Here is a 49547-nt window from a genome sequence, read left to right on the forward strand (position 1 = left end):
TTCTGCTTGCTCTTCGGTGGATATATCATAAATTTGGATTGAAAATTTTAAGTTGACTCAATTTTATAGAGAAATTTTCTTGCCCTATCTCTCATTGCCATGCGTGTTCTAATACTTCCAACCGCTAGAATCGCGCTATAGCCTTCCCAAACAAAAGTCAAAGAGTATAACATCACCGGCTTTTAATTAGGATATAATGCCAGATGATCCCGCCCGTGCCAGTGGCTTCCTTACGGTCTCGTTAATCCCGTTGACCGGTTCAAGATGGCAGGATAGTATTTTCCATGTTTTCCCATCGCTGTCTCGTACTTCGATTAGTTCCCCGCGTCTAGCTGTAACTTGGCCGACCCCGGAGAACATGCGCCCCGCGTCGGGTCTAAGCTGACGGACTTTCAGGCCGGGCACGATGGTGAACGGGTCGGTCAATAAAGTATGCTTCTTGGCGTTGCTGCCGGTGGTCTTTGCCCCGGCATGAGGTATCGCCGGGTCTGATTGCTTTACTGCATCAGATTTTGCCGGGGCCTGTGGTGTCGGATCCGTGGGCGGGGCATCCGGTTTTACGATCCCGTTTTCGATGAGTTCAGGATACGTGCATTTGTGCTGTCGGCAAAGGTTGTACGCTTTTCGATACTCCTGATTTTGTGAGCCGTCGGGGTTTTGGTTTTTGTACGGGATACCAAGATGCGGTTGGAATCCCTTTTTTCCCGGAATTGTGGGGGGGGCGCTCTTTTCTCTCTTCGTTTTGGGGGCATTTCCCGGTGCCGGTGCGGCGATCTGTTCCTTCTTACCCACGGCCTGTGATGTCGTCTTGACCGTGGCTTTCTCTGCCGGCACGGTCGGGATCTCTGGTGTTGGTGCGTCGCAATGCGGGCCAAACAACCCGACGATAATTTTTAAATCGCTCTCCGTAACATTTGAAAAAGTAATATCCATGCCCGATCAACCCGCAAAACTATTTTCGCTCTCTGCTTTTTCGAGGTTTATTTTCATCCATTGATGGGCCCCAATTTTTCTGGTGGAGGGGTGTCGTGAAATATGCGTGCTAATCTCTACAGAGGTCGGTAATAATTTTCGGCATTTTGAGAAAATTGATATGGCAATATCTTCGTCGGAGAATACTGTGCCCGTTGGTAACTGCGAGATATAGCCAGCTATACGTTCACTGTCAGACAACCGGGTCATGCGGGCGCACCCTCCAACCGTTGCCTCATACGTTCAAGATACTGAGAAAAGCCCTGGACCCTGCCGAGAGAATCAATGACAACTTCGTTCCTGGCTACCAACTGTTGAATCCATGAGCGGGATACGCGGACAATTACTTTTTGCTGCTCTGACATGTGCGAGCGTGGGACATGTCTATCTTAAAATTTTGCATACGAAAGTTTAAAACACCGAGTTAAAATAGGATAGTCGGAGGTGAGAAAGCATGCCATACGACAAAATCGTTCCCCTCGTAGGCGTTCCGGCAGTGGCCCTCATTGAGAACAGCCATTTCGAGCACGACCCGATCGGGACCGCGACGCTCGGCCGTGTATCGACCGCTATGATCAGGCAGCATAACCGAAGCCAGCGCGGCCAGTAAAATCCCTCAAACCTTTTTTTTCAATGCCTCTTTCGAGGCGTGCCTGAGTTACAGCGTCGTGCTTTTTTCTGATTCGTGATGCCCCCGCACAAGAGTACTTGTGCTGTCTGAACGGTGTTATACGCCTGCCGTATTTCAGACGGAGGCGGGGGCGGGATATTTTCTCGGAAAACAACTTGCTGAGGTTGGGGGGGTTGGGCTTGCTGAGCTTGTCTGGCTTGGTTCTCTTGGAGGCAATGGATCTGGTGGAGTACTGGCGGATCTGGAATTGTTGCTATCTCGTGGGATTGTTGGTGCCGTGATTGCTCTAGTTGGTATTCGAATTGCGCTTGCATCTCCCGCAAACTCGGTCTTTGCTGCATGCTATCTGAAACGTTGTTTGAGAATTGAATGTTTGCAAACTGATTGCTGTTGTGGTATATTCAAGTTCAAATCTTGTATGCAGCCGAAAACCTGGACGTCCCTGCCTCCCGCACTACCAAAATTTCGCGTGTTCTTTGGATGGAGGGGGGGGAGGGAAAAATACAAAATTTTAAAACACGCTTCCCTCACATTCGGATATGTCGGAGTACACAGACAACAACATCAGCCCATTGATCGGATCAAAAGCGTTTTTCCAAACCTTTATTATGGACGATGCCACCTCATCCACGGGGTCGGGGGGAGTACAAACTGCAATTTTGGGGAGTTTTGGGCAGGGAAAATCAACCTTGATGGCCTGGATGGCTGAATATTCTCGGTATATGCGGGTCGGCTCAAAAGAAAGTTACATTTCTCGTCTGGTTCACCACGGGAATATTTTGAAATACGAGACAAGCCCAACAACCGTGCTCTGGCGATGCCGAGACTTAGATCTATGGCCGGTGCTGATCCCTGCAAACTGGAATGAACGAATCCCTGACATGCCGGCAAAAGAGCTGGCGTTGTTTGTCAACGAAAATGATATCGATGACATTTGCTTTTTCTGCTACGACCGAGACCACAAGCCGATCCCTGTACCCAATCTGCCGGCGATCCAGACGTACACGACGGCCGACGACCTCATCGGAAAGATACACGAGGGTAGCATCAATATTGTTTTGGAACCTCAGAAGTACCGTCTGTCACCTCGGCTTTGCGGGTTACTCGCCGAAGCGAGAAACGAATTTGATGCTGGGGTCAAACCAGACGAGCGGAAAGACGATTTAGTAGATATCCCAAAACGAGGGCGGGGGCGACCTCTCAAAATCAAAGAGCCGAAAGATTATAGCCAGCATGCAATCAAATCGGGGTGCTTCTGGTTCGATGTGACCGCCGCAACGATGGCAATTTTTGGAAACAAACCGATAATGATGATCTGGGACGAGGCAGACGATTTTCTCTCGGCTGCAAGTTCCGACGCTCATTGGTGGTTAATCAACATCAATTCGGAATTACAGCGGGATTTCAGAAAAGCCAATATATCGACGGTGGTTTCCTCTCATGGTTTTGCACTGCTGCATGATTCTGCATACAAAAGGGCAACGCATCGAATTTTGTTGCCCGGCGTGAAAGCCAGTAAAAACACTATGGTCAGGTACACCCAAATTATCAGCCGATTGCCAAAAGGTCATTTTATCATTGAGATTCAGAACAAGGAATTTGGGGTTTGCAAGTTTGGACGGATTCCCTATGTAATCCAATCGAAAATCGACGGTATGAAAAATAGTTTCAGGGCGTTGGATGGAGATCAGAAAGCCCGAATATACGCGGAATACGAAAAACAATGGAACGGGGAACAGGCCACGGTTAGCAAGTTACCGACGGTGATTGAGGTTTGAGGGAACATGAACGATGATGTCTTAATCGAGCAGGAAGAAATCCTGGTTGATTTTGTAGATATGAGGGAAATCGAAGATCATAAAATTATTTTCATGTTTGTTGGTGGAATGGCAACCGCTGATGATTTTTTTGCATTTGATACCGCCCGGGCAGAATTGATCAAAAGTGGAAAATATCGGTGAAATAGAATAGGATACCCACATAGGATACATACCACTCACATACCCCACTATGTTACCTCTCTCTCCTCTATACTCACATACTCACATACCTATGTGGAGGTATGCAAGGGTCTCTTTTACAAAAGTGTTTAACTTTTTGTAAAAGTGTTTAACTTTTTTTGTTTGCTTGCATTTTTCCAAAAAAGGTATGTGAGTATGTGAGCACGTCGGAGAATGGTATGTTATGCCCTATGTAAAGAGTATGCGGGTATGTTAGCCGGTCATTTTCCCGTCCCCACGTAGGTATTAAACGTGCGTTCATTCTGATTGACCCCCCCCACCGGAAAATCAAAATTGTTTTGGGAGGTGTAAATGGTTGACTCAAATGATCAGGCGCGGACTTGTTGGGGCAAGCACCCGGTACGTCAAGGAAACGTGCCACCCCGACTCGTCCCGAACTAATTGTGTATTAGTCAAGAGTATATTTTTCGATGGCCACGGTTCTCCTTTTTCGATCCTCATGGGAATTTTACCGATGCACTCCAAAAAAAGAAAGTTTTCCCCGGCGTGGGTTTGCTTTCCCTGCGGGATAAGCTCGTGTCTAAAATTTGAATCCGCCAATACAGAGCGCGCTTCCCACAAGCGATCAAGGGCGGCAAGTTGTTCCGCTGACGGCATCAAAGTGGCGCTAACGGATATGTGCGAATCTGTTTGATACCCCGGTACGTGGCTTGTTTTGAAACCGGGCATCTATATCCCCTCCTCACTTTGGCATCCATCCGGCTCCATGCAGATATCGAAACTATATGGGACGATCTGGTGGTATCCCGGGCGAGTTTTGAAAATTCCCCTAAAAACAGTGCTCACGTCGGAGAATGTATAGTCATGTAGGGTCTCCGGGAAACTAACCCTACGCGCGTGTGTGTGGAAAAGTTTACCGGGAACTATACATAACCCTACATTCTGGATCATGGTCGGGCTCATGATGGCACCTGCATTTGCCCGGCTCTGAGCTGGATGTCGCGGTACACGATCCCGGAGGTTTTCCGCTTCTTGGAGAAACGAGAACTCATATCCCGTCCAAACGTGGTGCTGTTTTTGACCGTCCCGTACCGGGATTTTGTATATGACACGTACTCATCGTATAGTGCAGTTCCGAGTACCTCGGCGCCTTTCCGCTCTTCTATACAGTCGTGTACAAACCCGGCATACTCATCATCGGCACACCGGTATTCATTCAGGACGATCTTTGCCGTCTCGCAGAGATCTATGGTGTCCTTCTTTCGGTAATTCTCCCACCCCTGAATGAACCAATTCAGGATCCCGGCTAAGACCGCATCGAACTTATCTTCGATATGCGAATCGCGTTCCTCTGGCCGGAAATAGTAATCGAACGGGAGCAACACCAGCCGGTCCCAGAATGCCACGGAATGATCGTTCACGGTGGGAAGTGGGTTGGTTGATAGCGTCACGACTCCGGAAACGGCGAACTCCTCAATATTGTTTGAATACAGGTTGCGGGCCGATATAAGATCCTTTCCCGATGCAGCCTTCAGGAAACCGCTATCCAGAACAGTTGTGTCTTTCTGGTGCTGGTCGGAAGGCTTGTTCGGCTCCTGTGCAATAATGAGCCGGGTATTTCGCATTTTAAGCCGTTCGGGGCTTGTTGTTTTGTTCCCGGTCTCCATGAGCGTGAGCGGGTTGACGTTGACGGAATACCCTCCAAGAATGCGGGAAAAGGTGCGGAATGTGACGGACTTGCCGTTCCTGCCGGCACCGTATGCGATAACGATCTTTTCTAGTGGGTTCCCCCCGTCAAGGCAATACCCTAAAACGGTCTGAATGGTCTTTGACAGATCCGGATCTTCAGAGGCGATCTTGTGTGCATGATTGATCCAGATTTCCGGTACCGGCTCATCGGGGCGATATTCACATCCGCCTATAAAGGAGCACAAATCTTCTTTCCGGTGCTCCCGGAAGGTGATCCCATTTGGGGTAAACTCGATCGTACCGTTCTGTAAATTCAGGATGTGCGGGTTGCTATCAAAATCTTCCGATCGTTTTGTGAGCTGGATCGCTGCAAGTGCGACGATGTTATCGATCCCCCGCCGGGTATTGAGTTTTTCAACGTCACCAAGGTATTCAGCGCGATCGCTTTTCCGTTCGATGTCTCCAAGATCAGCATACAGGGATTTAACAAAGGTCCGGCACCGGTTCTTTATGAGGCTTCTGTCGTCGATTTTCCACACCCTACCGTTCCAGTAGTGCCACCGGTTTGTACTAGCGTTAAAAACGCACTCCCCGGAGATCTTTTCAACAAAACGATCAGAGGCTGCCAGTTCCGTTAAGCCGACACCGGGCAGGGCCGCCTGTTCTGCCGCTGCGCGTTCCTGCCGCTTTTTCTTGTCCTGCTGCATTGCATCATACAGTTGATGCACGGCAGGATCCCGGACGGCCCGTATGAGTGCTTCACGGACAAGGTTCTCGCCCATCAGGTCGAATCCTTTGGGTAGACGTTGGAGTTTATCGAGTGCGGCACATATCTCAATGTGATTCATGGAGGCGATCTTTGCGTCAGGATAATCCGGGTGCTGCCATGCATCCGGAGTACCTGTTGGTGTTGGGGGGACCGGGAGAACTGGAGGTCCTGCAGGTACCGGCGCCTCCATCATCTCTCGCCGTTTTAGAATCCTGTCAAATTCCGGATCGCATGTTTTCCCGTCGGTCTTTGGATCTGCGAGAGTTGCCCCGGTCGGTATGATTTCGCTCATACCCGCTGACCTCCAGATGCTAGTTTATTAAGGAGATACTGCCTTGCCTGGACTGCATTATCGATCCGGGTTTGAGCTTCCGATAAATTCCCGCTATCAAAAAAAACGGTAATCTCCCCTCCTTTTGACGGCGTGCCTATGCAAATATGATCGGGGAAAAGGGTCCGGGTTGTGATTATTTCCGGCATTAGTCCGCCTCCGGGGAGTATTCTCGAATGATATTTTCCGTAACCCCGCCGTAACCCTTGATTATTTCGAGAATTTCAGGGAGCGCGCTGTTCATATCCGCGTCCGGACCGGCAAAGACCAGGGATACTGTCAAATTATGCATTTGTAACCCCCGGCACCACCTGCGAAAGAACACCGGAACATTCGGCATAGAGCCGGCGCTGTTGATCGTGGCTCATCCTCTCAATTTCGTGAGAAAGGTATTTGAGTTGCCCCGGGGTTTTCGGTAGGCCATGTACCCGGATGTGCTTAATTATCCTCCAGCACCGGGCCCAGCTCATTGGGGCGATCATGGATCATTCCTCCGTGACGGCTGTCTTTTTCCCGGTTTTTTCCCTTTTTCTAGTTCGATATATTTCAATCGATAATATTCAGACTCGTGACGGCAGTATTCATACTCGGAACAGATGGCTCCGAGGCACGATGGATGATCACCGGAAAGTCCGGGGATTTGTGAGAGCAAAGCCCGGATGCATACTCTGCCGGGACCAAACGGGATAGTTTTCTCGGCGGTCATAATGACACCGCCGGAACGAGGCACCAAAGCCCGGCGCGAAGCGTCATACGAGCATTGCTGGGATACAGTCGCGCAACCTGCCGCAACGCCTTCACTGGATTGGCTCGATATCTTCGATTGCCCAAAAGATCTCTGACGTCGAGTTCTGATATCACAGTTCTGTCCTCATCTGCTGCGAGTTTGAGAACGACATCAATCGCAACCCCAATGTCGGTGAATCGCAGAGATCGAAGATTCCGGCCGGGCATCGGAAATTTTAAAACTGGATAGCCAGAAATGCTTTTGCCAACTTCGTGCGGCAATGCGTTTTGGCAGTTCGCTTCCCGGCTGGCAACCGGGGGCAATTTTTTCTCAAGCATTGACGATACCCCCACTCCCGAACCTTGTGCTCACCGTCGTAATCTTAGCCGATCCAGTCCACCCGGCTGATGGGATCCGATCCATTCGGACAAACTCCGTCGGTTCTTCGTCGCCGTCGTCACCGAATAAAATCCTCAATAAACAATCGACCGCGACAATGATCCCGATTGCACCCTGCATAGCGGAGTCGTCCGTCTCGGCAATCTTTTTGAATTTGCGGAACCCATCTGGGAAAACGGACAATCTACAGTTTCGATCCCGGAAGCCCCCATTCATGATGGCACCTCATCGGCTTTTCGTTCAACAACTTCACTCAGTTTGTAGTTGTGCCATTTCCGGCACTTGCAGGAAGGACACAATTTTGGCATCCCCTCTATTCGAGGTATCCACTCAAATCCACATTTTTTACAGCGATATTTTTGAATCATGATCTGTTTCATATATTCACCTCTGTGAAAGTTTCATATTGCAATGCAAATATGCCAAAAGAACGATCAAACGGTCTTTCAAAGGCTTGTAGAAAAAAAGATATGAGAAATTCGGGCCGGCTCTTCAGGAACCGTAAAAGGCGATATTTAAATGTCCTCTGGCGAAGGATTTAGTTGCCAGAATCATCATGCTCGTGCCCAGTCATCTCCACTATTTCTAACTGTGGTTTATCATAAGATATAAGCATTTCTGTTCCTAAAACCTCAAATATAGTTATATAACTCAATCGGGACTTGATTCTTGCCCCGTTCCAAAAAAAGTTAGTTATATAAGTGGTATTAAAGGATATCTCGCGCACCAAAAAGAGAACTATTTTTGACCCCCCGCATTTTCAAGGATCACATCGGCGACGAGGGATTTGAGCGCCTCCCTAGTAAGACCCGCCCGGATAATACCCATCGCACCGTCGCTGCCCTCAGATGAATCCAAGAGGTTCCGCCCCTGTTCGACCGCTGCCAATCTCTCCTGAAGTTCCTGGATGGTCTGTTCCTGTTTGGAGATTAGATCGGCCTGTACTCGGATATCGTGCTTAACCCTACCAGAGTCCTTGATCGTCAAAGCCTGCTGGCATAGTTGGTACTTTTCGGCGAGTGCTCTTTCTGTTGTATTCTTATACGTATTGCCATATTGATCGACGTGGCCTAGGAATAGTTCTGCATAGTCTGGCCCGATAACCGATGCCACACGATCACGGTTCCAAGCCCGGAGCCGATGTACTGTCAATTCATTGCGTCCCGTGCTACTATCCCTCCCGAACAACCCGGCCTTTTTCAATCCCCGATGCCACGCCCGATAAATTACCGTCAGCGCAAACGGAAAGATCCTGTCGTCTTTTCCCTCCTTTCTTTTTATCTTCATTGAGTTACCGCGTTCCCCGGCCTGCCGTATGTATTCCTCCCGGACTTTGAACCAAGCCCGAAGGCTCTCATACGCTTCGTCTGTGATAAAAACGGTTCTGGGTTCTGCCGTCTTTGTTTTCCTGATAAAAATGCTGACTGGTCGCGTATCATCATGGATATCTGATATATTGGTGGTAAGTATTTCCCCGACCCGCGCACCGGATGACGCCAAGACTAATGTCAATGCCTGCAACCTGATATCAAGAAACGGCAATAGAGCCTGTAGTTTCTCATAATCGAAAAACTCGAACCTCGTTTGTGGCCGTACCTTCCGGGGCATTACGCGGCGGATATTCCCCTTTTCCTTTTCCGATAGGGACACGTCGTTTTGTTTGAGCCATTCCCGAGCGCCGGCCACACGAAGCGAGATACTTTTTGGGGGCATCTCCGCATCTTGCATCGCCTTGATATAAACGATAATATCCTTTGATGGGTTCCGCTTCTCGGATAAGTACCGCCGGGATAATTCGTCATATTCCTCAAATTCCTGTTCTGTGCATTTCCTCCCGGCCCGGTGTTTCCCATAGACCGCCGAGAGTAACCCGATAATCCCAACCCGGTACGCGTTGCCGGTCCCTCTGGTTCTACAGCCGGCCACGAACTCTTTAAGAGAAACAACGTCCTGATCTTCTACCATGATTTCACCCGTGATTGATGATAGTTATAGAGGGGGTGCTATTTATTCTTAACCCTGATAATGTGCCAATTCAGATTAAGAAATTTGGTTTTATCGCACATATGCCGGACGAACCCGGTTCCCTCGAACGAGCTGCCGGTATCATCAAAAAATATGAGGGCAATATCAACCGTATCCAGTACGATCGCAGGATCGATCCCTGCACGGTCTTTTATGAAGTGACGGCATCAGAAGACGCCTATTTGAGAATCACGGGCGATCTCGCGGCAATCGGATACCTCCAGACTTCACTAAAGCCACTGAGTTTCCTTAAGTTCTCCGTGCACCTCCCCCATACAGCCGGTTCCCTCTCCCAGTTCCTGAAATATACGACAGATTCCGGTGCAAATATAGGGTTTGTTGATTTCGACGATGCCGGAAGGCACCTGGATCGAGTGACGATCAGCCTGAACCTTGAAAACCCGGCTGCCGTCGACAGGCTGCTCGACCAGCTGAAATCACGTTACCAGCTTGAGATCCTCGAATACGACACCACAGGAAAACATCTTGACGATACGATCTTCTATGTACGGTTTGCCCAGGAGATCCGGGAACTGATCGGCGAATCCGAGAATTCATTTTTGCTCTCGTTTTTGGCCGATACCAACCACATTGCACAGGAACTGATGAACCGGGGGAACAATCCCCGCCAGGTCTTTGACAGCGTGCTTTTGACCGGCCGAACCCTGCGTGCCACAACAGGCAGAAATTTCTACGCCGACGTCCAGAAGATCCACGTAACCCCCCGGGTCGATCTTTTCTGTTTCCAGATGCCCTGCGGCGGCAGCATCTATATCCTCGCCACCCCGGATGAGGCCCTGATGATCGATACCGGCTATGGCATCTATCACAACGATGTGATGGCGATGTTTTCGCACTACGGGCTTGGCGACGAGCGCCGGTTCAGTCAGCTGATCATCTCCCATGCGGATGCGGATCACTGCGGCGCCGGGGGATTTTTCCCGGCGGGAGCGCTCATGCATGCGGGAACCCGGGATATCATTAAAACGAACAACCGGGCATACGGTTCGCGAAGCGAGCATTCCGTCCTTGAAGCGTTCTACACGAAGATGATCAACCTCTTTTCGCAGTTCAATCCTTCAAAGGAGATTACCTGTCTTCCGCGGGCCGGTGCGGCAACCCGCAGTATATTTCCGGTTCTTGGGAACGTCAAAATTGGCGATCTTGAACTCGAAGTGCTTGAAGGACTGGGCGGCCATACCTATGGGCAGATCTACCTGTATTCAGCGTCGGAAGGGCTGCTTTTTACTGCAGATGCAGTCATTAATTTTTCCAGCCTCACACCGGAACGAGCCACCTATAACTCGCTTGCTGATTTTCTTGTTACTTCAGTAAACGTCGACAGCGAACTCGCACGCAAAGAGCGCAAGGCACTTCTCGGACTTGCGGCAGAAACAGATCAAAACCTTGCCCCGCAGCAGAAACGCTGCCGTTGCTGCGGCGGACATGGTGCAGTCTCTGTGCTGGAGAACAGAAAACTGGTGCCATATGGCGAGATCATGCGGTACAGCATGTCAGACGCTTAAAAACAAAAATACTCCTTTTGAAGGTATTATTCACTGGTATCATTACCCATTTTTACCCATCCGCTCATGGCAACCTGACAGGTACGAAATTCTCATCTACTATGGGATAACATCATTCTTACGAGTAGGATGGAAAATCACAGGGTTCAGGAAATGATGCAGTTGATGGCATCAAAGATCCGGGCGATCGCGACTTCAATCTCGGACAAGGATGTCGATGCATTCATTGACGAGATCCTGCATGCCCGGCGCATTTATGTGATGGGTGCAGGACGATCAGGGCTTGTCGCAAAAGGGTTTGCCATGCGTCTGATGCATCTCGGCCTCCAGTCGTACGTTGTTGGCGAGACGATCACGCCGGCGCTCCAGAAAGGTGATCTTATTGTGATCTTTTCGGGATCCGGCAGGACCAAGACCGTTGCCGATATTGCCGAGACCGGTAAGGATATCGGGGCGCATATCGGTCTGATCACCGCCAACGCGGACTCGCGGATTGGGAAAATCGCCGATTGCAAAGTGATTATAGAGCACCAGCGCGACAATGTCGATGACGATGCGGCAGAGTTCGAGATCCGGCAGGTCCTTGGCGATCATAAGTCGTTTGCTCCACTCGGAACGCTCTTTGAAACGACCTCGATGATCTTCGCCGATGCCGTGATTTCACGGCTTATGGAGATCACCAAGACCGATGAGTCCGCGCTCAAGAACCGGCATGCAAATATTGAGTGAAATCTGAAGAGGTGGGACACAATTGACAGAACGGTTCTCGCCCCGGGTCAGGGAAATCGAGATCTCGGGGATACGAAAGATTTTTGAAGCTGCAGGTCCGGATTCGATAAACCTGGGCCTTGGCCAGCCGGATTTTGACACGCCGCAGCACATCAAGGACGCGGCCATAGCGGCCATCCGTGCGGGAAAGACGGGGTATACTGCAAACACGGGGATTCCCGAACTCCGGAATGCAATCAGTGTCAAATTCAAAAAAGAGAACGAGGTGACGTATACTCCCGACCAGATAGTCGTCACTGCCGGTGCGAGCGAGGCGCTCCATATTGTGATGCAGGCGCTCGTGAGTGAAGGCGATCGCGTTCTCTGTGCTGACCCGGGTTTTGTCTCCTATGCAGCACTTGCAACGCTTGCCGGGGGCCGGCCGGTCGGTGTCCCGCTGGATGAGACCCTTCATATCAATCTTGATAAGGCACAGGAACTCATGAAGGGAGCCCGTCTCTTTGTCCTCAACTCCCCGGCAAATCCGACCGGTGCTGTGGAGAGCAGGGAATCTATCAGGGCGCTGGTCGAATATGCCAATGACGCAGGTGTCACCATTGTCAGCGATGAAGTGTACGAGCATTTCATCTACGGCAAGAAGCATTGGAGTGCTGCCCGGTTTGGCGATAACGTGATCACGGTGAACGCGGCAAGCAAGACCTATGCAATGACCGGCTGGAGACTCGGGTACCTTGCGACATCTCCTGAGATTGTGGGCCAGTGCCTCAAGGTGCACCAGTACTGTCAGGCCTGCGCGACATCGATATCGCAGTATGCGGCTCTTGCCGCATACACCGGTGACCAGTCGCCGGTTGCGCAGATGCGTACCGAATACCAGGCACGGCGGGACCTGCTGGTTAAGGGACTTTCCGATCTGGGGTTTTCGCTTCCGGTTCCCGAGGGTGCATTTTACGCATTTGTCCCGATGAAGCCGGCGCTTGTCCAGAAGATCATCGATAGGGGAGTAATTCTCACGCCGGGTTCGGCGTTCGGGGCAAACGCGCCGGACTACGCCCGTCTGAGTTATGCATCGTCCCGGGATAATCTCAAGCGAGCTCTTGATAGGATCAAAAAAGCAAAATGTGAATAATATGGTCAAGGAACTTTTACGGAAATTGTCCAATGCTCATGGGGTATCGGGCAGCGAAGGCAGCGTATTTGCGGTAATAAAAAAGGAACTCAAAGGATATGTCGATGAGATCACCGAGGATTCCATGGGAAACCTCATTGCTGTCAAGCACGGGAACAAGTTAAAAGTGATGCTTGCGGCCCACATGGACGAGATTGGGCTCATGGTAAAGTACATCGATGACAAGGGTTTTCTCCGGTTTATCACGCTTGGCGGCTGGTATGCGCCGACCCTCTATAACCAGCGCGTCATCGTCCACGGGACAAAAGGCGACCGGATCGGTGTTATCGGCGGCAAACCCCCGCACATGATGGACGACGAGGAGCGCAAAAAAGGCGTTAAGGTCGATGAGATGTTCATCGATGTCGGGGCACAAAACCGGGATGAGGTAGCGGAACTCGGTATCGAGATCGGAACGCCCATCACGATCGACCGGGAGTTCGCCGAGCTTTCCAACAACCGGGTAACCGGCAAGGCCTTCGATAACCGCGCCGGTGTTGCAATGCTGATAAAGACCATGCAGAAGATGAAGTCCCCCTTCACGGTCTACGCGGTCTTTACGGTACAGGAAGAAGTCGGCCTCAAGGGGGCAAAGACCAGCGCATTTACCATCAATCCTGACTGGGCTGTCGCTACCGATGTCACGATCCCCGGTGATCACCCGGGCATTGAGATGCGCGATGCGGCAATCGAGATGGGAAAAGGACCGGTCATTACGATTGTCGACAGCAGCGGGAGAGGCCTGATTGCAAACCGCAAGGTTGTCCAGTGGCTGAAAAATGCTGCCGAGTCTCATGACATCCCTGTGCAGTTTGAGGTTGGTACCGGAGGAACGACCGATGCAACTTCCATTCACCTCACCCGGGGCGGTATCCCGAGCACCACGATCAGCCCGCCAGCCCGGTATATCCATTCACCGGTCGAGGTGCTGGACATCCGGGATATTGAAGGCGGCGTGAACCTGCTGGTTGCTGCGCTTAAGGTAAAACCGGCAGTGTAAATGTTTTGGATTTTTTGGCTCTGTTGAAACCCTAAGCTACCGGTAGAGCTAAGAACAAGGAGCTCCCGGTAAAAGTTATGGGAAACCCAAACAAGGAGCAGCACTTCTTCTCAGATCAGAAGTATATTTGTTTTCTGACCTCGTGCCAGAATGCGGTCAGGCTGACCGGAGTACCGGAATATTCCTCACGCTATTCGAGAAGGGATTTCACTCAGCATCAATTACTCACGTTACTTTTATTCAAAGGATATCTCGGAGCCCGGTATTGGGATTTTGTGAACCTTCTTGAAGATAATGAACATTGTCCAGGAACAATTGCAACTCAAGGAGATCCTTCATTATTCTACTCTCTGTACATTTTCAAAACGAGTTCCTGCAAACGGTTTAAACCAGTTATTCCGACAAGCGTGTTCATTCATGACGGAATGGAAGAACGTTACGTCGGTTGTTGCAATTGATTCGTCAGGTTTCACGCCAGATTCTGCCAGTACCTGGTACTCGTTCAGAACCGGGAAGACCCGTCACGATTATCTCAAAACAACAATCTCCGTCAATACAACCGATAAATCCCTGCTATCGTTTCATGTCACACATAGTCGATGCCACGATTCACAAATCGCTCACATCGTACTTCGTGCATCGTATCGGGTGAAAAAATCAACCTGCTACGTCATGGATAAAGCATACGATTCTGACCGTACTCATCAGTTGATCCATGAGGATCTGGAATTTCAATCAATGACCCCTGTCCGTGACTGGCATGCCTCATGTGTTTCTGGCAAATACCGATAAATCATGGCCAGCTCATTCGATGTAAAAACCTGCAGCCATAGGACTATGGCCGAAACTGTTTTTTTGATCCTGACAAGGTTGTTTGGAGAGACCATCTGTTCTCGATCTTACCGACAGCAGGTTGAGAAAATCACATTGAAATGTATCATTTTTTTCATCGATCGTTTCCTCAAAAACCAACGGGTGTTCAATGTTTTATGAGGATTTCAACAGAGCCAAGAAAACTAAAATTTTCTATAACACTAAAAAGAAAAATTCAGGTTTTACCGGAGTCGTTTTGATCATTTGATCCTGTGTATCCCGGTTCGGTGCACTGATGTTTCCAATTGTCGACCGGTAGATCCCGTCTCATTTTTGGCCAGAGCCGGGCAAAGGAGGCTGTCAGGACAAAGAACCCGATGGTGACAAGCACGATCGCTCCCCCAGATGCGAGGTTGTAGGAGAACGAGAGCTGAAGACCGATGATGACCGAGGCAATCGCAATGGCCAGTGCCGCAAAAATCGTACGCCTGAATGGCAGCCTGAGCTGGATTGCCGCAATTGCAGGGATAACCATGAGACTTGAGACTAAAAGGACGCCGACCAGCCGGGTGGCAACAACAACAGTGAGGCCGACGAGAACCGTAAAAAGGATCTCAAGTGCACTCACCGGCATCCCGGCGACCCGTGCAAAATCCGGGTCAAGGGTGATTCCCACCCATTCCTTCCAGAGCAGGCAAAGCACCACAAGGACAATCACGCCGAGCCCGGCGGCAAGGTACACATCGTTGTCGTTAATTCCGAGAATTGTCCCGAAAAGGTAGGAAAGAAGGTCTGCCGGGGCTGACTGCGCCATGCTGATAAGGACAATGCCGATGGCAAGCCCTCCTGAGAACAGGATTGCAATCGCCGCATCGGATGCAACCCGGAGCCGGCCCAGTGCGTGAATCCCGAGAGCCCCTGCAATAACCGAGGCCACAGCAGTATAGAGCGGATAGATGCCGGTCCAGAACCCGAGCGCAATGCCGCCAAAGGCCACGTGGCCAAGGCCATCGGAGATAAGCGACAACCTGCGCAGGACAATAAAAACACCAAGGCTCGCGCAGGTCACCGCGACAATCAGCCCGCCGATAAACGCTCGCATGCCGAATTTAAACATCAAAAATTCAAGCACCATTCACGTCACCCCTTACTGGTTTCCGGCCTGAACCATCAGGTTCCAGAGTCCTTGTGAACCAAGAGCCTGTGCCGGGCCGTCATACAGGACCCTGTGGTGCAAAAAGACAATGCGTTCCATCATCCGGCTTAACTCGGTCAGATCGTGGAGGATGATAAGAACGGTGATCTTATGCGTGTCGTGCAGGTGGGAGAGCAGCGCGTAGAATTCCTGCTTGCTCTTCGCATCGACACCGTTTGTCGGCTCATCAAGGGCAAGGATGTGGGGATTTCCGACCAGGGCGCGTGCAATCAGCACCCGCTGTTGCTGACCCGCCGACAAATCCGAGAAAAGTTCTCCGGCGATGCGGCCAAGCCCTGCTTCTGCAATAGCCTTATCAACTGCCGTTAAATTCTCAACGGTTGGTCTCCTGAAAAGGCCGATTTGCCCGTATATGCCCATCTCGATGACTTCCCGCACGGTCACCGGGAACTGCTGCTGGCGCAGCACCGGCTGCTGGGGAACATACCCGATGCAGGGCCGGCACGGTGACATGCCCTCGCAGTCGTCCATATGGCAGGTAAATTCAACGGTACCTGTTTGGGGTTCAAGCAGGCCGACCAGTATCTTGAGCAGGGTTGTCTTGCCCGCACCATTCGGGCCGGCAATACCGATAAACTCCTCCTGCCGGACAACGAGCGTGATATCTTCGAGCACCTGTTCTGCGCCGTACGCAAAACTGACATTGTTGACAGTCAGGCATACCGGCCGGTCCGGGGGAGCATCTACTGGCATTTCAGGGCCTGCCTCATCTGCTGGAGATTATTTTCCATGATGGTTACATAATCGTTATCCCCGGCGTTAAGCGGGCCGGTCGGCAGTATCTCCATGGTGGTGTAAGGGTAGAGGGGCAGGTCAAGTTCGGAAGCAATGGACTGGCTCAGTGCCTGGACTTCACCGGTCTCTGCAATCACACCCTGGACGTTTGCTGCCTTTGATTCATCGAGAATCGCCGCCATCTGCTGTACAGAAGGCTCTGCATCCGGGCTTAAGCCGGTGATCGAGAGGGCGGTCAGGTTGTATGCGGCTGCCTGGTAATTCAGGAATGAGTGGGATGTAAGGAATGTCCGGGTCGTGCAGTTTGAAAGTCCGTTCGTATACTTGGCATCCAGTTTCCGGAGGCGCGCCTCAAATGCATCACCATTCTTCTGGTAAGATGTGGCATTGGCCGGGTCTGCCGCTGCAAGCTGTTGTGCAATATAGGGAACATAATACTCAGCAAGCTGCGGCGAGAGCCAGAGATGGGGATCCTGATCCGGGTGAGGGAAGTCTGCATGCTCGCTTTTCATCTGTGCAAGTACTGAAGCCGGAATCGCGTCGATAAAAGGAGCACGGATAATGTCCGGGTTGGTCGAACTGGCGAGTTTTTCAGCCCAGGGTTCCATAAACGGGCCGTCATAAAACAGTATTTTTCCTTTCGCAAGTGCCATTGCATCGTTTGGCGTTGGTTCGTATTCGTGGGGCTCTGCACCCGGGGGAAGGATCTGGGTTACTGAAGCATAGTCTCCGGCAACAGGGAGAACGAGCAGGGTGATAGGCCGAAATGAAGTGATGACCTGGAGTTTTCCGTTTGATCCGGCTGAGTGCGATTGCGCAGAAGGGATGCTGGCATTTTTGATAAGGACCAGGTATCCTCCTACGATAACCAGTATGATTACGATTGCAAAAGCACAGATCAGGATAATTTTTCTTTTTTCTGGGAATGGGGGCATTCTTAACCTTCTTATTGGGAATGGGTTCTGGCGAATCCGGGAGGGAATATCGTCGGGTGATCATATAATAATTATGAAAAATTTGGATAAGCCCCAATATTTTTCGCGTGCCTTTTTCCCTGGAGTTCTGGCATACCATGTCGTGCGTTATACAGCGTCTCTCCTCTCACGTTGTGCTGAAATCATCAGGATCCTGGTGAACGGCAAATGCATTACTGCGTCGGTTTCTGATTCAGGCAACCATCATTATGCGTGATCTCGCCGCAGATCCCCTGGCCGGGATGTCCCATCGCGGCACAGATCCGGTCGATGGCCTCCTTTGACACCATGCTCTCGAAGCGTGAGGCCTCCGCACATGCCTGCTCGTGCGAGAACCCGTAATGGGTAAGCATCAGGCTCAGGATCCGGTGACGCTTGATGAGGTACTCTGCGTACCGATTTCCCGTGACCGTGAGGCTGATTCCGCGGTACGGCTCGTGTGTGACAAAGCCCGTTTCGGAGAGTTCCTGGATCGTCTTTGTGATCGTAGAGGGGTCAACAGAAAACTCACGTGCGATATCGGTCGTCCGCACCCTCCCGCCTTTCCCCCACAGGTATTTCAGGTACTCTGCCTTACGCGGGGATATCTCATAGCCATTGCCGATCTCCATGATAATTGGTTTAATGCGTTTTTAAAAATAAAGTTTGGGTTGTCCCCAATATTTTGATCCGGATATTTGTTCGCGTGCGCATGAAAAACGCTGACAGGTTAAAGAATCCCTTTGAGAGATCGCTTGAACAGGCCGGCAGAATCTGCACGGCTCACTTTGGAACGCGAATTGTATCTGTCCTACTGTGGGGCGATCGCAGGGACTATAAAAACGAGGATTGGTTATGGTTTTTTCTCGACCAGCTCGACTTCGATGCCGCCGATCTTGCATGCAAAGATGTTATAAAGGAAGGCCATGATCGCACCGCAAATGAAGGCCATGATCCCAAAGATAATGGGAAAGACGATAATGGAAAGCAACCCGAGGGTCGTGGCGCCTGGCATACTGAATGTGGCCCCGATGGCGGTACCCAGGATGGCAAACAGCACGCCATAGATAAGGCCGAACACAATACCGAACAGTGCATGAATCTTCGCCCATGAAATAATTTCAACGCTCTTAATGACGGTCATATAAACACCTTGTGAACCGGTGTGCGGGTATGGGTAAAAAGTCTTTTGAAGTGTAATCTGTGCGAAGTCTCCGGCTTTGGTGTGCCGGGGCTGGCCGCGGTTACGAAAACCAGGAAACAACTACTATTCATGTTTTACTATTCATGGTTTTAAAGCCGCTTTTTCAATGTATACAAATTGATTTTTAGAAACGGAACGGGATTTTATGGCCGGACAACAGGAACCCATGCAGAACCAAGTGAATATACCCTGGTGGAGTAACAGGAATACATCATCAAGAAAGGGCCTATAAAAATAGTATTCATAAATAGTGATGTACAAATATATACCAGAAAGGGTATATGCCGCCGTTTCACACGCGTATATATCGTCATGCGGCGCCAAAAATAATGAAGGATCAACGAGGGAGCGACAACAATCCATGAGCAGGAGAGATGCTGAAGCACTGATGCGGCAGGGCATTGAACTCTATGATCTTGGCAGATTCCAGGAAGCTGTGGTCATGTTTGACCGGGCGCTCACCCTCTTCCCGAAATTACCCAAAGCCCATTACTTCAAAGGTATCGCACTGTATGACCTCGGTAAATACGATGCAGCGGTCGAATCCTACGACAATGCGCTGACGCTTGACCCATCCGATATTAATGCGTGGTACAACAAGGCCGCGACTCTTGCACAGGTCGGCAGGAACCGGGAGGCACTCGCTACCTGCGAACGGCTGATCGCTCTCAAGTACGACAACTCCGAGGCTTGGATCCTCAAGGGAATCGCCCTCTATGAACTTGGGCAGTATCAGGACGCCATATCGGCATACGATCATGCGCTTACCATCGATCCCAGCCATGCAAAGGTCTATTATAACAAAGGCATCGCACTTGCCGATCTCAGCCGGCATGAGGAAGCCATTGTCGCGTACGGGATGGCGATCGAGATTGTCCCCGAATATTCAAAGGCTTTTTACAATATGGGGATCTCCCTCTACGAGATCGGAAGATATGACGAAGCCCTCGGCGCCTTTGAAAAGGCACACACTCTTGATCCCTCCGATGCGTGGGTCTGGTATTATCGTTCATTTATTCTCGCAAAACAGGAACGGTATGCCGAAGCGGCCGAAGCGGCCGGGACATTTCTTAATACCGAACCCGACCACGCGGACATCTGGGTGATAAAGGGGATCGCCCAGTACAAGGAAGGAAAATTTGCCGATGCTGTAGTATCGCTGGACAACGCAATTTCGCAGAACCCCCTCGTTGCGGATGCCTGGCTCTATAAGGGTTTCTCCCAGTTTGAGCTGGCACGGTACGAGGATGCCACGTATGCTCTGGACAAAGCAGCGGAGATGAACCCGACAAATACAAGGATCTTCTTTTTCCGGGGCAAGGCATATCAGCACCTGAGCCGGTTCCGCGAGGCCGTGGCGGATTTTGACCGGGCAATCGCTGCCGAGCCGGATACTATTGATGCGGTGTACAGTCGGGGTGTCTCCTGCATCTACCTGAGCCGGTACGAGGAGGCACTTGAGGCATTTACCCGTATTCTCGCCACACAGGGGAATCATGCCGGTGCCTCCTACTTTAAGGGAATTGTCCTTTCACGGCTCGGGAGGCAGACAGAGGCGATCGAGTCCTTTGAGCATACCCTCTCTGTCGATCCCGGGTGTGCCTCGGCCGCATACCAGATCGGCATATCTTATGCAAGCCTCGGACGCTTCAGCGAAGCCGTCTCTGCCTATGACCGGGCGCTTAAGATCCGGCCAGATTATTCGGACGCCGTATACCACAAGGGTTTTGCCCTGGCCAAACTGGGAAACAGCGAGGATGCCATCCGGGAATTTGACAAGGCCTTAAAGGATAATCCGGGCAATGCACAGGCATACCACCAGAAAGGCCAGCTTCTGGCAAAGACCGGCAGATATGAGGAAGCCCTGGACTCGCTCAACAAGAGTATCGCCCTCAAGCCAGACAATGCTCAGGCTTGGTACGACAAAGGTAGTGCCCTTTTAAAAGCTGAACAGTTACAGCCCGCGATCGAGGCGTTTGATCAGGCAATCGGGATCTACCCCAACTACGTCAAAGCATATTTCAACAAGGGCCTGGCCCTCGTAAAAGAGGGGGAACTGGACGAGGCACTCCGTGCATTTGACCAGGCCGTAGCGATCGATCCCACCCATACACTTGCATTTTATCACCGGGGTGCAACGCTCTTCAAAAAAGAGCGGTATGCCGATGCCGTTGCTGCCTACGATGCCGTGCTCGCCCTCGCCCCGAAGAATACGACCGCCCTCTATGAAAAAGGGATCGCTCTCACGCATCTTGGGCGGTTCAAGGATGCTGTCACCGCATTTGAAGCGGCAGTCGAGCAGAATCCAGGTCTTGCCGATGCCTGGCTCTATAAGGGGATCTGCCATGTCCACCTTGGTGCCTCTGATGATGCGATTTCGTCGTTTGACAAGGTAATTGGCCTTAATCCAAAGAATACGGAGGCCATGGTCCGCAAGGGGATGGTACTGGTCACCCTGGGCCGGTACGACGAGGCGATCACCATCTTTAACCGCGCCCTTGAGGGCACCCCACGGGATGTCTGGGCTTGGTACTACAAAGGCATCTCTCTAGCCGAACTTTCCCGGTTTGAAGAGGCAATCAGGTCGTACGAGCGGGTGCTTGAGATCAACCACCGGTGCACCCGTGCATTCTACGAGAAGGGCAATGCCCTTGCCCGCCTCGGCAAACCGCTAGAAGCGATTATCTCGTACGATCAGGCACTGGAGATCGAGCCCGATAATCAAAAAACCCTTTACCAGAAGGGGATCGCCCTTGCGCAGCGCGAACGGTACGATGACGCGATCAGGACCTTTGAGCGGATGCTGGTGCTTGAACCGGATAACCCGCACGCGCTCTATTATCTCGGTATCGCATATGCCGGCCGGGAACGGTACGATGAGGCAATAGGGGCGTTTGAACGATCCCTCAAACATGACCCGGCCAATGCCCTTACCCATCATTATTTGGGGATCTCGCTTGGCCAGTGCGAGAGGTACGACGATGCAATCCGGGCATTTTCCGATGCACTAGCTCTTGACGCCTCCAATGCTTCGACATACTATTACCAGGGTATCGCGTATCTTCAGTCCCGGAAGTATGAGGAGGCCCTCGCGGCACTCACCACATCAGTGTCGATGAATCCCTCACTTGTCGGGGCGTTCACGTACCAGGGCATCGCTCTTGCCCGGCTCGGACGACACGACGAAGCAATTTTGGCGCTGAACCGCAGCCTCGCTGCGAATCCATCTCATATGGAGGCGCTGGTCTGCCGCGGCGAATCGCTCATGGTGCTCCAGCGATATGCGGAAGCGGTGGAAACCTTTGATCGCATCCTTTCCTTAAACCCGAATCTTGTCGATATCTGGATGCAGAAAGGAGCCGCACTCGACAAGCTCGTAAAAAAGCAGGATGCACTTGCCGCGTATACCAAGGTGCTGGAGATAGATCCGAACAATGCAGATGGCTGGGTGAAAAAAGGCATTCTGCTTTCGGATCTGGGCAAGATTTCCGAAGCGGTTACGGCATTCAATAAAGCCCTTGACCTCAATCCCGCGCTTGTCGATATCTGGATGCGGAAAGGAGACGCCCTCAATGTCCTCGGGCGGACAGAGGATGCAGCGGATGCATATGTACAGGCTCTCAACCTGAATCCCGATCAGGAAGATGGCTGGATCAAAGATGGCAGGGCTCTCTTTGACCTGGGGAGGTATCAGGATGCCATCGATGCCTTCGACAACGCGATCGCCTTAAACCAGCGGAGTACCGGGGCTTTCCTTTACAAGGGACTCGCCCTTGAAAAGATCAATCGGATAAAAGAAGCGATCCAGGTCTTTGAGGTTCTTCTGGAGATCGACCCCCACAACAGCGACGCCCAGTACCATATGGGTCTTGCCCTTGCAAACTCCGGCCGGCAAAAAGAGGCATTAGTCTCCTTTGAAGCAGCGATCAAAGAACGGGAATCCTTTGCCCCTGCGTGGTACAATAAAGGAAAGAGTCTCCTCGGTCTCGGACAGTACCAGGAAGCTATTACTGCGTTTGACCGGGCGCTTGAGATAGAACCCGGTTACACCGAGGCCTTTTACTACCGGGGATTTGCGCTCTCAAAACTCGGGCGATATAAGGAGGCCATCGACGCACTCGACAGAAATCTTGTAAAGGACACCACAAATTCTCCCGGATATTACTTCAAAGGTATTGCCCTTTCAAAGTTGGGGAGGTACCAGGAAGCGCTTGACGCGTTTGACCGGGCTTTGATCTATGACCCGGAAAATGCACTGGTCTATTACCAGAAAGGACGGGCGTTAGATGGCCTAGACCGGCACCAGGATGCCGTTACCGCGTTTGAGAAAACTCTTGCGCTCAAACCAAAATACACTGAGGCACGGATGCGTAAGGGCATCTCACTCTATAATCTTGGCAGGTTTGCCGAAGCGCTCAGGGATTTCGACCGGACCATTACAGAGAACCCCCACAACTTCCATGCATGGTACCAGAAGGGCCGTGCGCTCTTTGACTTAAGCAACTACAACGAAGCCATCGACGCTTACGACCACGCGCTGGATGTGGAGTCCAACTACCCGGACGCCCATTACCACAAGGGACTCGCTCTCTACGAACTGGGGAGATATGAGGAAGCAATTCTCTCCTTTGACCAGGCACTTGAGAACGATCCTCATCTTGACAGTGCCCTTTTCCATCGTGGTGCCTCGCTCCTGAAACTTGAACGCTACCGCGAGGCAACACAGGCTTTCAATCAGACACTCGTCCTCCTCCCCAAGTACGCTCCCGCTCATCATTTCAGGGGTGTCGCACTCGCCGCACAGGGCCTGTACCAGGATTCCATAGATGCGTATGACCGTGCACTTGAATGCGATCCAAAAAGCGCAGAATCTGCGCTCAACAAGGCTATGTCACTGCACAATCTGGGGCAGGAGGAGGATGCGCTTGCTGCCGCAGGCAAGGCTATAGAGATCCGGTCAGATTTTGCCGAAGCATGGAGATATAAGGGACTTATCCTGTTCCATATGGGAAGGTACCCGGAGGTTCTTGAAGCGCTGGACCAGGCTCTTGCCTGCGATCCGGGAAATGCGCAGCTCTATTACCAGAAAGGCCGGGCCTTCGATGGCCTTGCCCGACATGAGGAAGCGATCCTTGCGTATGATACTGCGCTCTCCACCCAGCCCGACTGCATTCAGGCGCGGATGCACAAAGGAGAGGCGCTCTCAACGCTGGGCAGGTTCCGCGATGCAGTCGGGGAATTCAAAAAAGTCCTTGGGACACATCCCGATAATGCCGATGCGTGGTTCCAGAGAGGCCGTGCACTCTTTGACCTTGGAGATTATACTGAAGTTATCGATGCCTGTGACCATGCGCTCAAACTAAAAGCATCCTATACCGAAGCACACCAGTATAAAGGTCTCGCGCTGTATGAACTGGGCCGGTATGAGGATGCAATCAAGTCCTTTGATAAGGCAATAAGCATCGATTCACGTCTCGACCGAGCCTTGTACCATCGTGGGGCAGCGCTTTTAAAACTCGAACGTTACCGCGATGCGATTGAGGCGTTTGACCGGGCATTAGTTCTCGTACCAAACTATGCCACCGCTCATCATCTCAAGGGTGTCGCACTTGCAGCACAGGGATTGTACCAGGAATCTATTCTCTCTTTTGAGAGAGCACTCCAGTTCGATCCAAAGAGTGCAGAATCTGCGCTTAACAAGGCCATATCGCTGCATAATCTGGGTCAGGAGGAGGATGCCATCCAGGCTTCGGAAATAGCCATAGAGATCCGGCCGGATTTTGCCGAGGCATGGTATTACAAAGGTGTTGCCCTCTCAACTCTTGGGCGATATGCAGATGCAGTGCCGGCCTTCTCCCGGTCACTTGAAATTGACAGTACCGATACACATGCCTGGTTCGACATGGGGCTTGACCTGATCCAGCTCTCGCGTAACGAGGAGGCCGTAGCAGCCTTTGACCATGTTCTTGGCCTGCTTGCAGATTATCCTCAAGCACACTATCATAAAGGGCGGGCCCTTGCTGCGATGGGTAAAAACGAAGATGCTGTTGTCGCATTTGATCACGCACTGGAGATCACCCCCAAGGATGCGCCCCTTCTTTCAGCTAAAGGTCTGGCCCTTGAAGCATTAAAACACTTCAAGGAGGCTGCCGCCGTTTTTGAATCTGCTTGTGCGGAAGATCCCGGGTCTGCAGATAATTTCTATCACCTTGGCCTTGCATATGTCGAACTGCAACGGGATGAAAAAGCGGTCAGTGCCTTTGCAAAAACCCTCAAGATCAGCCCGGACAATACCGATGCGCTGGAGCAGGCGGGACTTGCGCTCGCCCGACTGGAAAAATACGAGGATGCGATCGATGTCTTTGACCGGTGCATCAGGCAGGGCCGGGAAAGCGCCCGTATCCAGTACGAGAAAGGCTGCGCGTATTACGCCCTCAAAAAATATGAGGAAGCGATCCCTTCCTTTGACCGTGCGATCGAACTGGACAGCAACCATATCGGTGCACTGGTCAAAAAAGGGCAGGCGCTCTCTGAACTTCACCGCTACGATGATGCCCTTACCTTCTTTGACCGGGTAATAGCGCTCGATCCTGAAAATGCAATTGCCCATTTTGCCATGGGGACTGCGTTCACGCGGCTTTCCCGGTACGAGGATGCCGTGATCGCGCTCGATCGCGCCCTTGAATATGACGGCGGCAATGCCCGGATACATGCGTGCAAGGGATACGCCCTCTACCGACTCAACCGTTTCAAGGAAGCCGCCGAATCATTTGCAAAGGCGCAAAAACGCCAGTCTAAAGATGCCTTTACCCTGCTTTACCGGGGAAAATCCCTCCTGCACAACGAGCAGTGGGAGGAGGGCATTGCAGCGTTTGACAAGCTGCTGGCCCTTGACGGGAAGAACGCGGCTGCCTGGTACTATAAAGGCATCGCGTACTCCCACCTTGCGCTTCACGATGAAGCGCAGGATGCATTCGAACAGGCGCTTGCAATCGACGAAAATTGTGCGGCAGGATGGTACCAGAAAGGACTGGTGCTCTTTGAACGGGAACGCTTTGACGAGTCGCTGCCGGCGTTCGAGCGCGCACTGGTGATCGCCCCCGGTGTTCAGGACTACGCATTCAGGAAGGCGCTTGCCCTCTTTATGCTGGAGCGGTACCAGGAGTCCTCCAATATCTTTGATCTGGCACTAACGCTGGGCCCGGAGACGTCCGTCATCCAGTATTACCGGGGCCGGGCACTCATGGAGATCAAAGATTTTCCAAAGGCACTCGATGCGCTCAACCAGGCGCTCGCCCTCGACCCGGAGAACTCATTTATCTGGCTTGCAAAAGGTGAAGTCCTGTTCCACGAAAATGATGGCGCTGCAGCGGTATCTGCCTTTGACCAGGCTCTTTTGCTTGACCCGAAATCCGTTGAGGCCGCATTCTATAAAGGTGAATCCCTCGCGTTGCAGGGCAATGACGAAGAGGCAGTCCATGCGTACGATCTCGCCCTTGGCCTCGATCCATCATACCCCGAAGCCGCTTACAGGAAAGGGCTGGTGTTGTTCCGGCTGAAGAATTATGCCGGGGCTGTTGAGGCCTGCGATCAGGCAATCCAGTTTGTGCCCGAACACGCACACGCGCACTACGAGAGGGGACTGGCTCTTTTTGCTCTCGGGAAATATGAAAAAGCGATACGATCCTTTAAGCATGCCCTTGAACATGACCCCTCATTAAAGGATGCGCTTTTCCAGTCCGGGCTGGCGTATGCCGCTATGAGCAGGTACACGCAGGCAGTCACCTCATTTGACAAACTGCTGGAACTTGAACCGCAGAACGCGGAGGCGCTGTACCACAAGGGGCGCATGCTCGCAAAACTCAGGAAAACCGATGAGTCACTGAGCGTGCTCGATGCATCCCTCAACATCGAGAACAACGTTGCCGATGTCTGGCTTCTCAAGGGGAGTGTGCTTCTTGATCTGGAGAAACTGGAGAGTGCACTGGAAGCCTTCGATCGTGCCCTTGCCCTGACCCCGGATAACATTACTGCCTGTTACCGTAAGGGAAAGACCTTTGTCGGGCTTCGCAATTATCCGGATGCGATTCGCTGCTTTGACCGGGTCATTGCTGCCGATCCCGGCTGCGCACCGGCCTGGTTCCGGAAAGGCAGTTCTCTCTTATCAGGTGGTGATCTCAAAGGCGCAATAGAGGCACTTACAAAAGCCCTCGAACTTAAACCCGATAATGCAAACGGGTGGTATGACCGGGCCGTTGCACTCGCAGGTCTTGAGAGGTTCGAAGAGGCAATCCCCTCCTATGACCGGGCGCTTGCCCTGAATCCGAAGTACGCCAGCGCTTATTACGATAAGGGTACTGCGCTTGCCCGTCTCGGCCGTGACCGGCAGGCAATCGACGCCTTCGAAATGGCCTCTTCGATCGATCCGAACTTCTCTTTTGCTTATTTCGAAAAGGGGCTGGCACTTGCTCGGCTCTCAAAAAACAAGGATGCGATAGCTGCCTTTGATGCAGCGATCGCCATCAATGCATCCAGTGCGCCGGCATTCCTGAACAAGGGGCACGCCCTTGTAAATCTCAAAAAATTCGGCGAAGCCGTTGTTGCATTTGATTCTGCCATCAAATTGGATCCGTCAGACTACAATGCATGGTTTGCAAAGGGCTGTGCTCATTCCCAACTCAGGCAGTACGATGACGCGGTTGCTGCCTTTGATCGTGCACTTAGCATCGACAAAAACCAGTACCTGGCATATCACGAAAAAGGTGTGGCGCTTGCGCGACTCGGCCAGTACGAGGATGCAGTCACAGCACTCTCTGAGGCCATCTCTCTTGATGACAAGAAACCGGAGACCCATTATGAGAAAGGCTGTGCGCTGTTCGAGTTGGGGCACGACAAGGAGGCTGTCACCGCGTTTGGCCGGGTTCTTGAGCTGGACGCCACGTTTGCTGATGCTGCCTATATTTTGGGTCTTGCTCTGGAACACCTCGGCCGATACGCTGACGCGATAACGGCATTTGATGGTATGCTCTCCCATGCACCGGATCATTTCGGGACCTGGTACCACCGTGGCCTTGCGTCGGCGCAGATCGGAAAAGACGATGATGCAGTACAGGCCTTTGAGAAAGCCCGCCAGATCGAGCCTCACGACATTCCTCTGCTATTCTCTGAAGGAAAGGCATGGTACCGTCTGGAACAGTATGAGGATGCGCTCCATCTCTTTGACATTGCACTTGGGAAGGAACCGGGCAATGGCGAGATCCTTTTTGAGAAAGGAAAGACCCTTGCCATTCTGGATCGGCATGACGAAGCACAGGAAATCTTCCGTCTTGCCTTTACCCAGCTCGCTGACAACTACGAACCTGCTTATCTCCGGGCCCAGTCGCTGGTCGTGCTCGAACGGTACGAGGAAGCCGACATGGCCTTTGACGCTGCGCTGTCGCTTAACCCCGATAACCCTGATATCTTGTTCAAAAAAGGCGGAGCGCTTATGCATACCGGCCATTACGAGGCGGCAATCGCGGCGTATGACCGGGCAATTGCACTCCGGCCTGATGATCCCGGGGTGCATCTGGAGCGGGGCCGGGCTTTTGCTGCCCTCAAGAAGTACGAAGACGCCATCGGTTCGTTTGACCGGGTGCTTGAGATTAAGCCATCGGATCCAACTGCCAGTTTCGAACGTGGGAGAGCGCTCTTTTATATCGAAAAATACGAAGAAGCGCTTGCGGCGGTTGATGTTGGTCTTGATGGCGATCCGAAAAACACTGATGCCCTGTATTTCCGTGCAGCTTCACTTGCTGCTCTGGAACACTACACAGAGGCCGCAGAATCGTTCGAGCGCCTGCTGGTGTACACCCCGGAGGATGCCGAAACCTGGTACGAGCAGGGTTGCGTTCTTGCCCGGCTCCGGCACTTCGAGGACGCCATCGCAGCATTCGACCGTGCCCTCAACTTAAATCCGGAGCATTTCGAAGCACAGTTCCAGAAAGCCCGCTCGTTTGACCTGCTGGGACAGTACAGCGAGGCAATTGAGAGTTATTCAGAGGCCCTCGCCATCCGGCCTTTGGATACAAAGACGCTCTGTTACAAGGGGGTCGCGCTTTCACGGAGCGGGCGTTCTGAAGATGCAGTAAAAGCATTTGACGCCGCGCTGGAGATTGATCCGGTCTTTGCCGATGCACTCTTTGAGAAAGGCAGGGCACTTGTTACGCTGGGTATGTTCCGCGAGGCGGTCAAGACCTTTGACAAGACACTGCTTATCGACAAGAATTATACCGGGGTCTATTTCTATAAAGGACTTGCTCTTGCAGATCTGGGAAGGCATGACGATGCGATCCTCGCGTTTAACAAGGCCATTGATCTCGATGCCGGTAACACTGATGCATTCTATCACAAAGGAATCTCCCTTGCTGCAACCGGTAAACTCGATGACGCGATTGAGGCATTTGATCATGTGATCCAGTCCACTCCGGATTCAGTCCCCGGATGGCTCCACCGGGGGATGGTGCTCTACGATCTCGGGAAATACAACGACGCCATCGAATCATATGGAAAAACGCTGGAAATTGATCCGGCCAATGCAGATGCGTGGTACCTGAAGGGCCGTGCAATCCAGGCTCTCAACAACTTTGGTGATGCGGTTGAGGCATTCAACAGGGCGCTCGAAACAAAGCCCGATTTCACGGACGCGCATTACTACAAGGGCCGGACGCTCTTTGAACTGGGCAAGTACAACGAGGCTGTTCTCTCATATGACAACGCCATTGCCCTTCGCCCTAAGCACGATGAAGCGCTGTACTACAAAGGAATGGCGCTCCTGCGACTCCTGAGGCCCGAGGATGCGGCCACCACCTTCGATCTTGCGCTCCGGCTCCGCCCGAACTACGCGTATATCTGGACCGGTAAAGGGATGGCCCTTGCTGCCCTTGACCGTCACGAGGACGCGATCACCTGTTATTCCAAAGCCATCGGCCTTGACAAGAAGGATGCCCGTGCGTATTACCAGTCCGGGCTCTCGCTTTCAGCCTTGAGCCGGTACCAGGATGCGATAAAAAACTTCGATGCGGCGCTTGTACAGCACCCGAAATATGCCCCGGCATTCTATGCAAAAGGGCGGGCCTTGTGCGGAGTCGCCATGTACCAGGAAGCGATCAACGCATTCGACCGGGCCCTCTCCGAACATGCCGACTATCCCGAAGCGTGGCTCCACCGGGGGATCGCAGAGGCAAACCTGGACCGGTACGAGGATGCACTGGACTGCTATAACCACGCCCTTGCAATCAACGCCTCATACGCTCCGGCGCTTCTCAATCTGGGCCGGGCATTTATTCACCTGGGCAGGACCGGCGAAGCTCTGGATGCGTTTGAAAAAGTCCTTGCCCTCCAGCCGGAATCAGCGGAGGCGTATTATTACAAGGGGCTTGCCCACGTAAAGAAAGAGCAGGACGATGAGGCGGTTGATGCGTTCAACCATGCGATCGCCATCAACCGGCAGTATGCAGAAGCGTACCATTACAAAGGTGTTGTGCTTGCCCGCCACGAGCAGTATGAGGAAGCGGTAGCCTCGTTTGATGCAGCATTGCGGATCAAAAGTGATTATCCTGATGCCCTGTACGAGAAGGGTAGATCCCTGTTCCATCTGGGGAAATACAAGGATGCTATTGCGGTCTTTGACCAGGCATTGTCTGCCAACCCGGGATATGCCGACGCAATCTTCCAGAAAGGGCGGGCCTATATTGAACTCCGGAATACCGACGGGGCAATCAGGGCATTCGACCGGGCGCTGGAGATAAATCCGTCCTGCTATCAGGCACACTACTGGAAAGCCCGTACCTTAAATGACGAGGGCAGTTATGATGAAGCCATCACGGAGTACGACCGTGCCATTGCCATAAAACCGGATTCTGCCGAACTTTACCGGGATCGCGGCCTTGCCTATGCAGCGATTGAACAGTACCGCGATGCCATCAAGTCATACGACCGGGCACTGGAACTCGATCCCCATGGCGCCGACTCTTTCTCCCACAAGGGAGCATCCTTGGCCGAGCTTGGCATGTACCGTGATGCGCTCGAATCGTTTGAGAAAGCACTGGAAAAGAACCCAGAACTTGCAACCGCCTGGTTTGGCAAAGGAAACGCTCTCTACGATATCGGGAAGTTTTCTGAAGCAAGAGATGCGTATGACGAAGGTCTCAAACTGGACCCGGAGAATGCAGTCGGCTGGACCCGGAGGGGAATGTCCTTTGCCGGCCTGAAGAACCATAAGGCCGCGATTGAATCCTATGACCGGGCCATTGCAATCGATCCCTCGTTCTCGATTGCATACTTTACCAAGGGGAGTGCCTTTGAGGCGCTCGGGCAGTTTGAGGATGCAGCAGAGTCATACCGTGCGATGATCTCTCTCCAGCCGGATTTTGTCGATGCATGGATCCATCAGGGTCGTGCCCTGAAGGAACTTGAGAAATTTCAGGAAGCCCTGACCTCGTTCAAACGTGCACTGGAGATCGATCCCTCTCGTAAAGAGGTCTGGAATGATATCGGGGCGACGCTGGACAAACTGGGCAAGCATGAGGAAGCAAAGATCTGCTACGATAAGGCGCAGTAAGGATTTGAGCTGTTAGTCACTTCTTATACTGTCTGGAAAAGCCCGTAAAAACGTCCGATTGATATCCCTGAAATTTTAGGACTGTATGTCCATCAATTTGCCAAAATATGCCCAAATTGAACCCCATATACTGCCCCTCACAGCCTCATATCCACGTTCTGGCGCCTCTTTTTCCCGGATCGTGTTGTAGGCAATTTGACCTGCGATCTGCCAAAAGAATCGCATTATAGGGTCCGTTTTAATTTGTCCGTTTCCCGAAAGAAACCCAATTTGGGAGTGTTTGGAATCGGAGCCCGATTCGGGCTTCTTTTGAGATATGAAAAGGGGAATCGGGGCGCGGATTGGGCCCGGATTTGATGGATTGGTCGGGTTACATTTCGCCCGAAGTTAACATCCCCACCGTGGAACGAGGATTTAAATTCGGGAATCTGAAGTACTAAAAACATCATGCCCCGCTGTGCCTCGGAGAGGCCCTGATGCGGGGAACCCTCCCACAGTTGGTTTTATTGATTTTCATGGTATGGTTCGGGGTTAATGGGGATGTTTTGTTTCTCCAGCGCCCTGTTTTTATTTCGATCCTTGTGCGGGACTTTGCGAAAAAATAAGAAAATTTTTGGCTTATCAGTATTTCTTCCTGACCGCGACAACCCAGAGCGCAGCACAGATAAGTGCAATTGCAGCCAGAACGATCTCCACATCATATTTTATATAAAACGGTGTCTCGGTTGCCGCCAGTTTTTCTGCAATGTCAAGGTTGGCCTGGAGATTAGGATAGTTGGGGTCCAGTTCCTCTACCTTCTGGAATGCGACGACGCCCTCGTTGCACCTGCCCATACCGCAAAGAGCGTACGCCTTGTTAAACCATGCATCCGCATTGTCCGGTTCGACACTGATGGCTTTTTCAAAGGAATCCAGTTGTTCGTTATAATACAGACTTGCGTTGGTCTTGTCATTGAGCTGGTTCTGATAATAAGCACCGATCGTATAGAGGATCTGCCCGTGGTTTATCCATTCGTTTGCAGACGATGCATTCAGCGCCAGCGCCTGGTTCGAATTAGCAAGGGCCATGTTCAGGGTGGCGAGGGGATCGGCGGTGTACTGGTTTGCACGGTTGAGAGCATCCGCCTTGCCGTCCCAGGCCGCGGCATAGTTGGGATCGAGGGCGATTGCCTGATCATAAGCCTGGAAGGCTTCTGTGTAATTTTTCTGGTCTGTCAGGTTACGCCCGAGTGCGGTCCATCCTGCAGCATCGGTTGGAGCCGCTGCTGCGGCTGGTGTAAGGACAAAGATGCTCAGCACAAGGAGGAGCATCACGAAAATGATGGCACTGGATCTCATATCACGCAATATATGAAGCACGGTTCCCTCATAAGAATTACTCCATCAACACGGAAAAATTATCCCTGTTTCCGGAGTACAAGGATATGACGTGTGAGGCTCTTGTGCACCCTCTGGGTATGGTGCTGGAGCACGGTCATGTGTTGTGCTGCAATACTGGAGATATCCTGGTGAGTGACCACGATTGCACGGCGACCGATCATCAGGACACGGTTGATCTCGTCGAGAGCATCGTGATATAGGTGCTCCATGGTGTCGGCTTTTTTTATGCAGACCGACTGACCGTAGGGAAAATCTGTCACGACCTCATCCACGGTCTGGTCTTTTATCGGAAGCCGGGTCGTGTCGCCAAGGAGGAGCACACTTTGCTTCACATTCTCTTTACTTCCCCGGATCATCATCGGATCAAAGTCAATTCCCACCGCATGGAGCCCGAGCATCTCCGCCTCGATCAGGATCCCCCCGGTCCCACAGAACGGGTCAAGCAAGGTAGTCCCGGCCTCCGCAAGAGAGAGATTGACAAGAGTCCGTGCCATCCGTGGCATCATGACCCCGGGATGAAAAAATTCGCGTTTGCCCGGGTTACGCTCGTTATATGCCCCACGATCGATCCTGAACAGAACTTTCCCGAAATAACACCGGTCCTTTGAAAGGATCGCCCGGTACTCCTCGATTGGGTTGATGAGCTGGACCGGCCCGGTGATCATGGTTCCGATCAATCGTTCAAACTCCCGCTGGGAGCAGGGGTTTTTCTCCTGGCAGCCATCATGGACCAGTTTGGCCCGGCCGGAGAATGGCTGATTGGTGGTTATGGAGAGATCTGTAAGTAGGTGCCGGAACGAGGTAATTTCCGGGGCGCATTCACCCAGGTACTCAAGCACTACATGGGTCATTGCGAGACGCAGGGCCGCGGCCGGTACCGGGCATTCCGCGACGGCAACCTGCGGCCGCGTATCAATCACTGATGCAACGCATTCAATCTCCGCACACGGCAGGGTCGGGTTCTCACCGGACAGCTCAAAAAGGAGCTTCATCTTTTATATATGGGACACATCCCCACAAATACCTGCGCGAATTACCAGACAAAAATTATACCTCACGTGGGATCTGATTGTGAAAAAATTATTCTTTTTAACTCTCTTTGCGGCATTGTAATTGTCGGATGCGTGTCAGCAGCAACTCCCGCAGATAACCAGACTGTGAACGAGACAGCCACCACCGCCCCACAGCTTATCGGCGGGGATATGGGAACCTACCTTGTCAAGGCAAATGCCGATGGGGCAAATGTTACCTTTGATTCGGATTTCAAGGGTATCACGAAGGAGGGTCAGCTGAAAGTCGAAGTCTGTACGACCGGAATGCCGTACCGTGTCATCACCGTTGAAAAGTCCGGGTATGCTGTCTACACGGCAAACATAACATCAGTCCCGGCGAAAAACGAGACAGTTGAGATCCCGGTGACCCTCATCCCGCTCGCAGCGGCAAACACGACGGCCCAGCAGGCAAATGCGACCGCCACGGAAGCAGCAGGTTCCCCGGCCAATGTTACTGCCGACGTAACAACTACCGTGGCAACCGCAACTGCAACCTCACCGGCGCCGACCCAGTCAGGCAGTCTGCCGTTTGCCGCCTTTGACATCATCGGTACCCTTGCGATCCGGTCAAGGCGCTAAAAAGTAATATTTCTTTTTTTTGCAGCGGATCCGTTTGCTGTTTTTGAGGATTGGATAGGATATCCGGATCCTATACGGCGTTGACGGTTACGGACTCTTTTCTAAAAAATATGTGCATGAAAAAAGTAAAAATGGCTCTGTAGAATCTGGTATAAATCTAGACGTTCACAACAGAACCATGAATACAGAGAAAAATGAGTGAGTGTTCCCCGCATCAGGGCCCCTCCGGGGCACGGCAGAGCAATAAGTTAGTTTTGCATTTTTTCAGTTATCGATCCACCGCGGGGGCGTCTCTTCGGGGGGCGGCACTTATCGTGTTTAAGGGAGTGGCAACTCTCCAGAGCGTAAAATAAAAAGTTTGGATGCATCCAGAGAAATAAAAACAGGGGGCTTACACCCTGCGCCGGACTACCATGCCGCACCCGGCTAGCGCGAGAACGGCGATCACCGCTCCCGCATCCGGTGCGTCTGCTTTCTTTGTTGGTGGTGCAGCGAAGTCCAGATCCTCAGAAAGCATTGTGGTCTCACCGGATTTTACCGTGATGTTCTTTGTGAGGGTAAGATATCCGTCTGCCTCCAGCATGACCTCATGCTGGCCCGGTGTTATTCCGGGAAACGTTCCGGGGCTCTCCCCGGCATAGATCGTATCGATATACACATGTACGTGTTCTGGGGATGAATTGACCTCAATTGCGCCAAGCGGTGACACAGTTGTAGTCTGTGCAACCTGTGCTTTTGCCGGATCGATCACTGTGTGCTTCAGGCTGGGAAGTACTGAAGAATCTGTGAGCTGGCATGAATATCCATCAGGGAAGGTAACTGTTGTGACTTTCGGAGAGAAATCAGCGGAGATCACTGAGCTTACGGCAGAGTTCTCAAGGGCGATCTGAGCTTTCTTGAAGTCCATAGATGTGGTCTGGTACTCCGTCCCGGTCGGTACATCGTTCATCACGGCAAAATTTTTCAGGTAGAGATCTGCACCAGACTTGTCAAACGAGAGGATCTCAGGAGGATCCGAGCTTGTTGTCAGTCCTTTTACCAGCTGTTCCCGGAGTGTGGATTCGGGGATGACATTCTCAATCACACCCTCAAGGGTATATTTGAACGTGGCAGTGGCATCGCCGTTTTTTGCGACCGTGATACTGAGGGAATCTGCCGTGAATGCCTGGACCGGGGCAACAAGGAGAAGCACGAGGCAGATGATACCACACAGGGAGGCCAGATGCAGAGTTTTTTCGGGAAACATCATGGTGATCACGTAGCACACATACTGTTGTCAGTATACCAGATTAGGACTTTTTTTGACGATATAGGTTGACATCCTTCGCTCCTATTATCGGGCAGGAACAAAAGAGGCGGTGCCTCATGTTGATATAGGCAGTTTGCGCAATATCTGTACCATTCATGATAGAAACGATCATTGGTCTTATTTTTCATCTTGACCAGAACCTGTCCGCCGTCGTCCAGAGTTACGGCATATGGACCTACCTCATACTGTTCTGTATCATCTTTTTTGAGACCGGCTTTGTCATAATGCCGTTTTTACCCGGGGATTCGCTGCTCTTTGTCTCCGGGGCGGCAGCGGCAAGCGGGATTATGAACCTTGAGATCCTGATCGCAGCAGTTATCCTAGGAGCAGTGACCGGTGACACGGTCAATTACTGGCTGGGAAACTACCTCGGGTTGCATATCTTCCAGAAGCGGTTCCCGAACTTCATAAAAAAAGTATATATCGACAAGACCAACGGTTTCTACGATAAGTACGGCGGTGCGACCATCTTTGTTGCCCGGTTCGTGCCCCTCGTGCGGACGTTCGCACCGTTCCTTGCCGGCGTCGGGGCGATGAAGTATCGCAGATTCCTCTTGTATAATGTACTCGGGGCCGTCTCGTGGACGCTTGTGGTGGTTCTTAGCGGGTATTATCTTGGCACGTTTTCTATTGTCAAAGAGAACATGAGCCTGCTGATCCTCCTTGTCCTTGCGGTGACGGCGGGAACGATCCTCCTTATCCTTGCCGGGCTCATTCAGGCCTACCGGCAGAAGAAGAGACCGGAAGGGCAGTAATTTTTTAGGCAGACATTTTCCCGCTCCTGAAAATATAAAATTGTGAGAGTGCTAATGCCCATAAAGAGATACCTCCGCAACGCTTGTTCATACATGAATTTTGGATGGAATTTCCCCCTTATTTTACCGGGATCAACCGCACTCGCCCAGCGAGGGCCCGGAGGCGCCCGAGCGGCCCATCGGGGGTGGCTTCTCGTTATGAGGTGGAATAAACGTATTGAAATAAGTAAAGAGTGTTTCTCCCTCTGGGCCACTTGAGAAGCCCGACAGGGCAAGGAAATTATTTTAGGACGTTACATAAAAGAATTTTCTGACCTTATTTCTTACACGTAACCGTCATGCCCTTATTATCAACTTTTGTTGCGATGGCAATCTCTAATCCAATTGGCTTGAGGATCTTCTGGATCTCCTTACGGTCCTTTTCCGTCACAATCGAAATTGACGGCCCGACGGAGCTCATACCGACAAATTCAAGACCGGCCTCCCGGAGCATACTCATGTACTGGTAGATCCGGTAGCTGTGGTGTTCGATCTCTGCCCGTTTCGATCCCCTGAACTCGATCTCCCAGACAACATTCCCGATCTTTTTCAAGTCCCCGCGTTCGAGCGCCGGGATAAAATCCATCATGAAGAGGTACGCCTTGAGTTCCCGGTCCCGGTAGTCGAGGGTCCGTGCCCGGTTCATGAGCAGGTCGAACTCTTTTGTGCCGGCTGATGAGATGTCTGTCGGCGGGACAACGATAAAGACGTTTTTGCCTTCCGCAAACGGGTGGTGGTACACGAGCACGAGTTCGTCGCCCATCACTGCCATGCCCCCATGGGTGCTTGCCGCCGGACCGACACCGGTCTCGAAACCAAAGGCGATTGTTCCGTCTGCAGTCTCCTCGACATAATTGTGGCCGATAAGCTGGCGCAGCTGTTCATTCGTGAGCGGGGAGCCGACCGCCTCGTTTAAGGCAGTCGCCACGGCGATCATCACTGTACTCGTCGACCCGAGGCCGATGTGCTTGTGCTCGTGATCGGTCGCTTTAATTTTAAATCCGCCGGTGTAGCCGATCGCCTTGTTGAAGACGGCGACAAAATTCTCAATAATATCCGCCCGGCTGTAATCGATCACGAGGCCCTGCCGGGTGCATTCGACTTCCGCGGTACAGTAGCACTGGATGGCAAAACCGATCCCACCGCCGCCCGCGTGATTCGGGGCAAACCGGTTCATGTCGAGGACCGAGAGATGGATCCGGGCCGGTGCTTTCACGAAGACTTTACCTTTCTTCGGATGCAGCCGATAAGCGTTCTTTTCAAAACCGAGCGTCTTTGTGATCTCACCGGGAAGGAATGATTTGAACTCGTATTCGACGAGGTCGAGATCGCCGCCGCGTATCATCATAATTGGCATAGCGCTTCACCGTTTATGGTATTCCGTCGAAGAAAATACTCAAAATTCACGTTGCGAAACTTTTTAGTTAAGGAAATATTATGAAAACATTCAACACTTATACATGGTAACTGCCAAGCAACCAATTCAAACATTCCTATTATCCTGCCGCACTAACGGCACAGGGTATGCTTATCGGATTGGCATATTAAGGTTTCTGGATTTCATCTATGGGCCTCATATGACCGGGAGAACCGCAACGAAAAAAGAGTTTGCCACGTATGAGAAACTGGCAAGCCGTTATCTTTCAGAGAAACAAGATCACGCTGCTGATCTTATTGACAAACGAATTTGCATTTCATGTTCTTAATCACTCGCGTATCATCTGTCCGCAGTCTGGGCACATCCACGCACAAGGTATAAATCTCCCGTCCTCTCGCTTGTATAACCTTTGCATTTTGACCGCGCGGTCTTTGTGATTACAAATCTTATGTTTGATATCTGCCACAAAGATGTATACATCTTTTGAACATAAAAAGGTAATTGCACAAAGAATTGGGCGTATTTTTTCAAATAGTCAAAGCCTTAAAAAAGTGTTATATCCGCTATCAGCGTTAATTAACTAACGTTATGCGTGTCTTTTTGTATTAATTTTTCTTGTTATGTAGCCGGCAACACGGTTCCTGACGCGCTTGCTGTCGATCGATGCAGATGCCGAGAGCTGCTGCTTGTTCGCATCGAAATTGTTCGAAAAGTTCTCTCTCTGCTTGGCCAGGAGTGCGGTACCGATGGTCTTGATATACGATGGCTTTATTCCCATGGAGTTTTCCTCAAAGTTCTATACGTATAATGCGGTTCGACAACATAATAATATTGCCCGCGACAACCGCAGGATTCTCACCAAACAGGTGGATGACCGCGGTCTCTTTTGAGACGCCCGGATTCACGATCACTTCCGGGACACCCTCCCTGCAGCAGGAGGCCACTCCCCAGTCCATCGTGCTGACTCCGGGGGGCTGCCCGCTGCGGTCAATAGTGCAGCATTCAAGGAACATATCCCCAAGCACGCGGCGGACCGCATCAGTATACCGGATCGTTATCGCACAGCGCATCTCCGGGTCGAATTTCGAAGCAGTAAGAAGAATTTTGGCAATCTCTGCGTCGGCGCCAAACCCGCAGGTTCCCGCTGCCCGAACGGTATTGTTCTGCACCACGAGCCCCCCGGCGACAGCAGCAACACCCGCACTATCGCGGGCGCCGGTGATGGCATAACCGATGTTTGAGCCGACGCCGGCAGCAACCAGCCGTGAATCCATCGATTCTTCGAGAAGGACCACGGCACGTGAGAGCCGGGTAAGCACATCGTTTCTCTGCTGCTCGGGACTGATCATAGTATCCGCTCATTCTGTTGATCCGGGATGCTCTTATGCTCTTCCCCGGCCCTCAACAGTCAGGTTAGATCCAGTTCCTTGCGTATCCCCATCAGCCCGCCGATTGCAACGGCATAGAAATCCGGCAGCGCAAGGATCGGTGCAACGAGCGCGATGCGGGACCGGTCGCACCCTGCAGCAAACGACTTTTCTTTTGCCTTTTTTGTCACGGTCTTTACGGTCACGTCAGAGAGCCTGCCGCCTTTAACAAGCGCACACGCGATCACGAGACCTGACACACTGTCTGCTGCCTGCAGCGCAATTTCGACCGGCCTGTCATAGGTTCCCGAAAAGAGAGAGTGATTGTGCCGTTGGACGATCCCGGCCAGATCGGGATCGATGCCATGCTCCCTGAGGATCTCTGCACCCTTCGCACCGTGCTGCTGCATATCCCCGTGAATGAGTTCGAAATCGATATCGTGCAGGATACCGATTGTTTCCCAGAGTTCTGCATCCTCACCGAGGCGCGCAGCAAGCGCTCTCATTACGGCACCGGTCGCAAGGCAGTGTTTTTGAAGCCCGTCATCATGGACGTACTGGCAAAGCAGGGCAATCGCAGCGAAACGTTCCATGGATTGTGATAGGAAGACCGGGTTCATCAGCCTGACGGCCGGACACTGCAAAGATATGCATATAACCGTAAAACGCCAATATGCCTTGGATGGACGCACGTCTGCTTGATGTACTTATTGGCGTGGCCGGTTTTATTCTTCTGATCGTTCTTCTTTCAGTACTTCCGCTGGTTATGAGCGCCGGGCCGGCCTACCTAATCGCAATTATTGTCTTTATTCTCTTTCTGGCTTTTGCAGGATACCGGGTTAACGAGAAGATTACATAAAATACGAAAAACTGTTTTCCTTTTTTTAGGATTTTTTCGGATTTTTATCAGCAACCTGCGGTTTAGCAGGTGCAGGCAAACGTGGTCGTGATTTTTTTACCTTGTAGTAACTGAGCGGGTGACTGACCTTTTCGCAGAGAGGATCACGGTGGACGCACAGGCCGGTCGTCAGCATCGCCGCGCAGGCCGGGGTCGTGTACTCAGTGCTGGACCCCCCGCGCCCCGTGATATGCTCAACCTGGTACATGGTCTTCTCGATATCGAAATCCGGTGACCGTGCATAGAGTTCTGCGATACCTGCCGTGTTCATGCCGATATTGTGGAGGAATGCTGTGAGGGAGAACCGCCCCGCATGCGTGAGGTTGGTACCTGCCGCAAGCGCGGTAATGAGCGCCTGCATGCAGGGGGGAAATGCGTTTTCCTCCACCGTTCCGAATTGTCGCAGCATCTGCTCCTGGTACACCTTCTTGATCTCCGCTGCTCTCGGCGCGAGCCGCTCGCAGATCTCCTTTGGCACCCGGTGAGGGAGGTCGCGGCGCAGGAGCACGCGGATCCGCTCCCGCAGGAGTTCGTAGCGCTCGTCCTTGTTGATCGCGACAAATCCCCGTATCACATGCCGGTTAATGAGCCGGTACCGGTCATCATGCAAGGGCGCGACGAGTTCCACGTAATCAGGAACCGGCATCCGGTTCTCGGTGATCCTGATACCCAGTTCGTCAGAGATCGCGGTCCAGAGCCGGGAATACTCGCCTTCATCCTGCACGTACCTGCTGTTCCACTCCTCTTCATTCACGAGAAAATAGTAGGCACGTTCGGCCTCGTACCGGGTGAGCCGGTCGATAAGTTGTTTGTCATTGACGCAGGACGCGATGATCCGTGCGAGCGCATACGCGGCGATCTCGTCCTCGGGACTGTCACATACTTCAGGGACCCGGGTCTTTTTCGGCGTTACTGCTTCCTGTATCCGGGCAACTGCTTGCGAAACCAGGGCTTCACCTTTAGGTGTGCCAAGAAGAGTACCAAGCGAAGCGAAACGGGACCTGATGGGATCCTGAGCTTTTTTTAAAAACGGAAAATGGGAAAGTTCCTTGCCGGAAGGCACAAACTCCATTCAGTCAGCCTCAATACGGGGCGCAAGCAGGTACTCCACGTGACCGTTGCCACCAGCAATATCAAAGGAGAACCGGACCGGGTGATCCACACCAAGGCAGACCTCGACCTCGGGAGCTCGTGACATGACTTTTCCCATGTCCCTGAGATAGTCAAGGGAGAAGAGCGAGCGGGTCTCGACCGGGGTAAGCGACTTGAGCTCGTCTTTTCCGAACTCCCGCAGGATATGATCGGTATCGCCTTCTGCGACCATATAAAAGGTCTGGTCTTTGGGGTTGATTCCCAGGGCGATCTTGTCCGAGATTACCGCAGCTGCCTTGATCGCATTGTTGAGATCTTCACCGGAGATAACAACCTTTCCCGGGAGGTTGATGGTCGGCGAGTTGGGATCTTTTCTGATCGTGTTCGTGTCCAGGAGGGTGATCGAGTAGTGGTAGCCGTGGACACTGACTGCCATCTTCTGGGCATTGTCCGCGAGTTCAAGGCTGATGAGGTCGCCTTTCCCGCCCATGTTGAAGATGTTCTTCATCTTGGAAATATCGACCCCCAGCTCGCTTTTTGTGGCCTTGAAGGTATCAAACGCCTCTTTTTTGAGCGTGAAGGCGATCATGGCGACATTGGCGGTATCCACTGCCCGGGTGGAGATGCTGTCTTCCGCCGTATGCAGCCGGCACTCAGGAATGAGTGCCGAGATCGCGTCAATGGCCTCCCGGAATATCTCTGCGTCAATGGTTGCTTTTAACATCGCTTTCCCCTTAACAATTGTCTTATACAGTATATCGTCATACTTTAATTATAGCGTTTTGGGTTCGTTTCGCCGATTTTGGAGGTGAATGGGTATGGGTTCACAATGGTCACGGGACAAGGTATATTTTCGGGCAAAACAGGAAGGCTTCCGGTCCCGGGCATCCTACAAGCTCATCGAGATCCAGAACAAGTTTGCCATTATCCGCCAGAACGATAACATCATCGATCTCGGGGCGGCACCAGGCAGCTGGCTCCAGGTGCTGCGCACGCTCACAAGCGGGAAAGTACTGGGGATCGACTTAAACCCGATTGCTGCTCTTGAAGGGATAGATACTATCGAAGGCGATCTCACCAACCCGGCCATCCAGGAGCAGGCACAGGCACAGCTCGGCACGGTCAGCGTGGTGGTCTGCGATGCCGCCCCGAAACTCTCGGGCCACAAGAGTTACGACCAGGCACGGGCCATCGCCCTTGGCGAAGAAGCACTGCTCTTTGCCTGCCACGTATTAAAGCCCGGCGGCAACTTTGTGATAAAATCATTTCAGGGTGTTGATTTTCCCGAACTGCTGGCCCAGATTAAAGAACACTTTTTCGTGGTAAAGACCTACTCGACCAAGGCTACCCGCAAGGGAAGCACGGAAATTTATATTATAAGCAAGAATTTTAAGGGATAACCATCCTCCATGACACAAGCGCTCAGGGATTCTTACGGACGACCGGTAACAAACCTCCGCATCAGTCTCACCTCGCGGTGCAACCTTTCCTGTATCTACTGCCATGCCGAGGGTGAGAAGAATCCCGAGTCCGAGATGAGCGCGGACGAGATCATCGCCATCATGGAGATCGCGGCAAAGTTCGGGATTAAAAGCATAAAATTTACCGGCGGGGAACCCCTGATCCGGCTGGATATCCTGAAGATCATCCGGGCAGTCCCGAAAGGTATCGAATGTTCGATAACCACAAACGGCATCCTGCTTGCAGAAATGGCAGCGGATTTAAAAGCCGCCGGGCTCCGCAGGGTCAATGTCAGCCTCGACAGCCTAAATCCAAAAACCTACAAACAGATCACCGGGAGCGACCGGCTCAGCGAGGTTCTTGCCGGCATTGATGCGGCACTTAACGTCGGGCTCACACCCGTCAAACTCAACATGGTGGTTCTTCTTGGTATCAACGATCAGGAGTTGAATGATTTCCTTGCATTTGTCCGGGGGAACCGCAATCTCGTCCTCCAGCTCATCGAATTAATGCACTTCAACAACTGCGAGTACCACGGGGACTTAACTAGGGTCGAATGCGACCTTGCCGCACGATCGGAACAGATCCTCACCCGCAGGATGCACCACCGCAAAAAGTACTGTCTTGATGGTGCCGAGGTGGAGGTCGTGCGTCCGTTGCACAACACCGAGTTCTGTGCGTTCTGCAACCGGCTCCGGGTAACCTCGGATGGCAAACTCAAGCCATGCCTGCTGCGGACGGACAACCATGTCACTGTCAGGGGCAAAAAAGGTGCTGAACTCGAAGCACTTTTCCGGGAAGCTGTTGCGAGACGGGAACCATTTTTTAAATAGATTCTTCCCGCAAAAACAGTGCATCCTTAACGGTGAGAAGGATACAGGAGTACGGGAATATATTTACAATTCCGGCGTACACTAGAACCGTATGAACGCTGACAACGAATACATCAATGCCCTTACCCATCTCTATGAAAAATCCCTGATCCTGCACGACACCTCGCTCTTCAACAAGACCCTTTATTTTTATTTTATCGATGCTATTGCACATATTGACTATACCTGCAGCATTTACGCATTCAATTATCAGTCACCGAAAAATATTATGGGTGCCGAGTACCTGCGCTGGCGAATCGATGAGGAAAAAAAGGGGGACCGGCCACAGTTCCCGGCGTTTATCGCATGGCTCAAGACCGCCCGGCCGGAGAAATTTGCCACCCTGCCCTCACTTTGGCAGATGCTCTACGACTTAGAAGATCCCGCAGGGTACCGGAGCTTTCGTATCGTCCTTGATCCGGATAGCCGACAGGAGATCCCGGCAAATTTCTTTATTGCGGTTATCGATGAGTTTTTCGAGCAGGATTTCTTAAAAAGCCTGTATGAGGATGCATCCCTCTCCACGCTTTTTACGGCATTTATCGCAGAACAGAAGACCTGATCCAGAATGGACGTAAGCCGAATCTGTGCAACACTCGTGGCGATAAAAAGCGAGAATCCTCCGGGAGATACATCTGGGGTTATCGAGTACATCCGGGATTTCCTTGATGCCCGGGGCATCATATCCACGGTCACGGATACCGGGGGCGGTCGGTGTAACCTGGTTACCCGGGGGCCAAAAAAACCGCTCCTGCTCTGCGGACATGTGGATGTCGTACCGGCTCTTGACGAAGGGTGGACGCATCCGCCGTACTCCGGTACCCTGGAAGATGGATATGTCTGGGGCCGGGGCGCGACCGATATGAAAGGTGGGTGTGCGGCGATGCTGGCCGCCAGTGACATGCTTGTACAGGAAGATCACGAACTACCCGCGACTCTGGCGTTTGTCTGCGATGAAGAGACAGGTGGTGACCTTGGGATTCAGTACCTGATCGCACACAATCTGATCGCGCCCTGTGACTGCCTGATCGCAGAACCATCACCGGCCCGCCATCCCTGCATCGGTCAGAAAGGGCTCTGCCGGCTTGACCTGAAATTTGCCGGGACGCCCGGTCATGGCTCCCTGTACCCGACCATCGGTGTGAGCGCGATCATGGAAGCGATGGAACTGCTCGAATACATTAAAAGCCTCCATAATCGTGAATTTCCGATGGATGAAAAACTCCGGGAGATTATACGGCACTCCTCTGAGGTCTTTTCCGAAGAGTTCCAGATACAGGAGGGAAGCGATATCCTTGAACGGGTAACGTTTAACCCGGGCATTATCTCGGGCGGCGAGAAGATCAACATCATCGCCCAGCACTGTTCGGTCAATCTGGAACTGCGGATTCCCTGGGGATGCAGTATCCCGGATCTGGTCACAGATATTCGTGCGCACGCCCAAAACGGGACGATCGTCGAGAGGATAGTGCACGACCCTTCACTCACAGATCCGGATTGCGAGTTTGCCGCAGTCGTGTGCCGCGAAGTAGAGAAGGTATGGGGCGGGGATGTATTTCCCATCCTCCAGTGGGCGGCAAGCGACGCGCGTCACCTCCGTTGTGCAGGATTTCAGGTGATCGAGTACGGTCCTGGAGAACTCGCGACGCTTCACGGAATCAACGAACGGATCTCCGTTGTATCACTTGAGAATGCGGTAAAAATTTACCGGGGCATCCTGGACACGTACAGCAAAAAAACAGAAACGTCATGAGATGAGACATGAGGAAATTCGGGTGCGGGCCGATAGGCCGGAATCAGTTTTGTCTGACTCCATAACTAACCCCCCATTTGTTTAAAAGGGATCAATTCTTCCGACGCTTTGCGCCAGCAAATACAATTCCGGCCACCACAATTGCCGTAAGAGCACCGATGGATGAGAGCGGAGTATACGTCGTCTTCGTTGCAACCTGTGTTTCCGTCGCGGTCACGGCAATGGTGCCGGCAGGCAACGATTCTGTTACATTCACAGCAGTCTGCGCCGCTGCGGTGGTGGGAACCGTTGCAGGGGAGGTCCCCCCACCCAAAACCCACGGTGCCTTTGTCGGGGTCGGCGAGCCGGTTACCTGATAGACCTGGGACTTACCCATCACAGATTCCTTGTTCTTTTCCGCATCGGCATACACAGGGCTGATTGTCAGCGCCGCATTGAAGCAGTCCAGCGCATCCTGGTAACGTCCCAGTGCAGCAAGCGCGAGACCCTTGTTGTTCCAGATCTCGGCACTCTTGGTTGTTTCTTGGGTTGCATGATTGAACGCATCGAGCGCTTCAGTGTACTTGTCCTGCGACATGTACACAAGTCCAATCTGGTTCCAGGTATCCGCATTATGAGGGTCGAGATTCGCACACTGGGCATACGCTTTGAGCGCGGCATCCGGGTTTCCTGTCTGGACATACGAGGATGCAAGGTTACAGTATGCATCCGCATGGTTGGTCACCGTGGCAGTAAAATTCACATACGCGGCAACGGCTTCATCGTACCTGCCAAGTTTAAAGAGCGCATAGGCCATGGCATCCTGCGCATCGGTGCTTGTCCTTATCGCAAGGGCCTGATTTGCTGCATCGAGCGCCTCAGAGTACTGTCCCAGCGCATTGAGGGCCACGGCTTTTCCCGCGAAGGCAGACGCATACGAGGGATCCAGCGAGAGCGCATTGTTATAGTACGTCACAGCATCTGCGTAATTCCCGACAGTTGCAGCATTCTGTCCTCTCGTATACCACTCAAGGGAGTCTTCCGCTGCTACAGCAGGGACCAGAATAAGAATAATTACAAGCAGTATGCCTGCCTTTGCGCTCATCTGCATATCCGAAAATTCTCTTTTATCGCAGATGAATGTATTGTTTTTTTGGCATCCCGTGAATTATTCTGCAGGGTGGGGAGGCTGGCGCCCGCACCAGCCTGTGGTGACAACGACTGTTCCCCCCAAGATTGCGGTGACGACAAATGCTGCCAAAAATCCGCCCATATCCGCAATGACCCCGGCCACGAACGGGAGGATGGCCATCCCAAGGTAACTTGCCGTCGAGAACAATCCCATAAGAAGTCCCTGGTGATCCGGCACTCCGGCAAGAAACACCATCTGGGCGATCATCACGACACCGGCAAGAGCGCCAAGCACAATAAAACCCAGCGGGGATACATATGCGAGAAGGACACCCCCCGCCATGAAGATGGCAGACCATCGGATGATCGGCACCGGGTGGAGCGGGATACGGGAGACCACAAGAACGGCGACGATGGTGGCAATACTCATGCCCGCAATCCAGAGCCCGAGTGTGTCCGGTGCCTCACCGGAAAACTTCGGGTACAGCGATGAGACAACTCCCGTGATGCCGACGAGAACAACGGCCGAATACCACAACCAGAGGTTGTCGCGGACGAACGCTGAAACGATGGCGGTATCCCTCATCCTCACCGTAGAAACCAGGCTGTTACCGGTAACAGCGCTTCCTGCAAACGCAACGAGGGCAAAAAGAGTGAAGATGCCAATCCCGAGGACCGGCTCTGCAAAACGCACCGCAAACCAGCCGGCGACGATTAGCCCGAGGACAAGCCCGAGGTTGAGCATCGCCATGTAATACCCGCTCATGCGGGTATGATCGCTCCGTGAATTGATATACGACAGTGCGGCAGCGACAAAGAGCCCGGCCCCGATCCCTTCGCAACCACGCAGGACGATCACCACTACAGGAGAGGTAGCAAAAAAAAGCAGGACACCAGTTGCAACTGTTATCAGAAGACCGGCCCGTATGACCGGGGCAGTACCGTGGCGATCGGCAAGCATTCCTCCCGGCAGGGTGGAGACAGAGGCGCCGAAGAAATATGCGGCATAGATGGCCCCCTGCCATGCAGACTGTCCGGCAAATGCCGGCAGCACCGGGACGATCGCATTCGAGAGCGCCATGACGGCAAAGATGCCGAGGCAGACGATAACAAGGGAGGCCTTTGATGCCGCCATGCGATCAGATCATGCGGTACGTCTCAAGGTTCATCGGGGAATGAGTCTGGATGTGGTAACGCTTGTAGATAGAACTGGCAAGATCGATCGTGTTGTTCTCGTCCCCATGGATACAGAAGATCTTCTCGGGCCTCGGCTGGATCTGGCCGATATAATTCATCAGCTGCCGCCGGTCAGAATGCCCCGAGAACCCATCGATAGTAGCGATCTCAAGGTTGATGGTGATCGTGCCTTTCCGGCCCATGGGCACTTCGCGCCACCCTTTCTGGATGCGTCGCCCCTGAGTACCCTCAGCCTGGTACCCGACAAAGACGAGCGCATTCTTCTCGTCCTCTGCGAGGTTAAGGAGGTACTCCATGACCGGACCGCCGTTAAGCATACCACTTGTGGTAATGATTACACACGGATCGCCGTTGATCACTTTCTCGCGGAGATCGGAAGAGTCCACCTGCTGGAAACAGTCAGCAAGGAAGGGGTTCATCCCTTCACGGAAGATCAGGTTCCTAAGATCATTGTTAAGGTACTCCGGGTAGGTAGTGTGGATCGCTGTAGCCTCGCGGATCATGCCATCAAGATAGATCTTGACGTGCGGGATCTTGCCAAGACGCATCCCTTCTTCAAGGGCGAGCATGACTTCCTGCGACCTGCCGACTGCAAACGCGGGGATGATCACCTTACCGCCCCGCGAGAGCACCGTGTTAATGATCTCATAAAGCTTGCACTCCGCATCCGAACGTGCCGGCTGGAAATCATTCGAGCCGCCGTACGTGCTCTCCATGAACAGGGTCTCGAGCCGGGGGAACTGGTTGACAGCCGGGTTAAAAAGCCGGCTCTTGCTGTAGTTGAAGTCACCGGTAAAGGCAATGTTATACAGGCCGTCGCCAATATGAAAATGGGCGATCGCGGAGCCAAGGATGTGGCCGGCATTGTGGAAGGTGAGCTTGATGTCCGGGGCAATATCGGTCACGCTACCATAATTCAGGGTGATCGAATGCTGGATATACGTCTTGACCTCGTTTGAGCTGTATGGGATCTTCCGGCCTTCCTTGTTAAGGACATCGAGGTAATCCAGCTGGAGCATCGCAGAAAGATCCCGGGTCGGAGGAGTCGAATAAACCGGGCCCTCATATCCGTACTTGTAGAGAAGGGGGACGAGCGCACAGTGATCGAGGTGAGCATGGGTGAGGACAACAGCGTCGAGCTGAGCCAGGGGGTGGATCTCGGGAACATAAAGATACGGGGCGCCATTGGAGTTGTCGGGTTTCTCCCCGCAATCGATAAGCACGCGGCTGTCTGGGGTAGTGAGTAAAAAAGCGGCACGGCCGACTTCGCGACAGCAGCCAAGTGTGGTGACCCGTACCCACTGATCTTTCTTGGTCGAATCCTTATTTGTGTCATCACGGCCCGGAATATCTCGGTGGATCCGCCGCCCGATAGTACGCAGGAACTGCTTACGCTCCTCATTGACCGAGCGCAGGTACTGGCGGACCTGCTTTACGGTACTGCTCTCGATGGGGGGAGTGCGGACAACTTTGGGCGTCCAGCCAATGTGCCGGGTAATATCACGGAGCGTGATCCCGTTCTTCCCGATTACAACGCCGGGTTTCTCCGCTTCGATCAGGACTTCCCCGGTATCGGGGTCAAAAAAGATATCGGTGATACCGGAGGACTCCGGGACGACTGCCCGGATCTCGGTTGCCGCCTTCTCCGGATCTTCAAGGATGGTCGGACGGACTACGATCCGCTTCCGGAGATCCCGGGCAAGGACCCGGATCAGGTCGGCCTCATCGGCAAATCGTTTGGGATCATCGGTGTAGATGACCAGTTCCGGGCCTTCGAATTCGACCTCTTTTACCGTAATGCCGGCAGGTACTTTCTCGTTGATCTTGTCTTTGAGCTCTTTGAGCCGTTCTTCAAT

At 52.3% G+C, this 49547-nt stretch carries 38 protein-coding genes; 16 read left to right on the forward strand and 22 right to left on the reverse strand.

What is annotated here, in order from left to right:
• Positions 1 to 186: 186 nt before the first annotated feature.
• On the reverse strand, positions 187 to 933 hold the full coding sequence (locus QZN75_RS08740) for a hypothetical protein (protein WP_292427486.1): 747 nt from the start codon (positions 931 to 933) through the stop codon (positions 187 to 189).
• Positions 934 to 1426: 493 nt separating this feature from the next.
• Between QZN75_RS08740 and QZN75_RS08745 the strand changes: the two genes are divergently transcribed.
• The 3 genes from QZN75_RS08745 to QZN75_RS08755 all read left to right on the forward strand — a co-directional run bounded on the left by QZN75_RS08745 (position 1427) and on the right by QZN75_RS08755 (position 3564).
• On the forward strand, positions 1427 to 1582 hold the full coding sequence (locus QZN75_RS08745) for a hypothetical protein (RefSeq protein ID WP_292427489.1): 156 nt from the start codon (positions 1427 to 1429) through the stop codon (positions 1580 to 1582).
• A gap of 560 nt (positions 1583 to 2142) precedes the next feature.
• The gene (locus QZN75_RS08750) at positions 2143 to 3381 is read left to right on the forward strand and encodes a hypothetical protein (RefSeq protein WP_292427490.1); all 1239 of its coding nucleotides are present in this window, start codon (positions 2143 to 2145) and stop codon (positions 3379 to 3381) included.
• 6 nt (positions 3382 to 3387) lie between these two features.
• Positions 3388 to 3564 carry a hypothetical protein gene (locus QZN75_RS08755; RefSeq protein WP_292427493.1) on the forward strand — a complete coding sequence of 59 codons (177 nt, stop codon included), beginning with the start codon at positions 3388 to 3390 and terminating at the stop codon, positions 3562 to 3564.
• 959 nt (positions 3565 to 4523) lie between these two features.
• Here the strand turns inward: QZN75_RS08755 and QZN75_RS08760 are convergent.
• From QZN75_RS08760 to QZN75_RS08775, 4 genes are all read right to left on the reverse strand, one after another.
• On the reverse strand, positions 4524 to 6314 hold the full coding sequence (locus tag QZN75_RS08760) for a phage/plasmid primase, P4 family (RefSeq protein ID WP_292427495.1): 1791 nt from the start codon (positions 6312 to 6314) through the stop codon (positions 4524 to 4526).
• A gap of 741 nt (positions 6315 to 7055) precedes the next feature.
• Complete coding sequence (locus QZN75_RS08765) at positions 7056 to 7418, reverse strand: hypothetical protein (protein WP_292427497.1); 363 nt, start codon at positions 7416 to 7418, stop codon at positions 7056 to 7058.
• Positions 7411 to 7662 carry a hypothetical protein gene (locus QZN75_RS08770; RefSeq protein WP_292427499.1) on the reverse strand — a complete coding sequence of 84 codons (252 nt, stop codon included), beginning with the start codon at positions 7660 to 7662 and terminating at the stop codon, positions 7411 to 7413. The genes QZN75_RS08765 and QZN75_RS08770 overlap by 8 nt, the downstream gene beginning before the upstream one ends.
• A gap of 555 nt (positions 7663 to 8217) precedes the next feature.
• Entirely contained in the window at positions 8218 to 9444 is a 1227-nt protein-coding gene (locus tag QZN75_RS08775) for a site-specific integrase (protein WP_292427502.1), read from the reverse strand.
• Positions 9445 to 9545: 101 nt separating this feature from the next.
• Here QZN75_RS08775 and QZN75_RS08780 point away from each other — a divergent pair, with 101 nt between their 5' ends.
• From QZN75_RS08780 to QZN75_RS10005, 5 genes are all read left to right on the forward strand, one after another.
• On the forward strand, positions 9546 to 11030 hold the full coding sequence (locus QZN75_RS08780) for an MBL fold metallo-hydrolase (protein ID WP_292427505.1): 1485 nt from the start codon (positions 9546 to 9548) through the stop codon (positions 11028 to 11030).
• 129 nt (positions 11031 to 11159) lie between these two features.
• Complete coding sequence (gene hxlB / locus QZN75_RS08785; RefSeq protein WP_292427508.1) at positions 11160 to 11759, forward strand: 6-phospho-3-hexuloisomerase; 600 nt, start codon at positions 11160 to 11162, stop codon at positions 11757 to 11759.
• Positions 11760 to 11781: 22 nt separating this feature from the next.
• On the forward strand, positions 11782 to 12888 hold the full coding sequence (locus QZN75_RS08790; protein WP_292427510.1) for a pyridoxal phosphate-dependent aminotransferase: 1107 nt from the start codon (positions 11782 to 11784) through the stop codon (positions 12886 to 12888).
• Position 12889: 1 nt separating this feature from the next.
• Entirely contained in the window at positions 12890 to 13927 is a 1038-nt protein-coding gene (locus QZN75_RS08795; RefSeq protein WP_292427513.1) for a M42 family metallopeptidase, read from the forward strand.
• A gap of 417 nt (positions 13928 to 14344) precedes the next feature.
• Positions 14345 to 14719, forward strand: a complete 375-nt coding sequence (locus QZN75_RS10005) for a transposase (protein WP_366652813.1) — start codon at positions 14345 to 14347, stop codon at positions 14717 to 14719.
• 256 nt (positions 14720 to 14975) lie between these two features.
• Here the strand turns inward: QZN75_RS10005 and QZN75_RS08800 are convergent, their stop codons facing one another.
• The 5 genes from QZN75_RS08800 to QZN75_RS08820 all read right to left on the reverse strand — a co-directional run bounded on the left by QZN75_RS08800 (position 14976) and on the right by QZN75_RS08820 (position 18788).
• Positions 14976 to 15875 carry a metal ABC transporter permease gene (locus QZN75_RS08800; protein WP_292427515.1) on the reverse strand — a complete coding sequence of 300 codons (900 nt, stop codon included), beginning with the start codon at positions 15873 to 15875 and terminating at the stop codon, positions 14976 to 14978.
• Between the two features lie 12 nt (positions 15876 to 15887).
• Positions 15888 to 16649 carry a metal ABC transporter ATP-binding protein gene (locus QZN75_RS08805; protein WP_292427520.1) on the reverse strand — a complete coding sequence of 254 codons (762 nt, stop codon included), beginning with the start codon at positions 16647 to 16649 and terminating at the stop codon, positions 15888 to 15890.
• On the reverse strand, positions 16640 to 17626 hold the full coding sequence (locus QZN75_RS08810) for a metal ABC transporter solute-binding protein, Zn/Mn family (RefSeq protein WP_292427523.1): 987 nt from the start codon (positions 17624 to 17626) through the stop codon (positions 16640 to 16642). Before QZN75_RS08810 ends, QZN75_RS08805 begins: the two co-directional genes overlap by 10 nt.
• A 212-nt stretch (positions 17627 to 17838) precedes the next feature.
• Complete coding sequence (locus QZN75_RS08815) at positions 17839 to 18276, reverse strand: metal-dependent transcriptional regulator (RefSeq protein WP_292427525.1); 438 nt, start codon at positions 18274 to 18276, stop codon at positions 17839 to 17841.
• A 221-nt stretch (positions 18277 to 18497) separates the two neighbouring features.
• Entirely contained in the window at positions 18498 to 18788 is a 291-nt protein-coding gene (locus QZN75_RS08820; RefSeq protein WP_292427528.1) for a hypothetical protein, read from the reverse strand.
• Between the two features lie 421 nt (positions 18789 to 19209).
• On the opposite strand from QZN75_RS08820, the gene QZN75_RS08825 reads away from it, so the two are divergent.
• The gene (locus QZN75_RS08825) at positions 19210 to 31449 is read left to right on the forward strand and encodes a tetratricopeptide repeat protein (protein WP_292427530.1); all 12240 of its coding nucleotides are present in this window, start codon (positions 19210 to 19212) and stop codon (positions 31447 to 31449) included.
• A gap of 621 nt (positions 31450 to 32070) precedes the next feature.
• Here the strand turns inward: QZN75_RS08825 and QZN75_RS08830 are convergent.
• Together QZN75_RS08830 and QZN75_RS08835 are read right to left on the reverse strand one after the other, a co-directional pair.
• Positions 32071 to 32787 carry a tetratricopeptide repeat protein gene (locus tag QZN75_RS08830; protein WP_292427533.1) on the reverse strand — a complete coding sequence of 239 codons (717 nt, stop codon included), beginning with the start codon at positions 32785 to 32787 and terminating at the stop codon, positions 32071 to 32073.
• 59 nt (positions 32788 to 32846) lie between these two features.
• On the reverse strand, positions 32847 to 33821 hold the full coding sequence (locus tag QZN75_RS08835) for a methyltransferase domain-containing protein (protein ID WP_292427535.1): 975 nt from the start codon (positions 33819 to 33821) through the stop codon (positions 32847 to 32849).
• Positions 33822 to 33830: 9 nt separating this feature from the next.
• On the opposite strand from QZN75_RS08835, the gene QZN75_RS08840 reads away from it, so the two are divergent.
• The gene (locus QZN75_RS08840; protein WP_292427538.1) at positions 33831 to 34460 is read left to right on the forward strand and encodes a hypothetical protein; all 630 of its coding nucleotides are present in this window, start codon (positions 33831 to 33833) and stop codon (positions 34458 to 34460) included.
• Positions 34461 to 34851: 391 nt separating this feature from the next.
• Here QZN75_RS08840 and QZN75_RS08845 read toward each other — a convergent pair whose 3' ends face one another.
• The gene (locus QZN75_RS08845; protein ID WP_292427541.1) at positions 34852 to 35727 is read right to left on the reverse strand and encodes a PEGA domain-containing protein; all 876 of its coding nucleotides are present in this window, start codon (positions 35725 to 35727) and stop codon (positions 34852 to 34854) included.
• A 137-nt stretch (positions 35728 to 35864) separates the two neighbouring features.
• Here QZN75_RS08845 and QZN75_RS08850 point away from each other — a divergent pair, with 137 nt between their 5' ends.
• Positions 35865 to 36524, forward strand: a complete 660-nt coding sequence (locus QZN75_RS08850) for a VTT domain-containing protein (RefSeq protein ID WP_292427544.1) — start codon at positions 35865 to 35867, stop codon at positions 36522 to 36524.
• Positions 36525 to 36840: 316 nt separating this feature from the next.
• Here the strand turns inward: QZN75_RS08850 and QZN75_RS08855 are convergent, their stop codons facing one another.
• The 4 genes from QZN75_RS08855 to QZN75_RS08870 form a co-directional block, all read right to left on the reverse strand.
• Complete coding sequence (locus QZN75_RS08855) at positions 36841 to 37920, reverse strand: GHMP kinase (RefSeq protein WP_292427547.1); 1080 nt, start codon at positions 37918 to 37920, stop codon at positions 36841 to 36843.
• A gap of 607 nt (positions 37921 to 38527) precedes the next feature.
• Positions 38528 to 38719, reverse strand: a complete 192-nt coding sequence (locus QZN75_RS08860; protein ID WP_292427550.1) for a 30S ribosomal protein S17e — start codon at positions 38717 to 38719, stop codon at positions 38528 to 38530.
• Between the two features lie 10 nt (positions 38720 to 38729).
• Positions 38730 to 39290: a thiamine-phosphate synthase family protein gene (locus QZN75_RS08865; protein ID WP_292427554.1), complete on the reverse strand. Its 561-nt coding sequence runs from the start codon at positions 39288 to 39290 to the stop codon at positions 38730 to 38732.
• A gap of 59 nt (positions 39291 to 39349) precedes the next feature.
• Complete coding sequence (locus QZN75_RS08870; RefSeq protein WP_292427557.1) at positions 39350 to 39928, reverse strand: HDIG domain-containing metalloprotein; 579 nt, start codon at positions 39926 to 39928, stop codon at positions 39350 to 39352.
• Between the two features lie 62 nt (positions 39929 to 39990).
• Here QZN75_RS08870 and QZN75_RS08875 point away from each other — a divergent pair, with 62 nt between their 5' ends.
• Complete coding sequence (locus tag QZN75_RS08875) at positions 39991 to 40167, forward strand: hypothetical protein (RefSeq protein WP_292427560.1); 177 nt, start codon at positions 39991 to 39993, stop codon at positions 40165 to 40167.
• 25 nt (positions 40168 to 40192) lie between these two features.
• Here QZN75_RS08875 and priL read toward each other — a convergent pair whose 3' ends face one another.
• A complete protein-coding gene (priL, locus tag QZN75_RS08880; protein WP_292427563.1) occupies positions 40193 to 41278 on the reverse strand; it encodes a DNA primase regulatory subunit PriL in 1086 nt (361 codons plus the stop codon).
• Positions 41279 to 42022: a DNA polymerase sliding clamp gene (locus QZN75_RS08885; protein WP_292427567.1), complete on the reverse strand. Its 744-nt coding sequence runs from the start codon at positions 42020 to 42022 to the stop codon at positions 41279 to 41281. It abuts the gene before it with no gap.
• A 94-nt stretch (positions 42023 to 42116) separates the two neighbouring features.
• On the opposite strand from QZN75_RS08885, the gene QZN75_RS08890 reads away from it, so the two are divergent.
• From QZN75_RS08890 to QZN75_RS08905, 4 genes are all read left to right on the forward strand, one after another.
• On the forward strand, positions 42117 to 42698 hold the full coding sequence (locus tag QZN75_RS08890) for an RlmE family RNA methyltransferase (protein WP_292427570.1): 582 nt from the start codon (positions 42117 to 42119) through the stop codon (positions 42696 to 42698).
• 9 nt (positions 42699 to 42707) lie between these two features.
• Positions 42708 to 43592 (forward strand): GTP 3',8-cyclase MoaA, encoded by an 885-nt coding sequence (moaA, locus tag QZN75_RS08895; protein WP_292427573.1) that lies wholly within the window; start codon positions 42708 to 42710, stop codon positions 43590 to 43592.
• 91 nt (positions 43593 to 43683) lie between these two features.
• Positions 43684 to 44193 (forward strand): hypothetical protein, encoded by a 510-nt coding sequence (locus tag QZN75_RS08900; RefSeq protein ID WP_292427576.1) that lies wholly within the window; start codon positions 43684 to 43686, stop codon positions 44191 to 44193.
• Between the two features lie 6 nt (positions 44194 to 44199).
• Positions 44200 to 45384, forward strand: coding sequence for a M20/M25/M40 family metallo-hydrolase (locus QZN75_RS08905; RefSeq protein WP_292427579.1), 1185 nt, complete (start codon positions 44200 to 44202; stop codon positions 45382 to 45384).
• A 91-nt stretch (positions 45385 to 45475) separates the two neighbouring features.
• Here QZN75_RS08905 and QZN75_RS08910 read toward each other — a convergent pair whose 3' ends face one another.
• From QZN75_RS08910 to QZN75_RS08920, 3 genes are all read right to left on the reverse strand, one after another.
• Positions 45476 to 46474 carry a tetratricopeptide repeat protein gene (locus tag QZN75_RS08910; RefSeq protein WP_292427583.1) on the reverse strand — a complete coding sequence of 333 codons (999 nt, stop codon included), beginning with the start codon at positions 46472 to 46474 and terminating at the stop codon, positions 45476 to 45478.
• A 57-nt stretch (positions 46475 to 46531) separates the two neighbouring features.
• A complete protein-coding gene (locus QZN75_RS08915) occupies positions 46532 to 47629 on the reverse strand; it encodes an MFS transporter (protein ID WP_292427586.1) in 1098 nt (365 codons plus the stop codon).
• A gap of 4 nt (positions 47630 to 47633) precedes the next feature.
• Positions 47634 to 49547: beta-CASP ribonuclease aCPSF1 (locus QZN75_RS08920; RefSeq protein WP_292427588.1), on the reverse strand; the 1914-nt coding region annotated here is incomplete at its 5' end.

The organism is Methanoregula sp. (assembly GCF_003170075.1).
Taxonomy (GTDB): Archaea; Halobacteriota; Methanomicrobia; order Methanomicrobiales; family Methanospirillaceae; genus Methanoregula.

What these genes read in the sequence shown, in the direction of transcription:
- QZN75_RS08915 (WP_292427586.1), bottom strand. Translation starts at nt 47,629, where the DNA reads ATGGCGGCATCAAAGGCCTCCCTTGTTATCGTCTGCCTCGGCATCTTT.
- QZN75_RS10005 (WP_366652813.1), top strand. Translation starts at nt 14,345, where the DNA reads ATGACGGAATGGAAGAACGTTACGTCGGTTGTTGCAATTGATTCGTCA.
- QZN75_RS08755 (WP_292427493.1), top strand. Translation starts at nt 3,388, where the DNA reads ATGAACGATGATGTCTTAATCGAGCAGGAAGAAATCCTGGTTGATTTT.
- QZN75_RS08750 (WP_292427490.1), top strand. Translation starts at nt 2,143, where the DNA reads ATGTCGGAGTACACAGACAACAACATCAGCCCATTGATCGGATCAAAA.
- QZN75_RS08870 (WP_292427557.1), bottom strand. Translation starts at nt 39,928, where the DNA reads ATGAACCCGGTCTTCCTATCACAATCCATGGAACGTTTCGCTGCGATT.
- QZN75_RS08800 (WP_292427515.1), bottom strand. Translation starts at nt 15,875, where the DNA reads ATGGTGCTTGAATTTTTGATGTTTAAATTCGGCATGCGAGCGTTTATC.
- QZN75_RS08765 (WP_292427497.1), bottom strand. Translation starts at nt 7,418, where the DNA reads ATGCTTGAGAAAAAATTGCCCCCGGTTGCCAGCCGGGAAGCGAACTGC.
- QZN75_RS08775 (WP_292427502.1), bottom strand. Translation starts at nt 9,444, where the DNA reads ATGGTAGAAGATCAGGACGTTGTTTCTCTTAAAGAGTTCGTGGCCGGC.
- QZN75_RS08910 (WP_292427583.1), bottom strand. Translation starts at nt 46,474, where the DNA reads ATGCAGATGAGCGCAAAGGCAGGCATACTGCTTGTAATTATTCTTATT.
- moaA (WP_292427573.1), top strand. Translation starts at nt 42,708, where the DNA reads ATGACACAAGCGCTCAGGGATTCTTACGGACGACCGGTAACAAACCTC.
- QZN75_RS08815 (WP_292427525.1), bottom strand. Translation starts at nt 18,276, where the DNA reads ATGGAGATCGGCAATGGCTATGAGATATCCCCGCGTAAGGCAGAGTAC.
- QZN75_RS08875 (WP_292427560.1), top strand. Translation starts at nt 39,991, where the DNA reads ATGGACGCACGTCTGCTTGATGTACTTATTGGCGTGGCCGGTTTTATT.
- QZN75_RS08850 (WP_292427544.1), top strand. Translation starts at nt 35,865, where the DNA reads ATGATAGAAACGATCATTGGTCTTATTTTTCATCTTGACCAGAACCTG.
- QZN75_RS08795 (WP_292427513.1), top strand. Translation starts at nt 12,890, where the DNA reads ATGGTCAAGGAACTTTTACGGAAATTGTCCAATGCTCATGGGGTATCG.
- QZN75_RS08860 (WP_292427550.1), bottom strand. Translation starts at nt 38,719, where the DNA reads ATGGGAATAAAGCCATCGTATATCAAGACCATCGGTACCGCACTCCTG.
- QZN75_RS08830 (WP_292427533.1), bottom strand. Translation starts at nt 32,787, where the DNA reads ATGAGATCCAGTGCCATCATTTTCGTGATGCTCCTCCTTGTGCTGAGC.
- QZN75_RS08900 (WP_292427576.1), top strand. Translation starts at nt 43,684, where the DNA reads ATGAACGCTGACAACGAATACATCAATGCCCTTACCCATCTCTATGAA.
- QZN75_RS08805 (WP_292427520.1), bottom strand. Translation starts at nt 16,649, where the DNA reads ATGCCAGTAGATGCTCCCCCGGACCGGCCGGTATGCCTGACTGTCAAC.
- QZN75_RS08865 (WP_292427554.1), bottom strand. Translation starts at nt 39,290, where the DNA reads ATGATCAGTCCCGAGCAGCAGAGAAACGATGTGCTTACCCGGCTCTCA.
- QZN75_RS08885 (WP_292427567.1), bottom strand. Translation starts at nt 42,022, where the DNA reads ATGTTAAAAGCAACCATTGACGCAGAGATATTCCGGGAGGCCATTGAC.
- QZN75_RS08835 (WP_292427535.1), bottom strand. Translation starts at nt 33,821, where the DNA reads ATGAAGCTCCTTTTTGAGCTGTCCGGTGAGAACCCGACCCTGCCGTGT.
- QZN75_RS08905 (WP_292427579.1), top strand. Translation starts at nt 44,200, where the DNA reads ATGGACGTAAGCCGAATCTGTGCAACACTCGTGGCGATAAAAAGCGAG.
- QZN75_RS08740 (WP_292427486.1), bottom strand. Translation starts at nt 933, where the DNA reads ATGGATATTACTTTTTCAAATGTTACGGAGAGCGATTTAAAAATTATC.
- QZN75_RS08760 (WP_292427495.1), bottom strand. Translation starts at nt 6,314, where the DNA reads ATGAGCGAAATCATACCGACCGGGGCAACTCTCGCAGATCCAAAGACC.
- QZN75_RS08820 (WP_292427528.1), bottom strand. Translation starts at nt 18,788, where the DNA reads ATGACCGTCATTAAGAGCGTTGAAATTATTTCATGGGCGAAGATTCAT.
- QZN75_RS08780 (WP_292427505.1), top strand. Translation starts at nt 9,546, where the DNA reads ATGCCGGACGAACCCGGTTCCCTCGAACGAGCTGCCGGTATCATCAAA.
- QZN75_RS08825 (WP_292427530.1), top strand. Translation starts at nt 19,210, where the DNA reads ATGAGCAGGAGAGATGCTGAAGCACTGATGCGGCAGGGCATTGAACTC.
- QZN75_RS08840 (WP_292427538.1), top strand. Translation starts at nt 33,831, where the DNA reads ATGGGACACATCCCCACAAATACCTGCGCGAATTACCAGACAAAAATT.
- hxlB (WP_292427508.1), top strand. Translation starts at nt 11,160, where the DNA reads ATGGAAAATCACAGGGTTCAGGAAATGATGCAGTTGATGGCATCAAAG.
- QZN75_RS08855 (WP_292427547.1), bottom strand. Translation starts at nt 37,920, where the DNA reads ATGCCAATTATGATGATACGCGGCGGCGATCTCGACCTCGTCGAATAC.
- priL (WP_292427563.1), bottom strand. Translation starts at nt 41,278, where the DNA reads ATGGAGTTTGTGCCTTCCGGCAAGGAACTTTCCCATTTTCCGTTTTTA.
- QZN75_RS08745 (WP_292427489.1), top strand. Translation starts at nt 1,427, where the DNA reads ATGCCATACGACAAAATCGTTCCCCTCGTAGGCGTTCCGGCAGTGGCC.
- QZN75_RS08810 (WP_292427523.1), bottom strand. Translation starts at nt 17,626, where the DNA reads ATGCCCCCATTCCCAGAAAAAAGAAAAATTATCCTGATCTGTGCTTTT.
- QZN75_RS08890 (WP_292427570.1), top strand. Translation starts at nt 42,117, where the DNA reads ATGGGTTCACAATGGTCACGGGACAAGGTATATTTTCGGGCAAAACAG.